Origin of the sequence: Phormidium tenue FACHB-1052, assembly GCF_014696675.1 — a bacterium.
In the GTDB taxonomy this organism is placed as follows: Bacteria; Cyanobacteriota; Cyanobacteriia; order Phormidesmidales; family Phormidesmidaceae; genus Nodosilinea; species Nodosilinea tenuis_A.
The window spans coordinates 111,986-169,656 of record NZ_JACJQN010000014.1 but is presented as its reverse complement, the minus strand read 5'-3'; the positions used below and the strand labels follow the sequence as shown (position 1 = coordinate 169,656).

Below are 57,671 nucleotides of genomic sequence, written 5' to 3'. Positions count from 1 at the left end.
CTGGTAGGCGGTGGTGGCTAAGGCCAGGTTCCCCTGGCGCTGGGCTAGCTCGCCCTGGAAGAAGTACACCGTCAGGTCGTCGGGGTTGGCGGCAATCAGCGAGTCCAGCTCGACCTGGGCCTGGGTAGGGTTGCTCTGGGCCAACAGCTCGATGGTGCGCCATCGCAGCCAGAGATCGTCTGGCCGCTGGGTGAGTAGGGTTTGGTAGAGGTCGGCGCGGCGGCGATCGGCGGGCAGTGCGCCTGCCAGCTCAAACAGCTCTGTCGGTGGAGTCTCCAGGTTTTGGGAGGCCAGCCAGCTATCGAGGGTTTCAGCGGCGACGGTAGAGGTGATCTGCCCAGTGCGGTAGGCCAACAGGGCGTAGCCCAGGGGATAGTTGGGGTTGTCGGGATGGTCGGCGATCGCCGCTAAATACACCGGCAGCGCTGCCTTAGGCTTCCCTTGCAGTGTCCTCACGAACGCCAGTCCCCTCAGGGCACTGGCAGTGGTCTGCGAATCGGGCTGAGCGGCAACCACAGCCTCGTAGCGGCGGGCGCTAGCCTCTAGATCGCCTAGCTGCCGCTCCAGATCGGCGACCAGCAGTTCTGTACCCCAATCGCCCTGCCCTGCCCTGGTGGCGCTGTAGGTGGTGAGGGCATCGCGGGCGGCTTGCAGGTTGCCTTGGCCTAGGTAAATCTGGGCGATGCGATAGGTCAGCAGCGGCGCATCCACCGTTGCCGTTACAGCTTCGTAAACAGGCAGCAGTGCCGGGTCAGGGTTATCCAAACGCACCAGGGCGGTGGTGATAGCCCGCTGCTCCGGCGCTGAGCTGGGCATAGGGGAGAGCAGCGGCAAAATTTGCTCGGCTACAGCGGCGGCACTTTCGTTCCCCAGGCTGTAGGCCAGCAGGCGCGCTTTCACCGTCAGGCTGGCGGTGTCAGGGTTCTCCACGGCCAGTTGCTCAAACATCGTCAGGGCAAGGGGTTCGGTGTCGGGCCATTCGCTCAGCACGTCGGCCACCTCAACCCGCAGACCGAAGCTGGGGGCGATAGCCGCATCCAATGCCTGCTGGTACAACACAGTGGATTGTTCAAACAGGGTGGGGTCGAGCTGGCGGCGACCGATCGCACTATAGGCACGGGCCAGCGCCAGCCGCGCGTCGACCTTACCCACTAGCGGGGTCAATAATTCCAGCGCTTTAGTAGTTTGACCACTGGCATCGTAGGCGTTGGCTAGACCTGTGCGAATGCCGAGGGAAAGGTTGTCGGTGCGGTCAGGATTCCTCAGCTCAGGTTCGAGCAGGGCGATCGCCCCTGCCGCATTACCCGTCTCTTGCAGGGTCAACGCGTAGGCCGTTAACGCCTCTACGGGCAATTCTCCTGTTTGCCGGTAGCGATCAAACAGAGCTAGAGCACCGCTATGGTCACCGCTAAAGGCATAGATCTGTGCTGCCCCCAGCAGCGTTTGGGGAGATGGATTTTGGCCTAGGAGCAGATCGTAATCGGCTAGGGATTCTGAAAAGCGCCCCTGGTAGCCGTAGAGCAGTGCCCGCTGACTGAGGGCCTCAAGATTGCCAGGATTTTGGGCTAAAAGTTGGGTTAAAGCATTAACTCCGCCAATTTGCCACTCGGGCCGGTAGCCGCCCAGCTCGCCCAGCGCTTCTAAGGCTGTGGAGTTATCAGGACTGATTTGTAGCACTGCTTGGTAGGCGGCCCAAGCCTCGGCATCGCGGCCTGCCCGCTGGTAGGCGATCGCCAACCCCAGCCGTGCCTCCGCAGAGTTTGGCTGCTGGCGTAGGGCCGCTTGAAAGGCGGCGATCGCATCATTCACCCAGCCGCGATCGAGCAGAGTATAGCCTTCGTTCACCTGGGGCGATCTCTGGGCTAGGGCAGCAGGGCTGGCGACAATCTCCAAACTAAGGACAAGGGCTCCTATTAATAGAGAATTTTGCGCTAGGAAACGTCCTCTAGGGATCTCTCCAGTTTCCTGAGGTAGCGAATTCTCCTTCAAGGCCCTCCGGGGGAAAGGGGACGTTTTGGCGTTGTCCAGTTGCTTATGGGGGATGATTTTCATTCTGCTGCCCTCCGCAGGGGGTTCCACATCAGGTCGTAGCGCACCCGAAATCCGAGGTAGGTTTCGCTAAAGGCGTTGCGCTGCTGCACACTCACCCCGGCTCGCAGGTTGTCGAAAACTTGGGCGTCGTAGAACAGCTCCCACACGTCGGGGGTGGGGCCGCCGCTGGCCTGGCGCAGGTCGCTGTTCGAGAGCTGACGACCGTAGCCCAGCCCGAGGCGATCGCCCGGCATAAACACATCTAGCCCGTTGACGCCCAGGCTGTAGGTCTGGCCACTGGCCCCCAGAGTTTGGTTGGTGTACCAGCCGTAGCGGCCAAAAAAGCCCAGCTTGAGACCGGGGATAAAGGCCTCGGCATTGAGGCCAAAGCCCGTCTCGCGATCGCCCGACCGTGCACCAAACTCACCGTTGCCGCGCTCCAACGAGCCGATTTCTCCAAAGCCGTCGCTCTGGCCGGCATCGGTCGAGGTCACGTAGGTGCCCCGCACAATGGCGTTGCCCATCCGCACCCCCACTTCCCCGGCAAACGAGTCGAGGGCAAAGCTGCCCAGGTCGCGGCTCGACGAAAAGGTCGTGGCGGTCAGCGATACCGCATCCACCGGAGTCCAGTTCACCAAGGCTCCAGGGCGCGAGGCTACGTTCACCGTGCTCAGAGCCGGGTTGGTTTGAAACACCGGGTTAAAGAAATGAGTCAGTGAGTCTTTGGCAAAGCTGTTGCGATCGAGGTACGAGGTCAAATCCATCAACCCCACCGTGAACCGCAGTTCGGGCAGGCTGGCGGGCGAGGCGGTCAAATACAGCTCACTCAGGCTAAGGCCGGTTTGGTCAGTGTTAGAAAAGGCTTGCCCAGTGCTGAGGTCTACCGTAGCCCCGGCAAATACCGAAGGGCTGAGCACATAAATTCCCCCCACCCGCAGACGGGCCGAACCTTCACTCCCCTGCTGTAAATAGGCCGCCTGGGCAGATATTTCAGAGCGTTCTGCTGGTTCGACAGTTTGGGCTACAGTTTGCTCTGGCTGAGGTGGGCTATCGGCAGAAAGGGTTGTCGTTGAGGGAGCTGGTTCTGGTGCGATCGTCGCAGCGATCGGCAGCTCACTTGAAACGGAGCGTTCTTCCAAAGGCGTTGCAGCTTGAGGAACCTCTTCTAGCACGCCAGCTTCACTAATTTGGGTTGGCGGCATTCCCTGGGCCAGCACTACCGCCGGGCTGCTCTTGACCATCGCTGGTTTGGGCGGCGGCAAAAACCTGTCGCTAGTTGGCAACCAAAGCTCGCTGTTAAAAGCAGAGGCTACCGTAGACCCGCTGCCTCCACTGTTTGTAGGCAACGTACCGGCAGATGCGCTGTCTACAAGTGCGCTGTCGTTAGGCAGATTGCCTGTAGGAAAACTGTCTGCTGCTGCATCGTTTTCGGGCAACTCGCTCCCCCAGGCAGCAGGAGGCAGCCCCAAAAGCGCAGTTGCTAGCACAATACCAGTGGCCGCGCCAAGGTTTAGCACATATCGCAGCGCTACCCAAGCACCTATAGAACGCTCCATAAGATACTCAAAATAATTGGATGAAAATAAGCGCGAAAGATATATCTGGCTTGCTAAGTAGCCAAATTAAAGAGATAAATTGAATCCGTCAATCACTCGTCAATAATCTCAGACAAGACAATGTCAGCTAATCTCCTCACGCTTTAGCTCTTGCAAACTAAAGTGATCTAGATTTCAGAAATTTTGACTCTCTGAGAACAGCAGTTAGGTCTTACTCTTCAACCATCAAATCTGTCGGTCAAATCAATGCCAGAGATAACGGTCTGAAAACGACGAAAAAATAATGTACTCATGACTGGGATCAAAAAGCTGAGAATCAAACTCAGGCATCTAGTGATGGGATAACGATGTCAGGACGATTTCAGCTCAGGTACGATCAAGCTCAGGTATTAGCGCTAACTCCTCCTACAGATAGATTTCTTGCCGTCAGGATGAAATACCAAAAAAGTTTTTAGCCTCTTGTCTTCTGTGTGGAGTTGCAAAAGACGTTCTCTAGGTATTGATGGTAGAGGTGTGCTGTGGTTGCATGGGTTCTAGATAGATTGTTCCTCACCGTTGGTCAATGATTATTTCACGGCTAAAAGGAATTGGGTTGCTGGTGCTTGCCCTGGTAGCCTGTGCGGCTTGTCAAACTACTCTGCCGTCCGGTTCATCTCCTTTGTCAGAGGCCACAACGCTCACCCTTGAGGCCACAGCCCAGGGCAATGGTGAGTTCGCCCTCGTCGGCACAACGAACCTGCCTAACGACACTCAGCTAACCGCGATCGCCCTGCGCCACTTGCTACCTGAAGGCACCACCGCTGGCGATCGCCCCCTCTACTCAGTGCTCGACTACCAGCCCGTCACCGTGGCCAATGGCCAGTGGTCAGCCCAGCTCAGCCTCTGGCAGGTGGCCGCCGATGGGCGCTATCAAGAACCCTGGCAAGCCGAGGCCGATGCCCTTGGTCTAGTGGCTCAACCCAGCAAAACCGTGCAGTTTGCCATTGCGCTAGCTCCCCACCATTTAGGTGCAGCCCTCGGCGACAAGCTAGCTCAAAATAGGCAGCGGCGACTGGCAACTGTGTTGCGAGTCACCCCCGATGGCGATCCATTTTTGTGGGCCGATCAGGCTCTGTCGGTGGCTCTGCCGAGTGGGCAAACTACGCCCTCAGCAGACTTGCTAGCCCGCACCAATGGGGGCTGGGGCGATCGCTACCTGCTGGTGCCAGAACCCCCGCTGCCCTACACCCTTACCCCCGCCGACGAACGCCAAACTACCGCCCCCCTCAGCCCAGACGAACTGCTGCGCTAGGGTTGGCTTCAGCGTTAAGGCGTTGCCTGCGGCACGACAGCACACTCTGAATCCCGGATGGTGCCATCGGGCATGATGGTCTGGCAGAATTTCGCGCCCGTCAGGTTGGCCTTAGTCAGGTTGGCCCCTGTCAAATTGGTGTAGCGCAGGTTGGCCCAGTAGAGGTTGGCGTGGCTCAGGTCGGCTTTAGTGAGGTTAGCCCCTTCTAAGTTGGCGTGGCTCAGGTCGGCGTGATCGAGGCAGCAGTCGCGCAGGTCAGCATTGATCAGCGTGGCGCGGTGGCAGTGAACCTTGCGCAGGTCGGCTTCGCGTAGTACAGCATTGGCCAAAGATGCGCCGCGCAGATCGGCCTGGGCCAACGTAATTTGGTAGCCATCAATGTGGGTCAGGTCGGCCTGGTAAAGGTTGGCCCGCGTGAGGTTAGTGCGGCGCAGGTCAGTATTGGCCAAGTGGGCGGCGGCCATGTTTAACCCCTGCAAATTTAGCCCGTGCAGGTCGCGGGCACCGGCCTGGTAGTAGCGATTGACCAGTTCTCTCAGGGTAGCTGGGGTCATTGCGGTAATGCCCTCAAAATAACGTTGAAGATTGCAAAAAACAAAGGGGGCGGTCGTTAGACCTACCCCCATTGTCGCGCTGCGATCGCACCAGCGCACTAAGCATTACAAGAATGCTACATTCTCAGGCAGCCTAGACGGCCCCAACACCTTTGCCGCGCTCATCGGACTCGGTGGTTACCTTGCCTTGTTCTTCGTTTTGATTAATTTCGCGCAGTTCAGCCACACGTTGGGCCTTTTCGGCCTCTGCTTCTTCGCGCAGGTCGCCGGGCTCATTAATATACATTTCAGGCTCGATGGGGTAGTTGTTAGCGAGACCCTCTTTATCCACCGTTTGACCACCGCTGGGGTCAATAGAACTGTGAGTCTCATCACGGGTCTGCTTAAAGTTGCCACCCTCACGTTCTTTACGGGCAGCAGTTTCCGCCGGAATAATATGCGGATCGTAATTGTCGCTTTCGGCTCTAGGGTTAGACATCAAAACCTCCGGTGAGAATATAGTTAAGCGATTGAAGTGGGCAAAATTCTCAATTGCTTACCCATCGCTGATGCAACTTTAGAGCGATACCTCCCCCGCTTGTATCTACCAGGAGGATGAGCCTATTACTATGACCTTAGAAGGAGAAGCCCTATCATATTTTTTGACGGCGAAAATAAAATAAAATTCTAGCTATCACACAGAAAAGCAGTAGAAGATTAACCGTATAAAGCGCCAACTGGATCTGCTGTGACTTTTGAAATGTATAAAAAACTCACCAAATAGCCAGAATTATCTAATGATCTATTGGCCGTTTTCTCATTATCACTAGATAAATGGATATAGCGACTGTAGATGTTCTTACACGTCATAACCTAGTCGAAAAGTGTAAAGACTATTTAGTATCGCTCCACCTCTGGGAATGTAGCTTTCGCTTGGTTTTGAGCAGCTTCACCGCAAGTTTTAGGAGTTGGCAGCAACTTGGTAGGGTTGGCCAACATCTCAGGGTCAATCGCTTTTCGCACCCAGCTCATTGTCTCCAAGTCCGTGGGCGAAAACATGTCGGGCATGTAGCAGCGTTTATCGGCCCCAATGCCGTGTTCGCCGGAGATGCTGCCACCCACCCGCACGCACAGCTTGAGAATGTCGCCGCCCAAGTCTTCGACCTGCTCTAGCTGGCCGGGAATGGCATTGTCGTAGAGAATCAGCGGGTGCAGGTTGCCGTCGCCCGCGTGAAAGACGTTGGCCACTCGGTAGCCATGCTTGTCACCCAAGGCCTCGATTTCCTTCAGCACGTAGGGCAACTGCGTGCGGGGAATGACGCCATCTTGCACGTAGTAGTCGGGGCTGAGCTTGCCCATGGCGGCGAAGGCGGCTTTGCGGCCCTTCCACAGTCGCAGGCGCTCGTCAGCATCGGTGGCGATGGTGATGGTGCGCGCGCCGTTCTGGCGGCAGAGGTTGGCAATGCGATCGCCCGTAGCTTCCACCTCCGCTGGCAATCCATCGATCTCAATCAGCAAAATTGCCGCCGCGTCGCGGGGGTAGCAGTTGGTGGCCACCACATCTTCCACCGCGTTGAGGCTAAAGTTATCCATCATCTCTAGGCCAGCGGGGATGATGCCCGCGCTGGTGATTGCCGACACCGCTGCCCCCGCCGCCTCCACCGAGGTAAAGTCGGCCAGCAATACCTGAATTGACTGAGGCGCTTTGAGAATGCGCAGAGTAATTTCGGTAGCGATGCCCAGGGTGCCTTCCGAACCCACAAATAGGCCACACAGATCGTAGCCAGGGGTTTCGGCCACCTCGCCGCCGAGGTTGACAATGTCGCCCGTGGGCAGCACCACCTTGAGCCCCAGTACGTGGTTGGTGGTTACGCCGTACTTGAGACAGTGCACCCCGCCCGAGTTTTCCGCCACGTTGCCCCCCACCGAGCACACCGACTGGCTAGAGGGGTCAGGGGCGTAGTAAAAGCCCGCCCCGCTCACGGCTTGAGTGACCCAGTTGTTAATCACCCCCGGCTGCACTACCACCCGCTGGTTGTCCAAATCCACCGAGAGAATCTGGTTCATGGTGGCGGTGACAATCAGCACCGAGTCTTCGATGGGCAGTGCTCCACCCGAGAGGCCAGTGCCCGCGCCCCGCGCCACAAAGGGCACCTGAAAGCGATCGCAGATTTTCACCGCCGCCGCCACCTGCTCGGTCGTTTTGGGCAGCACCACCACGGCGGGCCGCTGACGATAGCTGGTCAATCCGTCGCACTCGTAGACCAAGATTTCTTCTTTGCGGCGCACCACGCGATCGCTCCCAATCGCGGCGCTAAAGGCGTCGATGATCGGTGCCCAGTCAATGCGCGATCGCTCCGCTACGGTCATGGCCCACCCTGCTCAAGTTGTCTGTGATCCTAACCTGAACTGCCGTCGCTAAGCAGTGCGATCGTTCTCAGTCTGAAGGCTGTATCTCAGGTTTCAGTTTCAGTACCCTTCAAAGGGAAATAACACATTGTTGCCAGCATACGAAATCCAATAAGGCAAACATGGATAATAAAATATTAAGAAAGCCAAAGTAATATGCCTTTGACTCAAACCCTTTCTAATCTCTGCGTCGGTAAAAAATGGCTGCGGAGGGTTGCCCCAAATAATTTCTCCCTACTTTAGGGATCGTCCTGCCGATATAGATTTCCTAAATCCTGCTGGAATTCACAAATTTGACTATCTAAATTAATTACTTCATCCATTACAAAATTAACATCTGCTCTAAGCATAGCGATTTCATTCATTAAATCTTCGCTATTACTCACTGTTAGTTTTCTTTCAGAAAAAGCGGAGTTTTTAGATTTCAATTCTACTTGAATACTTGAAATCAATTCTTCTCGAATTTCTCTCGCAGTGCTGGCACCCAATGTTAGTTTAAATACGTGAAAAAATATTGATATATAAAACGCATTTAAAGCACAAATAAGCAGCTTTCCAATGAGTGTATTGCGGAAGAACAGATCTAATCCAAGGCCAATCATCGCACCCACAAATGCTACATCACGCGTTTGCAAGTCAATTGATATTACATCGGAGAGTAACCAATAGCCAATGGATAATGCCCCACTAGCTAATAAAGACCAAAATCCCAAACTTCTAAAGTTTGAGACTGATTGCACCCAGTCCCTCATCGCGTCCATTAAGATTTAGACAATCATTGTTAAGCTAACCATTAATACTCCTATCATGTCACAAAAATAGACAGCTACCAAAATGTCATTTCCAAGAATAGATAAAGGGATCTACTTGCGGTTAAAAAGGTACCTTATTTTTGGGAATAAGCCAGCATAAAGCAATTCGCAAATCACATAAAATAATATAAATCCTAGAAAAAAGAGCTTGGCTATTCCGGTAAAATCAGCCACAATTCCAGTTCGATAAAATACGTAAAACCAGATTGACAAAACTAGCGCTATTCTCAAAAAAGAATCCCATAGGATTCCATCTCTGGCCAGTTTCTGAGAAAAACTTGACGATTCTAAAGGTACAGTAACGGGGCTAATCTTTAAATCCAGGATGCTTTTATCTTTTCTTGTCTCAATAAAATTTCTAAGATAATCTTGCCGAACTAGGTTGGAGTAGTCATTCTGACAAAGTCTTTGTGATCTTTCTAACCTTAAAATGAACCGATCTTGTCTTGTCCTATATATGAACGAAGCTAAAGAATCGGCTACATGTTGAATAAAAATTACTGCGTCAGGATAGAACTCATAGTTGAAGCCTGTATAAAGAGACAGAGTACCTATGACTTCGCCCTTCACCGTCAATGGGAAACAACCATAAGAATCTAACTTATTTTCTAGTATCCAGTTTTGATTGACAAATTTTGTTATGTGTTCCGGACTCCTAATGTCTCTAACGACTAATCTTTTACCTGTTTTAACAACCTGTTCTGGCAACCTGCCATCTTTTATAAAAAGTGGACTGTCATCTCTATTTTGCGTTACATCGTCCCATAAAGAAACAGCTTTTATATGCAACGAATCGATAGATTGACTTTTGACTCGAATAATACAACTTTTATATGGCATTTCAGAGTTTCGGGCCAATAAATCTGCTATCTCTTGATATACGGACGGACTATCGCCATGGGATTGAATTAAGAGACGGCTAAGATAGCGAAGGATCTCAACTTGAATATCTCTTCTGAAATTTGACAATGCTGTTGCAACATAATCAGAAAGATTTGCCAAACGAGATATATCTTCAGCTGAAAACCCACTCTTTTTATTGATTACTCTTAGAACCCCGTAAGTTCTATTCCTTCCGTTCAGAGGAACTGCAATAGCCTCCTTTAATTGACCAATCTTAGTGACGTATTGTCTTTCGCTAAAAGGATTGAGTTCAAAGGCATGGAGGTCAGAAGAATATTTTATTTCTCCGTATCCAGATTCACGAGAGGAGTCTTGATTTATCACAGAGCCTGTGAAGCTCTTGCCAACCTCGTAAATTTCTTCTTTGTACCACTTATTATCGATTAGATTTCCACTTTTGTCGCGCCCAAAAATACCAGCTCTTTTGAGTAGCCCATCTTTTGAAATTAGAAAAATTGCAGCGACTTGGCAATTCACCTCGGAATGTATGATTTTCAGAGAGTTTAGAATAATTTCTAACTTCGCCTCTTCAATGTTTTCAATGCTTGATCGCTGCCCAGAATTAAAATCTATAATTGAAGAGCGCGCATTTAGATGGTCTTCGGCCCTCTTAATAGCTTTTTTAAAGCTATTAACTCTCTTGGGAATAGCTTCCCAAGGTTGAACAATTTCTTGCTCAACTTTCTCTTCTAGTTTTTCCTCTAACCTCGGCCTGTACCCAATTATTTGTGTTCTCAACCGCAAATGGTGATTAATTCTATGTAATCCACTATTCATTGATTCCATAGCAATTCATGCCTTTAATTTTTTCCAAAGATGTGGCTAGAATGGTTAGACCCTTGGAAAGCTTGGAAAGCCGAACTTTTATGACCTTACCATAGTACTTTGACAAAGTCAGCACAAGGAAAAATACACCAAAGGTGAAGATTTGTATACTCTCCATAACGGTAATATGTGTTTTGTGTCTGAGAAGTGTTGGAATATTTAGTGAGGCAACGATCTTCTTTCCAAAATATTCTCCAAAACAGACTTTGCTCAGATGTTTCTGCATTCAAAACTTAGAAGCATTAGTGTGCAACCATCATGACCTCTCAAGCTTGGTTGATGCTCTCTTGACGGTATACTCCAACCTTAGTAATTACAGCCTGGGGTAAGTGTAACCCCCAACTATTCTGCAGATTCCTCAGATGTCCTCCGACGAATCATGTTCTCGCCCTGGAGCATGCGTTTGGCCGCATCCAGCAGCATTTCCTCCAAGTAGGGCTTGGTAAAGTAGCCCTTAGCCCCCAGATCAACGGCCATCTGCCGGTGGCGATCGGCCCCTCGCGAGGTCAGCATAGCAGTGGGAATCTGGCTTAGCGCATCATCTTTCTGCATCCGCGAGAGCAGCTCTAGACCATCCATGCGGGGCATTTCGATGTCGCAGAAGACCAGGTCGCAGGGCAGGCCAGAGCGCAGTTTTTCCCAGGCTTCCTGGCCGTCACGGGCCTGTTCGACCCGGTAGCCGATCTTGTTGAAACTCATCGACAGCAGTTCGCGTACCGTAATCGAGTCGTCCACAATCAGCACCGTTGGGTCGGTTTGGGCGACCGTCTCGACGGGTTCTTCATCCACCGTCTGCGTCCACAGCGAGGTTGAAGCATCGCGGCGCAGACGACCGCTGGCTAGATCGATCAGCTCCAGCACGTCGGCGATCGGCATGACGCGCCCGTCACCTAGCACCGTGGCACCAGCAATGCCGATGGGCTTGGGTACTGGCCCTTCTAGCTGTTTGATCACAATCTCCTGCTCGCCAATTACCTGGTCAACCTGGAGAGCGATAAAGGTGCTGGCGCTGCGCAACACCACCATAGAGACCACATCTTCGTCTTGGGGGCCGCCGTAGACCCGGCCCCGGCCCAGACTGCGGTTAAAGCGCAGCAGGTCGCTGAGGGGTCGGAAGGGCAGCAGTGTATCGCGCCAGAGAATGCAGGCGTGGCCCTGGGCGTCGGTTTGAATGCGCTCCTTGGGCACGTCGAACATATCCTCTACCCCATCCATCGGGAAGGCGATCCGGGCCTGGTTGTTGACGCAGCTTAGAGCCTTGGTAATGCTCAGGGTAAGCGGCAGGCGGATGGTGAAGCTGGTGCCTTTGCCCACTTCAGACTCAACGGTGATCGAGCCGCGAATGTCGGATAGGGCGGTGCGCACCACGTCCATGCCCACGCCGCGTCCTGAGAAGTCATCAGCCTGATCGCGGGTGCTAAAGCCCGGCAAAAACAGCAGATCGTAGACCTCGATCTCGGTCATGGTTTGGGCTTCGGCGGGGGTGATCAGCCCCTGCTTGAGGGCCTTAGCCTTGACCACCGCTGGGTTGATGCCACCGCCGTTGTCGGCGATGTAGATGACCGTTTGGTTGCCCTGGTAAAAGGCCCGCACAGTAATGGTGCCTTCCCGGCCCTTGCCCGTGGCCAGACGCTCTTCGGGCGACTCAATGCCGTGGGTAATGGCGTTGTTGACCAGGTGGGTCATGGGGTCGTAGAGGCGCTCTAGAATCATTTTGTCGATCAGGGTGTCGCGCCCTTCGACCACTAGCTGGGCCTCTTTGCCGCACTTGAGCGAAATATCGCGCACGGCGCGGGGTAGGCGATCGGCGGTTTGGCCGAAGGGCACCATGCGCGCCTTATTGAGACCCTCTTGCAGCTGGGTCGTTACCTGGCGAAACTGGCGGGCAATCTGGTCGGTGGAGTCGATGGTGAACTCAATGTCCGACGAGGCCTCCCGCACCCGGACAATCAGCTCGATCATCTCCTGGGAGAGGGTGTGGAAGCCGGTGAAGCGATCCATCTCTAGGGCATCGAAGGTGGCCCCGGTGGCGTGACCGCCGCCCCGGTCAGAGGAGGAAACCCCTAGGGCAAAGGCCTGGCGGTTGGCAATCAGCGAGCTTTCTAGCAGCGATCGCTCGTAGAGGTCGCGCATGCGCTGCCCCACATCGTTGAGCTGCGAGACTTGGTGCAGCAGGTTGTCGAGAAACTGCCGCAGGCGTTCTTGGTCTTGCTCTAGGGAGTTGCGGTTGACTACCAGTTCTCCCACCAGGTTGCTGAGGTTGTCGAGGTGACCCACCGAAACGCGCATGGTCTGGTCGGTGGTGTTGGTCGCTCGGCGGGGCGATCGCCTCGCTGCCTGCATCGACGCGGTTCGCCTAGCCCCTAAACTTGGAGCTGACCCGCCGAGCTGATCGGCTTCTTCCAACAGCTTCTCAAGATCGTCAAATTCGTCATCGCCGCTGTCAAAGTTGCTGCTGGCGGTGGATAGCCCGTTATCTATCTGTCCTAGATCTGCTGTATTAGTAATGGGGGAATCTTCCCCCAGAAGGGCTTCTAAATCATCAAAGCTGTCGTTATCTTCACCATAGTTATCGAAGCTTTGGCTAGCGGGTGTAGGAGTCTCGGCGCGACCGTTGCCACTGTAAATATCTTCCCCAAACCCATCAAAGGCATCGTCGGGTAGCCTCAGGTCGTCGTTCAGAGAGCTATCTGAGTCAGTGAATAGGTCGGCCTGAAGAGCCGGTTCATCGAGTAGGCTTTCTAAATCGGCAAAGCTTGCTTCCTCTGCCGGTGCCTCGGGCCAGCCCCCCTCAACCTCAAAAGTAGCGGCGGTTAGCTCGTCCCCATCGCCATCATCGGTGGGGATGTCAAAACTGGCGTCGGCCTCGGTTGCAGCCAGCTCAGCCTCTTCCGTCGCTTCCTCAGGGACATCATCAAAGGCGAGGTCAAACGCACTGTCGGTGAGGTTCAGCTCGCCAAAGGGGTCATCTAAGAAGGCATCGGCTTCCCCGAAAAGACTTGCAGGCTCTTGCGCCGCTGCGTCTCCACTAGGGGCTTGGTTGTCTGTAGTGAGCAGATGCGACGATCCACCGTTAAATAGCCCATTATTATCAGCGCTAGAGCCGACGTTGCTTGAGCTATCTAAGTCAAGCTCTAAGTGCAGCTCAGGCATGGTGTGGGCATCGTCATCGTCGATGAAATCCTCATCGTGGAGCGAATCAAAGAAGCTATCGACCTCATTGCTGTTGGCACTGGCCGCACCTGCCTCAGCAGATTCGCCCATATCAAAGAAATCATCCAGAGGCACGTCAGCCACTTCCCCTGCCAAAAAGCTGGCTCCATCGTCGAGGAAATCTGCCAAGGGGTCTACGGCAGTTTCTGCTGTGGCCGTAGACTCCGGTGCCCTATCTTCGGTGAGCAATTCGGTCAAAGAATTGACAGAGTTTGGGCTTAAATTGGGCTCGCCCCCCCCAGCAGGCTCGACTTCTGCACCGGCATCGAGGTCGTATCCAAACAAACTGGCCATGTCGTCAATGTCGGGGCTTTCTAAGGTGTCAGGGTTGCTAGCGGCTGCTTCGGTCGCAAACAAGTCGGCAAACTCAGAGTTGTCGCTATCGGCGGTATCGTCATCGTCTAGGTCTAAATCCTCTAGGGAGACCTCTGACAAATCCTCTTCCCAAATGTCGGTCAGACTGTCGGGGGCACCCTCAAACAGGTCGGCTAGACTGTTGAGTTCTGCTTCTCCTACCTCTGGCCCCATGCTGCCTGCCGTTCCCTGGGGCATAACGGGTTCGGCGGGCAGTGGTGTGAACTGGCCAAAGACGGACTCTAAACCGGTGTCGGTCACATTGTCGGTGCTGTCTAGGGTCAGGTCTTCGAGCCAGTTTTCGGTGTTAGCTAGGGCCAGATCGTCGGTGTTAACGTCTTCCGCTGCTGCAAACAAATCGGCCAGGTCAGGGCCATCGGCATGGTCGTTAAGCGCTTCGGCCAGCAAGGCGTCGAGGGTGGAGTCGTCGCTACCCAACTCGGGCTCAGCCTGAATGGGGAGCAGGTCTTGCAGCGTTCTGGAGGCGGCCACTTGGTTAAGGCCTCCGGCTAGCACCTGGTCTTGGGCTTGCTTGAGGTCTTTGATCACCACTGGCGCTAGGGTGCGGTAGGTCTGATCAGGGTTGGCGATCGCCCGCTCAACCACCTGGGTCAGACTGCACCACTGAGCCAGCTCAAACTGTTCGCCCACGCTGTGCATGCGCTGGCAGAGCCGACTGAGTGCCTGGCGAGACGTGCTGTTGTCAGGCTGCTTGAAGGTGGCCAGCATATCTCGCAACAGCGCCGGGACATCGCTGCGAAACACAAGCTGGAGGGCGCTGGTCTCGGGATGAGGGGCGGCGGCTACCACGGTGGGGCGCGGCGGTGCGGCGGCTGGGGCAGCCGCTGGGGCGGCGGCGATCAACGAGTCGATGTGGGCTTCAGCCTTCACAAAAATGGGCTCCAAAGGAGCCATAATCTCTTGAGCTTGGTCGTTGGTGAGGCCAAAGGGGCTTTGCAGCTGCTCTAGCTGCTCTTGCAGCCCATCGAAAATTTGCAGCAGCATGGTTTCCAGGTCGCGATCGGGGCGCATCGGCGACTCTTTCATGACCTTGAAAAAGTCTTCCATGCGGTGGCTGGTGCGCTGAATGCTATTTAGCCCTAGCATGGCGGCCCCGCCTTTCACCGAGTGGGCCGCCCGAAACACCTCGTTCATCATCTCCGAGTCGTTGAGGGTGTCCGCCAGGTTCAACAAACCCTGCTCAATGGTGTTGAGATGATCCTTGGCTTCTTCGATGAAGTACCCCAAGATGCGTTTTTGATCTTCAGGCGACATGTCAATTCCCCTCTGAATGCTTTTCGACCGCGTCCGGCTTGCTCCCGTTGACTAACTGCACCTAGCTGTCTGTTTTATTCACTTTAAAGCGCTCCACCGAGGTCAGCAGATCGCGGGCAACTCCCACCAGGTTTTGCAGCGAACCTGATACCCGCTGAGCCTCCTGGGAGGTTTCCTGGGCGGTAAGTTCTACCGATTGCATCACCTGGGCCACGGCGCGGGAGGTTTCGGTCTGCTCGACGGTGTCGGCGGTAATCGATCGCACCAGCACATCAATCCGGTTTGACACTTGGATAATGTCTTCGAGCGATCGCTTCGCCTGCTCCGCCAAGCGGGTGCCCTCAATCACCTGCTGGGTACCCTCTTCCATCGCGGTCATCACCCCGCCCGTCTCACTTTGAATTTGCAGCACGATCTGCTCAATCTCTTTAGACGCCTTGGCGGCGCGATCGGCTAGCTGCCGCACCTCGTCAGCCACAATCGCGAAGCCCCGACCGGCTTCCCCAGCCCGCGCCGCCTCAATACTGGCGTTGAGGGCCAGCAGGTTGGTACGGGAGGCAATCTGCGAAATCAACGCCACAATCTTCGAAATTTCCTGGGAAGATTCCGCTAGACGCTTCACCTTGCGGGTCGTCTCGGCCACCGTTTCGCGAATCTCCAAAATACCTGCCACCGTGCGCTCCACCGACTCACCTCCCTTGAGGGCAGTAGATGACGCGGTGCGAGCCACTTCCTCGGCCTCACGGGCGCTTTCGGCCACCCGCTGAATCGAGTCGGTCATCACCTGTACTGAGTTCAGCGTCACTGCCAGCTCCTCCGCCTGGCGCAGGGCGTCTGCCGAGAGACTGCGGGCAAAAATCTCGTTCTCCGTAGATCCCTTGCTCACCTGGCGCGCGGCCACACTCACCTGTTCCACAATCTCCCGCAGGTTTTGAATAGTGAGGTTAAAGGAGTCGGCTACAGCGCCGAGCACGTCAGCCGTGACCTCCGCCTGCACGGTCAAGTCGCCCCGAGCCGCCCCCTCCACATCGTCTAGCAGACGAATCACCTGGCGCTGAAGGTCTTCCTTGGCCTGCTCCTGCTCCTGAGCTTTGCGCTGGGCTTCACTGGTGGTGGTTAAAATCACCCGCGACATTTTGTTAAAGCTGCTGGCCAGCCGACCAAACTCGTCTTCGGTAAACACCGTGGCTCGGGCCGACAGGTTGCCCCGGATCACGGTGTCAAACTGCTGCTGCAGGTCGTCAACACTGCGGCCTACCTGGCGGTGGGCCAAACGCCCTACCACCAGGGCTGAGCCAAACCCGGCCACTCCACCTGCCAGCGCCATGGCGGCATGCACGACCTTGGGCATCGATCGCTCTGGCTGTATAGTCGATGCGGCAAAGTTAACCACGCCTACCGCCAGGGCCGAGGCCACGCCAGCCGCAATGGCCACGATCAGCTCTTTGGTAGGCAGCGGGGCATTGTCTAAAAAGGCCAGCCAGTCTTGCTCAGTGGTGACCGCTTCCACGTCATGGCTATCGGTTTGGGTAAACACAGGCAGGCTATCGCTGGCACCCGCAATGCTAAAAATATCGTCGTCGCTGATCACTGCCTGATCGTTCATGTCGCTGAGGTCAAAGGCGGAAGTGCCCCCGGAAAAGCCACTGTCGTCCGTTGAAGTCAGCCCTGAGGTGCCGACCGAGGGCGTCGTAAATCCAGCAGAACTGTCTGATAGCTCAAAATCAGGTAGGTTGCCCAAGTCGTCAAAGTCGCTAAATTCGTCTAAAAAGTCAACGTTGCTGCTGGGCTGAGTGCTGTCGTCTAAATCAGGCATGTATCCATTGTCGGTGTAGCCGTTGTAGTCGAGATCTGAGCTATCGCCAGCGGTGTCGAAATCGTCGGTCAGGAGATCGGGTTCAGGGGCAAACACCGTCATGTCGTCACCGCCGTCATCGGCGGGGGGCCAGCCCTGGTCAAAACCATGGGAGGCCAACTCCATGTCGCTGTAGAGGTCACCCCTGTGGGCCTCGGCGGCACCGCCAAAGGGGTCGTCGCCATGGCCCACTTCAAGGGAATCAAAGGAGGCATCATCGTCGTCAAAGGTGATGTCGTCTAGGCTCTCTTGGCCCTCAGCCCAGCCGCTGCCGCTGGCAGAGTCAGCGCCAAAGCTAAGGCCGACTCTGTCATCAGGGTCGGTGGCAAAGGGATCAGCCGCAAAGGGATCGGCTAAGGAGGTGTCGCTAAACCCGCCGTTGGCGATCGCACCGGGCATGTCGTCTTCCAGGCCAAAGTCGCCGAGGTCGAGATGGCTATCTGACAGCCCAGGGGCATTGGTCGCCCCAACACCGCTCCCTAAACCCATCGACATTGAAGCACCAGCGTCGAAGAAGGTATCGCCAGCATCGGTTTCGTAGTCTATCGCCGTACCGGAGGATGCCTCTGCGGCAAACTGATTGGCATAGTCGAGACCGTTGCTGGCATAGTCGACGTATTCGGGCTCTGAGGTCAGATCGAGCACGGCGCTATATTGGGCGGCGGCGACATCGTATCGCTGTAGGCCGTAGCAGTAGATGTGGCCTCGCAGCAGCAGCACGCTGGGGTCTTCAGGGTAATCGTCGGCCAGCTGATCGATAACTGCCGCAGCCTCCGAGTAGTTGCCCTGTACGTAGGCCCGTTCTGCTTTTTGATAGGCTTGAGAGTAATCGATGCCTGAAGCCATGGTCTTCTCCTGCCGGTGCAAATGTCCTAAGGGGTAAGGATGGGGCTAAGCCTAGGTGGCCCAGCGGGCTGAACGAATAACAGCAACGTGGTCAAGCAGCCTGAGGGTTTTGTTTTCCTCAGCGTCCATGACCCATTCACCGCGCAAAAATGGAGCCATTGTGTCGGGGCTATTGTCTGACACCCGAGTTTTGTCAGGGTTGAGCCAGCGGGTGCCCACAATGCGGTTGACGGCCAAGCCTAGCATAGTTCCCTGATCTTCAATGGCGATGACTGAGATCTCGGGGCGATCGGTGTTGAGCACCGATGAGTACCCGAGAAATTGACCCAGATCGGCTACCCATACCACCCGGCCCTGCTCGTTGAGGGTGCCTAGCAGCAGGTGCGACACATTGGGGATGGGCGTGATGCGATCGGGGGGCTGCTCAATAATGCGACGAATGCCGGTGGCAGGCAGCGCAAATTCATCCTCGGGGGTGACAAAGAAGCGCAAAAATAGCTCGCCATCGGGCGTTTCCAGCTCTTGCAGCTCTGGATCTTGGTCTTGCCCGGTCTGGGTGAGAAAGTCTGGATTGCCTACCATAAGCTTGTTGTTACGTTATCCTCTGTTGCGTCGCGCTTGAGTCTTATCCCCTGAGCAGCTGCTTGACCGTACCCACCAATTCGGTGGGTTGAAACGGCTTGGCAATGTAAGCGTCTGCCCCTTGCTTCATACCCCAGTAGCGATCGAATTCTTCACCCTTAGAGGAGCACATTACCACCGGCAAATTTTGGGTCAGGGGATCGGCTTTGATGCGGCGGCAGAGCTCGTACCCGTTCATGCGAGGCATGACAATGTCGAGCACAACCATGTCTGGGCGGTGGCTCTGAATTTGCTCAAGGGCTTCCATGCCATCGCTGGCTACGGTAACGCTGAGGCCGATACCCCGTAGTAGCTCGGTAATCATTTCCCGCTGAGGAACACTGTCTTCTACCACCAGAACTGTACTCATAGGTTGATTCAAAAAGGTCAGCTCAATGGCCAGACGTAAACCGTCAGTGACGCTGTGTGACTATTGCTGATCAAAGCTTAAGACACGACTGACCGCCCTTAAAAGCAGCCCCTAAGGACTCCAAGCCTGTGACTCTAACGTACCCTCAAACGCAGGCCATGCTTTCGGTTTAGATAAATTAATCATCCGGGTTGTTTAGATTATGGCGAATCTTATCGGATTTGATCCAAAAACCCTGATTAGGCAAAGGAATGTTACTGGGGCATAGGGGCTTTGCTAAAGTCAAGGTCGAATTCGTCTTCGATGGCTTCGGCTAGCAGGGTGTCGGGGCGAGGGCGGTTGAGGTCGCCAGGGCCAGCGTACTTTTCGACCAGCGCTAGCAGCTCGCCAGGGCCAAAGGGCTTAGTCAGGTAGTCGGTTGCGCCGACCATTCTGGCTTTAACTCGGTCTAAAAAGCCGTCTTTGCCGGTGAGCATGACGATGGGGGTTTGGCGAAAGGCGCTGGAGTGTCTCAGCATGGCGCATAGCTCGTACCCATCAAGCTCGGGCATGGTGATGTCGCAAAGAATCAGGTTGGGCTGTAGCTGAAACAGCAAGCCCAAGGCTTTGAGGGGGTTGCCAATGGAGGTGGCTTCGTAGCCTTGCCCGGAGAGAATGCGCTCTACGGCTTGGCGAACGGTAGCGCTGTCGTCAACACAGACAATTCGAGGCAAGCGATCGGGGCCAGGCCGTTGGTTGACGGGGGCTAGGTCTACCTCAGTAGAACCGTAGACCAGGCTAATTTGTCCCTGTTGCAGGGCAGGGACTATGCTGCGGGCGACGCTGAGCAGATCGCGACTGAGGTAGCGGGCAATGCGGCGGATGGACGTTTTGCCATCCATCCAGGTAACCATGCGCTGGTAGGCCTGGTTGGACACACTGGCCTGAAAGGCTTCGGGGGCTAGTAGAACGGGGCACTGATCGGGCGATTGCAGGTGGGGGTGCAGCTGATGCCAGGTTTGAATTTGCTGGGTGATGCCTGCGACTAGGTCGCTGATGGTGTGGGTCATCAGCTGGGGACTCAGCGCTGAGCTGAGCTGGAACACAAAGGCTCCGTGGTGGAGGCTCAGTAGGTCAAAGAGGGTTTCGTGCACCATGTGGCTCAGCATGGTGCGGCCCTGATCGGGGGTGATTAAGTGCTGTTCGAGCAGGGCCCATAGGGTGCCGTACTCAAGGGAGTTGAAGGCGGCGATCGCGGCGGTAGTGCTGGGGTCTGGCAGCGACTGGTCGATGCCGTAGCGGTGTAAATGGTCGCGCAGGCGATCGAGCTTGTTGTCGGTGGTGCCGGCGTAAACGAGCTGCCCGTTAGATAAAAATACAATCCAGGAGCGGGAATCAGCTGGCGTGAGCCCTCCATCAAAGGATTGATTGGGGGACTGGTTATTAGTGCTGCCGTAGCTTTCTAGGTACAGTTCGCCGGTGCGCTGCCCCAGCTCAATGAGCTGTAGAATGCTGCGAATATCGATTTCTGACAGATAACCCTGCATGAGGCAACCCAAGATGGGAACGGCACCTGATTAGCCAGGCCAGGAAGGTCGGGGGCTGAGTTCAGCATGCCCTAACTAGAAACCCAATCGTACCCTTCAATTTTCTGGGCATAACGATTGCCTTGCTAGAGGGCTGTGCTGCTGTGCTGAAGGGTTTAGCTTAAGGGCAATCGTTACGCCTAGCAGGAATCAGTTGGGAAGCAGCCCTCTCTGGTTTGTTTTCAGTATACGGCGCTTCGTCAGAGATGCTGCGCGATCAGGTCATAGCTCTTTGCTCGGTGGGAAGATTTTTGGGAACCTTAAAGATGCGCTGTCCAACTGGCAATGCGAGCGGTTGCGATCGCTTGCCCACACGCCGAGTTTACCGGGCGAAAATTTAGCTAAGATTCCCATTAGCTTTGGCAGCAGCGGTAGTACCCTCTAGATGGGTAAGATGGCTTGAGTCGTCAGTCTAAGGCTGATGCGGTTCGTCGTAGTTAAGTTGTCGCTATGGTGCGATCGCGATTTTTCTGACGGCAGGGTCTTGAACTTTACCCTGACTCCAAGGGTTTGCGATAGGGTTTATGGGTAAGCCAAATTACAACTAGGATGGACGGTAGCGTGGGTGATAGATAGGATGCTTGGCACTTGAGGCTCTGAGCTAATCTAGAGCTAGCTAAATGGTGTATCAGGACACATTTACGCAGCCACTAAATCGTTTACCTAAACAAGCAGCCCCGTTCGACCTACGGTGCGAGGTCTTTAAAATTACTGCGTCAGATTTATTTTCCTAACGTCAACGTTCTAAGCCACGAGGACCACCAGCGTGCTGTACCTAGCAGAAGTCCAGAAAAAGACCGGGTTTATTGGCAGCGGCAAGCCTGAGTTTAAGCTACTTGCCTGTCAGCGCAGCGAGAATAGCTGGAGCGCCGTGACCGGGGACGAGACCCTAGTGGCCCCCGACGACGCCTCCTACAACGCTGGTGCCTTAGTGATGGTGGAGGTCAGCAATAGCCGCCAAATCCAGCGTCACTATGAGGCGGGGCGATCGCTGACCACCATTCTGCAAAATTTCTCTAACCTAAGCAAAAAGTCTAAGACCCAGGAAGAAGAAATTGAGCAGTGGAAGCAGTCGCTTACCTTCCAAAGCCAGGAACTCAACCGCCGTGAGCTAGAGCTAGAGACCCGCCAGGAGCAGGTCGAGCAGGCCGAAGCCGATCTTGAACAGCTAGATGCCCAGCGGCAAGAGCTAGATCAGCTGCGCCAAAGCCTTGAGCAACAGCAGGAAGAACTCACCCGAAAAAATCAAGACCTCGAAGGGGCTTGGGCCCACCTCAATGGCGAAATGCGCCGCCTGGAAGAGCAGCGGGCCGAAGGCAGTGCAGCCGCTGGCCTTGACCCAGACCAGGTAGCCAACCTGCAAGGTGCCCTCAACCGTCTCACCGAAGCCGTGATGCCCGTTGAAGCACTGCGGGATCCGCTTACCCACGCCACCGATGGGCTGAACTACCATCAGGGATTGCTAGGCGACTATCGACAAGCGCTCGAAGGCCAACGCCAGGGCTTAGAGCAGCGCCAGCAGGAGTTAGACCAGCAGGCTAGCCAGCTCAATCAGCGCTGGGCCGATTGGCGTCAGGCTGAATCCGCGCTGGTAGCCAAACGCGAAGAGCTAAAGCTGCGTCAGCAGATGGTTAAAACCCAGCAGGAGCAGATTCAGACTCTAACGGATACTCTGCAAGCCCAAGCGAACCTGCACCAGAAAATCTACGACTTGCTCAACACCACCGACAAGGTACGGCTGAGCAAAAAGGTCGATGTAGCGGCTTTGGAGGCGATGGATTTAGACCACCTCCAAACCATGGTGGGCGATTTAGAAAAAGATCTAGAGAAAATGTCTCGCTTTGTCGCCGACCAGGAAGAGGAGCTGAACCTAGAGCAGCAGGCGATTGATGAGATCAAGCTCAAGATCGAGCAGGCCAGTGAGTTTGAGCGCCTTCAGCTAGAAACTGAGGTTGAAGAGGAGCAAGACCGCTACCAAATGCTCAACGAGACCCTAGTGGGCCAGCGGCGCAATTTGCTAGAGCGTGAGGAGGTGTTAAGTCAGCATCAGGCGGTACTGCGGCGACGCCAGGGTCTAACGGTGGAGGAAACGCCGGTTAGCGCTGTCGATCTCGAGCCTTTGCTCAACACCATTGATACTCAGCGCCAGCACACGACGGATACGATTCAGGCCCTAGAGACTGAGGTGAAGAAGCTCCAGGATGGCATCAGTCAGCTCAAGAAGGAGATTGGAACGGCTGAGGCGGCCCTGGCCACTAACCGCACTGAGGTAGAAGCCTTTGAGGCAGATCTGCGGCGGCAGCAGCAAGATCTAGCGGGCTTGATGGGCAAGCTAGCGGTCTGCGAAGAACTGCTTAACCCGGCGCAGGAAAGCGTCAATGGGCTGAGGCAGTCTTTGGAGAACCTAACTGGGGCCGTTACCAAGCTTCAGGAAGTCAACGATTACCAGTTGCAGGCGATCGCAGAGCTGCGCCAAACCGTAGTCAGCGTCGGCACTCCTCAGGTGGCGGCTTCCTAAGGTCTGCCTCAAAAACAGAGGTTCCAAGTGCTAGAGTCGGCTAAGAGACGTCTAGAGGCACAACCGCGCATGATTTGGGTCAACGAACAGATTGATCCGTCGGGGATCATTTACTCGTGCATTGCCTGCAGCGACGAAGCCCAGGCCCAGGACTGCTACCAGTCATTCTTAGACAACCTATCCGACGAGCAACGAGCCGCGGGCTGGGTCGCCCAAATACGCACCGTCGAGTCGTGGGATGAGGTGCCTGTCAACGCACTAAAGCTGAGCTATTGAAACCCAAATCGCTGCGGAGGCGAGTAGCTTAGGCCGAGGCTAGTGACTAGACTGCCGCCAGCGCCAGCGCCGATCGAGCAGCGTGCGGCTCAGCACTCGTACGGGATCTTGAGATTCGCCGGAGAATAGGGCAAAGTCTATGGGGCCCCAGGTTTGCTCTGCCTCTTCTGCCAAGGCCAGTAAACAGGGGTCATTGAGGGCAATGCGATAGTCAAACCGCAGGGTAAGTAGGGGTAAGCCCCCGTGCCCTGCGCCAGTGATGACCCCCCAGTCGTACTGGTCTAGCAGCGCCTGGAGCGACGCGCTGCCAGCGCGGCGAAATTGCTCAAGCTGCTGTTGTTTCTGTCTAAGCTCTTGCAGGAGTTGATGATTGGTCAACGTTGTGCCCCTCCACTGGCAGCCGTGATATAAACACCCTTACTTGAGTGTAAGGGGCGGCTTAGCCTCTAGAGTTGAAGACTTTCTATTGCTCTTTCCCACCCTTCTTCTGATAGCGCTATGGCCAGTATGGATTACATCAAACTCGACCAGTTTTTGAAGCAAATGCAGGCGGTTTCGACGGGGGGACAGGCCAAGCTGATGATTCAAGATGGCGAGGTGAGCGTCAACGGGGAGGTCGAAACTCGGCGGGGGCGGAAGCTGGTGACGGGCGATCGCGTCTCTCTAGACGGGCAGACCTGGGTCGTCGATCTGGCGGCTCTTGGGTAGATGGCTTCTGCCCAGAACGACGCTACTGATCAATTGGGTTCGCGACAAGGGTTGCCCTACAAAGTTTATCGATCTGTTAAGCAATCTCGAACCTTACCTAGGGAATGCTGATCTAGCCTTAGGGCTATAGAAGATTGAGACCAGGACAAAACCTTATTACTGAGATTTTTAATGCTATGGGGTTAAGCGATATCTTAAATGACAAAGCTGTGAAAGCCCAGGTGGTGGCTGACTGTGCCTCCCTCATCGATAACCAGGTGGCCTCTAAGGGTGGCTTTGGGGGTATGGCCTTAAAAACTACCTACGGCGTCGTCAAGGGGATGAACTCAGGCTATATTCCTGGGGCCATTGGGCGAATGTTGCCCGAGGTGGTAGTCTCCCTAGAACCTATGTGGATCGAGGGTGAGCAGGCGGGCGATCCGGTGGCCTACCTGACTCAGAACCAGGTGCGAGCTGCCGATGTCATTTTGGGAGTGACCGATCGCCGCATTGCCAAGACCGACAACGGGGTGGTGCGATCGTCGTATACCAAGCTGCGCAAGTCGGTGAAAGGCGACGTGGAGAGCGCTGTACCAGAGCTAGCCAAGATTTTTGGCCGCTATAGCGTGGTTGCCTCCTAGGCACTGAAGGCTAACTATGGCGAGACAGATTGCCTAGCCAATGGTTTGGTAGAGCTGATCCCAGTAGGGTTCAGCGAACTTAACTAGCCAGTCTTTGATGTGGTAGGTGGCCCGGCAGTCGTCTTCGTTGTAGCGCAGGATGGCATTCAGGTAGGTGCGATCGCCGGTTTCGGCCCAGGCGTTGTACCAGCAGATTGACTGGGCGCCGTTGGCTCCCTCGTCACGCCAGTCAAAGCCCATCCAGCGGGCAATGTGCTTGAGGGCATAGCTCTCGATGGGCAGGGTGACGCCATCGGTGATGCACTTGTGGATATCAAAAAAGCGATCGAGTAGGGCCTCAATGCGGCGGTGGGGCGTGCCGTAGAGCTGCCCTAACTTGCGAACCGCCTGGGCCTCGTAGGGGCAAAAGTGGTAGATCGGCGCGTAGGGATAGGTATGCACCAAATCGAGAAAATCGTTCCAGGCGCGGCGCTCCTGATGTTGGTTTTCGGCCAGCAAGGCATGGAAGCTAGTCTCACCAGTGCGGTGGTTGACCACCAGCACGCCGTGGAGGTAGATCAGATTTTGATCGGGGGCGGCCTCAATATCAAAGTACAGCTCAACTTCGCCCTCGGGTAAATCTTCCGGCCACAGCGGAAACCCGTGGGGGGCATGGGGGGCGCTGCGCGGAATAGCGCGGTTGTCGATTAGCGCCTGGGCCTGATGAACCAGCTTTTCGGCTACCTGTTCTCCAAAGCCGGGCAGGGGAGCTAGGTGGGCCGGGCTGGCCTGAGCCAAGGCAGCCACGGTGGTGAGGTGGTGCTGCTTGAGAAACTCGTAGCGGGCCGGGGTGACTCCCGGCAGCAGTGATAGGTGGCGGGTTGCTCTGGCCTCGGTGTAGCAATGGTTGAACCAGTGGCAGAGATCGCAGCGGCTGTGGGAAATAAACAGCTCCGGCGTAACTGTACTGCGCAGTTCCCTAAGGCAGTCGTTGAGCACCATTTGCAGCTTGGGCACCAGTCGCGCCAGGTCGATGTGGTAGGTTTGCCCACCGCGCAGGGACAGGCAACTGGTGTCAGGCCACACCCCTTGTACTCGCGAGAGCACGTAGGCATGGTAGGCCGCGACCACCTGATAGTCGAGCTTCGGCTTTTTGCCCAGCTTGATATCTACGGGCACATAGACCCAATTGCCCCAGCATGACCAGCCGGGCCGCTTGATCAGCAGGTCGGGCTGGCTCACCAACTGCACCCCATCCACCGCTGAGGGAGCGGCCAATACCCCTTGGCGAATGGCCTCAACGCCTTCAGCCATCAGGGCTAACGTGGCTTTTGCCCCAGCGGCCCAGTCGCCCGATGGAAACTCGGGCCGGTGGAGGGGATAGTAATCTTCAAGCACGCGCTCACGGTGGGTGAGGCTATCTTGGCGCAGCTTGAGCAGGTAGTCAGAGGGAGACGCTTGCTGAATGCGATCGCCATACAGATCTAAAAAGGCCCGCCGACTACAGCGCTGGTAGTGAAACAGCACGTCGTCGGTAAGCCATTGAATGAGGGGTTTAGGCGCTGTCGTCGTCTCAGCTGGAAAGCTCAGGAGGCTTGGCGGGCCACCCACTGAACTTGAATGCGGTGGCAGGGGGTGGCTAGCAGACAAAGCGAGTTATAGGGCAGGTGTTAGAGAACAAAGAAAACGGCTGCTGTTGCGGATGCACCAAAGCTGTAAGAGAAGCACTTAGCTGGCCAACGGGCATGGCCACGTTACAGGGCTGCGATAGCCATCGCTGGGTATCATCGCTCCACTGCTGCTGCCAATCGCTTCCCATAGCTGACTACTGGGTTGGGATCAATCCCACGGTTTCTTATTCTAAGCATGTTATACCCTATAGCGGTTTCCGGGGAAGCGCGGCGCGGCTTGGGCGATCGGGAATGGGCTGAGGCGGCCCCAGGGTTGGGCTAGGTAGTATAGGGTTGAGAAGATCCCTCTCTTTAGACAAATCCTCTGCCCGTGATTGATTCCTCTTCTACTGCTGTGCTCGATCGCCTAGCTCTCCACCGCCAGCAGTTTCCGGCCCTGAGGGGTAAGCAGTACTTCAACTATGGCGGGCAGGGGCCGATGGCCCAGACTACCCTAGACGCCATTTTTCAGGCCCACCACCACATGCAGGAAATGGGGCCATTTTCGGGGGCAACCAACCAGTGGATTATGGCTGAGGCGGCTCAGACTCGGGCGGCGATCGCCGCCGAACTCGGCACCACCGCCGATACCATCACCCTCACCGAAGATGTCACCGTCGGCTGCAACATTCCCCTGTGGGGGATCGCCTGGAAGGCTGGGGATCACATGCTGCTGTCAGACTGCGAGCACCCCGGCGTGATCGCCGCCGTGCAGGAAATTTGCCGCCGCTTCGACGTCACCTACAGCTTCTGCCCCCTGCTCGAAACCGTGAATGGCGGTGACCCAGCCGCCGTCGTGGCTGAGCACCTGCAACCCAATACCCGGCTGCTGGTGGTCAGCCACATTTTGTGGAATACCGGCCAGGTCTTGCCCCTAGAGCGCATGGTTGACGTCTGCCGCGATCGCCCCAACCCAGTGCTAGTGCTAGTGGATGCGGCCCAGTCTGTCGGTGCTCTGCCGCTGGATCTGCCTGCGATCGGGGTCGATTTTTACGCCTTTACCGGCCACAAGTGGTGGTGCGGCCCCGCCGGGCTAGGCGGTCTCTACGTGCGCCCCGAGGCGATGGCGCAGATTGCTCCCACCTTCATTGGCTGGCGCGGCATTACCACCGACGCTGCCGCTAACCCCACCGGCTGGAAGCCCAACGGTGAGCGTTACGAGGTGGCGACTTCCAACTATCCGCTGCTGGCGGGATTAAGGGCGGCGATCGCCCATCAGGCCGAGTGGGGCACCGCGACCCAGCGCTACCAACGTCTAGTGGAACTCAGCCAGCGGCTGTGGTCACAGTTGCAAGAGCTGCCCTACCTGCGCCCGGTGCGGCAAACCCCGCCCGATTCTGGCCTAGTGTCTTTTTGGGTGCTAGAGAACGGCGAGCCTTCCCCAGCCTGGCACAAGCGACTGGTGGATGAGCTAGAGCGCCAGAATGTGTTTCTTCGCACCCTGCTAGCGCCCAACTGCGTCCGCGCCTGCACCCACTACCTCACACTGGAGTCAGAAGTCGATGACTTGGTCGCCGCTATTAAGCGCATCCTCTCAGACCTGACATAAATCTAGAGACCCACTGGCCAGAGACCCACCGGCAACCCGCTAAACTAGAAGTCCGTGAGTACTATTGTGTCCAGATTCCATGATTGCCCCAGGTGCCGCCGACTTTCTCGATGAATATGATGTGGTGGTCGTTGGTGGTGGCCACTCGGGCTGTGAGGCGGCCCTAGCCTCGGCGCGGCTGGGCTGTCGCACCCTGATGATTACCCTCAACCTCGACAAAATTGCTTGGCAGCCCTGCAACCCCGCCGTGGGTGGCCCAGCCAAATCGCAGCTTACCCACGAAGTCGATGCCTTGGGGGGCGAAATTGGCAAAATGGCCGATCGCACCTACCTGCAAAAGCGCGTGCTCAACAATTCTCGCGGCCCCGCCGTATGGGCCTTGCGGGCGCAAACCGACAAGCGCGAATACGCCGCCGTCATGAAAACCATCGTCGAAAACCAGGAGAACCTGGTGATCCGCGAGGGCATGGTGACGGATTTGGTGCTCGGCCCCAACGACGAGGTGGTAGGGGTCGAAACCTACTTTGGTGTTGCCTTCAAATGCAAAGCCGTGATTTTGACCACCGGAACATTTCTGGGGGGCACCATCTGGATTGGCGACAAATCAATGGCGGCAGGCCGAGCCGGAGAATTTGCTGCTACTGGCCTAACCGACACCCTCAACCGCCTGGGGTTTGAAACCGGGCGGCTCAAAACCGGCACCCCGGCGCGGGTCGATCGCCGCTCGATCAACTTTGATGTGCTCGAACCCCAGCCCGGCGATGATGACATCCGCTGGTTTAGCTTTGACCCCGAGGCCTGGGTTGAGCGCGAGCAGATGCCTTGCCACCTCACTCGCACCACTGCCGCTACCCACCGGCTCATTCAAGAAAACCTTCATTTGTCGCCGATTTACGGCGGCTGGGTCGATTCAAAAGGGCCTCGCTACTGCCCTAGCATCGAAGACAAAATCGTGCGATTTGCCGACAAAGAGAGCCACCAGATTTTTCTGGAGCCTGAGGGCCGCGACATTCCTGAGATCTATGTGCAGGGCTTTTCGACCGGCCTGCCTGAGAAACTTCAGCTAGCCATGCTGCGCACGCTACCGGGCCTAGAGCACTGCGCTATGCTGCGCCCCGCCTATGCTGTGGAGTATGACTACCTGCCCGCCACCCAGTGCTACCCCACTATGATGACCAAGCGGGTTGAGGGGCTATTCTGCGCAGGCCAGGTGAATGGCACCACCGGCTACGAGGAGGCTGCTGCCCAAGGCTTTGTGGCTGGGGTCAACGCCGCCCGGTTAGTGCGCGATCAGGAGATGCTGGTGTTTGCCCGCGAGCAGAGCTACATAGGCACACTGCTCGACGACCTCTGCACTAAGGATCTGCGGGAACCCTACCGCATGCTGACGTCGCGCTCAGAATATCGGCTGCTGCTGCGTTCTGACAATGCCGACCAGCGCCTGACCCCCCTGGGCCGCGAAATTGGCCTGATTGACGATCGCCGCTGGGAAGTCTTCACCCGCAAGTACACCAACATTGCCGCCGAAAAAGAGCGCCTGCAAGAAACCCGGGTCAAAGAGCATGACGAGCTGGGCCAAAGGATTGCGGCGGATACCGACCAGCGGATCAAAGGCTCGATTACCCTGTCCGATCTGCTGCGCCGTCCGGGTTTGCACTACGGCGACCTAGACCGTTACGGCCTCGGCAATCCAGCGCTGATTCGCGAAGAAAAAGAGGGAGCCGAGATCGACATCAAGTATTCGGGCTACATTCAGCGGCAGCAAAACCAGATCGACCAGGTGGCCAAGAGCACCAATCGTAAGCTGCCCGAAACCCTTGACTATGCGGCGATCGACACCCTTTCAAAAGAAGCGCGCGAGAAGCTGAACCAGGTCAAACCGCTGACCATTGGCCAGGCCTCGCGCATCGGTGGCGTTAACCCTGCCGACGTCAACGCTCTGCTGGTCTACCTGGAGATTCAGTCGCGGCGTGGTCAGGCGACCCCAGCGGCAATTCGTTAGAATCAAGCCGATTCTCTCTAGCTGACTCTCTGGGGGCAAACCATGGCCAAGCCAATTTTGATCACTGGAGCTTCTAGCGGCATTGGCTATGAGCTGGCGAAGGTATGTGCTGCCCACCGTCACGACCTGGTGCTGGTTGCCCGTCGGGAAGAACCCCTGTTAGAGCTTAAGGATGAGTTACAGAAGGCCTACGGCGTGCTGGTGCTCACCTATCGGGGCGATCTGACCGATGCCAATACCCGCTACCAGTTCTACGAATGGACTCAGTTCAAGGGCATTACGCCCTACGCTCTGGTGAACAACGCCGGTTTTGGGTCGCTAACCGCTTTTGCTGAGGCCGATTGGGACAAGCAAAACGCTATGCTTCAACTCAACATCGTGGCGCTGACCCACCTGACTCGACTATATCTGCCCGCCATGATTGCCCAGGGGCAGGGCCGGATTCTCAATGTGGCGTCTACGGCGGCGTTTTTGCCGGGGCCTTATATGGCGGTGTATTACGCCAGTAAGGCCTACGTGCTGTCGTTTACAGATGCGATCGCCACCGAGCTAGAGGGCACTGGCGTTACCGCCACTACCCTGTGTCCTGGCCCCACCCAGTCAGAGTTTCAGGCGCGGGCTGAAATCAAAGACGCCAAGCTGTTTGAGAGCAAAACACTGCCCACGTCAGCAGCCGTTGCCGCCTATGCCTACACCGCCATGGAAAAAGGTCAGCGCATCGCGGTTCACGGCACCACTAACAAAGTGCTGTCGCTGGTAACCCGGCTGCTGCCTCGCCAGAAGCTGGCCAATATCACTAAGGAACTGCAAAAGCCTGCCTAGGTGAAGCCCTTGCCCGATGATGTTCTCAAATCTCGGCTGGTGGCTCATCTGGAGCAGGTGGTGGGCGATCGCAACCCCTACTTTGCCTCTGCCAATCACTTTTTTGTGCAGCAATATATCCAGCAAGAGTTTTCCCGCTGGGGTCAGTTCACAGGCCATACCTTCGAGCATCGAGGTCAACAGCACACCAACTGGGTCTTAAACCTGCCAGGGCGCGATCCCCATCGTCCGCCTATTTTAGTTGGGGCTCACTACGACTCAGTGCCCGGTTCCCCTGGGGCCGATGACAATGCCACCGGCGTCGCAGTGCTGCTGGAGCTAGCCCGCGCTTGGGTCGAGTGGCCAGGCAAGTCTCCCCTGCGCCTAGTGGCCTTTGACTTAGAAGAACTGGGCTTTGTAGGTAGCCACCACTATGCTGCCGCTCTGCACCAGAGCGCTGAACCCTTAGGGCTCATGCTATCCCTTGAAATGCTGGGCTACTGCTGCCAACAGCTCCGCTCTCAAAAGTATCCGCCTGGGTTAGAGCGCGTCTACCCCAACCAGGGCAACTACATCGCCCAGATCGGCCCCTGGCAAAGCATTCCAACCATGATGGGGCTGTGGTGGGGGTTTCGTGCTGCCGGGTTGCGTAGCCAGTGGCTGCCCGTTGTGAACCAGGGAAAGGCTGTGCCCGACACTCGCCGCAGCGACCATGTCCCCTTTTGGGACTTAGGCTACCCGGCTATTTTGGTGACAGACACTGCATACCTGCGCAACCCCCACTATCACCAGCCTACCGACACTTTAGAGACGCTAGATCTAGATTTTCTCACCCAGGTTTGCCAGGGGTTAATCTACGGCCTGCGCCGTCTGTGAGGCTTGCTGATAGTCAAACGTTGCCTTGAGCACTAAGGCTGGATCGACCCAGGCTCCATCATACTTGAGACCCCAATGTAGGTGAGGGCCAGTGGTGCTGCCGGTCATGCCCACGCGACCAATGCGCTGGCCCGAGGTCACCATTTGTCCTTGGCGAATCTCGATGCCGCCGTCGCGATCGACCAATACCCGGCCACCTTCTTTCTCGACCACAATGCTGCCCTGCATATGACAGTAGACGTGAGTCCAGGAGCCGGACTGAATGATAGCGGTGGTGCCGCAGGCGGTGTGGTCGTGCACTTCAACTACTTTGCCCTCCCACCAGCTGCGAATATAGCTGCCCATAGGGGCGGCTAAGTCTAGCCCGTAGTGAAAGCGGTTGCCCCCCATGGGGTGTTGCCGGTAGCCAAAGGGTGACGTGTAGCGCGAAAAATGTTCTAGAGGAAACGATGACCCCAACCAGGGGTTGGCGGGGATCTGTTCTTCGGCAACCACTTGGGGAGTTGATTGAGTGAGTTCTGTCATCGTGCCAATGCCAACGCTAAGCGCAACGATCCAACCCAAGGCTTGCGCCCTGTCAAAGCGACCATCCATAGCTGCAAAACCGAGTGCTGGGGCTTGCAATAGTACAATTGCATTTATAAGAATAGTTCAAGCGTACTGACTTGCCAAGCTTTTTCTCTTGAATCATTGAAGGGTCTAGTAGAACGTGACTGTACAGGCCAAGCTGGGGCCGAGTCTTGTTGAACTGCTCCTAATTGGGCCAGGCAAACGCCGTTTGCACCTACAAAGTTGCCTTGGGTTGAGTCGGGTTATGGAGTGTGGAGTTGAGTTCAATCCATGGCTCTATTTGCTACCCGCTTCTAGGGCCAGACTGTTTGCGGGTGGTTCTAGCACCTCTACAACGCCGGTTTCGCCATTGACCCGTACCCACTGGCCGGTATGTAGCCGCTGAGTGGCGTTGGTCACATCCATAACGGCAGGGATGCCGTACTCGCGGGCGATGATTGCCCCGTGGGAGAGACGACCGCCCACTTCGGCAATCAGCCCGTGGGCGCGGGCCAGCAGCGGTGCCCAACCGGCATCGGTATAGGGCACCACTAGAATGAAGGGGCCATTGGCGGCAGCTACGGCTTCAAGCTGGGTCACTACCAATACTGGGCCCGCAACGGTGCCAGCACTAGCGCCGATGCCAGTGAGCTTTTGCTGCACGGTAGCGGTTGGCATGAGGGGTATCTGGCGGCTGGGGGGCTCGTTGCCAAACACTAGGTAGGGGACAGCAGGCATTTTCTTATCTCGCTCGTACTGGGCTTTGCGATCGCCAATCCGCTCCTGCACCGCGCGCCAGTCGGGCATCCTACCCCCCACCAATGCCTGGATTTCTTCTAGGGTGAGCAAGAAGATGTCATCCCGTTCCTGCAAATGCCCTTGCGTTTGCCACTGGGTTGCCAGGGCTAAAACGCTCCAGCGCAGCTCGGCTAGCAGCCGGTTGTAGATCGTATTCACCTGTCCCTTGAGATCGAGGCGACGCTGCACTGTAGTGGCTTTACCTTGTGAGGCGGTCGTTTTAGGGGGTGGTGGCTGCTGCACAAACTGGGCTAGCAGTTCGCGCACTGGGCCAGGGCTTTCTTGCCAGGTGGCCACGGCAATGTCGGTGCCCACGGGGCTGAGGTAGCCGTACTGCTCAATAAACTGCCCCATGGCCTTGAGCAACGATTCGCCGTCGGTGCTTTCGGCCAGGGCCGTCATCAGCGACGAGCTGTCGGTGATGCGGGCCAGTTCAGGCTTCGAGAGCGTCTGGCGAATATCTTGGGCGATCGCCCGCAACGCCTCCAAGGCCGCAATCTCGTCATTTTGCATCGGGTTGAGGCTTTCTTCCGGCACCTTGAGCAGGGCGCGGCGCAGGGCAAAGCTCAGCGGGCCGAGGATGTTGTAGTAGGTGACCCGCTTCAGCAACTCAAGAATCTGGTCTACTCGGTCGAGCAATTCTTGAGGCGTAAGGGTATCCCTGGGGGTATTGGCTAGGGCTTGCAGGGCGGGGGCAAAGCGATCGCGATTCTCCTGGGTAAACTGCTGCTCCAGCTTGAGTTCACGGCGCAGCAGGCGCACCAGACCGGGCATATTCCGCAGCGTGGAGCCCAGAGGGGGACGGCTAAACTTGGCCCCGCGAGTCAAAAACTCCAGGCTTTCGGCGGGCAGGCCCATGCGGCGAAAGATATCCCCCAGCAGGGTGGCGTTGAAGTAGGCGTGGGCGTGGTGCAGCGTAGCGGTGGCTTCAAAGTCGAGCCCACGGGCGCGATCGCCCAGCACCACCGTAAAAATCTCGCCCCACACGCCGCAGGTCAAAGGCCGATTGATCGACCAGGTCAGCGGGCGAATCGTGCCGGGGATCACCTCGGCGGCGATCTTGCGCGTCCACAGCGGTTGCAGTGTGGTGATCGGGCGGCTCTGCAACAGCCATAGGGTGTTGCCGTCAAAGCTCCACTCGAGGTCTTGGGGAACACCTTGGTAGCGGCTCTCCAGGTGGCGAGCCAGGTAGGCCACCTGCTGAAGCAGCCGCGAGGGAGTTTGGCCCTGGCCCTCTACCGTCAGCGTCAGCGCGTCGGAGAGCTGCCAATCGGCTTCGGCAATTTCTGCCAGGGGCGGCATATCGTCGGCTTGCACCAGCACTCTATACTGTTCGGGCGTCACCTGCCCCCCCACCACCTGGTCAGCTCCACCGGGCAGCGCTTCGATCACCACCGCATCGCCGCAGCGGGCAATCGGGTCACGGCTAAAGGCCACTCCCGAAAACTGCCCCTGCACCTGCTGCTGCACGATCACCGCCAGCCCCTGTTCGGGTAAACCCTTGCTCTGCCGATAGGCCTTTGCTTGAGGTGCGCTATAGGACGAGAACACCCGCACGATCGCCGCCGCCAGGGCCTCCTGGCTAGTGATGTTTAGAAATGACTGATACACTCCCGCCGCCGAGGCCGTGCCCGTATCTTCGTCCTGGGCCGAGGAGCGGACGGCGAGGGGCTGGGTAGGGGAGGGCTCGGCGATCGCCAGCAGCGCGGTTGGGTCATCGCCAGCGGGCAGCACGTAGCCGCGCGGCACCGGGTAGCCCCAGGCTGTTAGCTGGCCCAGGGTGGCCGCTTTGTGGCCAAACTTGGTGGGGTCAAGGGCGCGATCGAGGGCTACAAGGGCGCGATCGCCGCGAAAAAACCGAAACATGGTACGAGACTCCAATCGTCCTTGATCGTCAGGCAAATCGAGATCGTCAGGTAGCTTTTGATAAATCCAGGCGATCAGCCCGCTGAGGCAAGACATCGCCAACACCAGCTCTCCATCGGAGTGGCGCAGAGCGGTGATCAGCGGTAGCAACACCAGCGACAGCAGCCGACCCTGACGCCGCTCGCGAAAGATGGTAAACCCTAGCCCGCTGAGCATAAACGTCAGCAGCGCCGTCGGCCAGTCGTACGCCGCAACGCCCCACACCACGTTGGTAGTACCCGCTCCCTTAGCAAACCAGTAGCGGCCCATCACCAGGCCAATCAGAGCAATAATTTCCCACACCGGGTCTGCCGGAAAGTAGTGCCGCGCTAGTAGCACGACCCCAATGCCCTTGGCCGCCTCCAGCAAGACCGCCACAATGCCCGCTACTTTGCCGCCGTGGTAGAAAGCAGCCGACACCCCGACATTGCCTGTGCCTACTCGCCGCAGCCGTTTCCCCGAGAGCAGCCGCGTTGACCACCCTGTCAGGGGCAACCCACCCACTACCGGAGACAGCACAAAGATTAAAAAGGCACCCCAAACCTGGGTAAGGGTCATAGCCATTGTCGTTAGGGGTTAGATGACATCAGCAAAGGGTCAGGGCATTGTACTACCCCTTAAACCTTACAACGGGAATCTTAAACCCTCTGTATCCTCGAACCCTTGCTGGGGCATAACCCTATTCGTAGGGTCTAACGTCGTATTGGATGTAGGGCTGCGGCTGGGCAGGCGGCGGTAGGGGCTGCTTTTCGTAATAAAAGTAGGGGCTGGGCGGCATGCGCACCGGATACATCATTGGTTGGGGCGGCGGCTGATAGGTGCGCCGCTGCAGGTGCATGAGCCACAGGGCAATCACCGCAAAGGCCGTGCCGCCGCCCAGCACCAGCAGCATAAACAGACCCAAAATGCCCCACAGCAGCATGGTCTGAGTCTCGTTGTTGCGTGGTATCGACTCAATCAGCCGCACCTGCTGGGATGTCATCTCCTCCACCGCCGTCTGGTAGGTGTTGAGTTGCTCCCGCACGGCTTGCGTTTCGGCCTGCTGACGTTCGAGCTGGGCCTTGAGGTCATCGGCTAGATTCTCCTGGGCGCGCAGCTCGTCTTGTAGGCTGTTCACCAGATCTTGCTGTCGGTTCAGATCGCGCTCAAAGCGGTCTTGCTGTAAATCTTGGCCAGCAGTGGGCGGCGATGGTACCGGTACGGTCTGAACGTTCAGACTTTCTGCGCTGGGAGGGGGTGGCGGCAGCGACGGCGTTGTTCCTGTGCCGGTTTTGACCAGCAGCGTCAGAATAAACAGCGCACCACCGGCAGCACAACAGGTGATTAAGATAGGTTTTTCCCTCGTCAATCCCTGCAAGATCTCATTCCCTTGTGGTGGTGGTGTTAGTTAGATTTTCAGGAACGGTCTTAAAGACGATCAAACCCAGCCTAAGGGAAGGGTAGCGCAGCGGTAGGTTTCCCAAGAGCGGTCTAGTGACAGATCTGCTGTGGGAATCGTTAGATATCCTAAGACCTGCGGCCTGCTGCATCCCATTAACAATAAACAAGATGCAGAAAAAACCGTGATTTCTAGGACTTATACATCAGATCATTATACATCGGCCCAGAATTGGCACAACAAAAACCGGGTTTCTGCCAGGTTAGCCAACAAAAGCTAGCTATTTTGGCCGAAACCCGGCTGGGTGACGATGATTTCTAGTTCTGAAGGCGGTTTAGTTGAACGAGCACTCCACTGTGATTTTCAAGTTGCTCTCTGCGGTGCCTTTAGTAACATAGGGAACGCCTGCCTCTCCGCCGACCTTGAGGCCAAACTCTAGGGTGACTTTTTCGACATTGGCGGTGGCCATGTCTTTGAAGGCACTCATGGTGTGGCTGGTATAGGTGCGAATGGTGCCTTCAATGGCCTTAAAACTTTGAGCAGCGTGAATTTGTGCTGTTGGGGCAGTCATGCTAAACCCCTTGGCGGTGCGGGTGGTTTCAGCGTAGGGATCGGCGTAGGGGGCTGGGGCCGAGTCGGGAGCAACCACGTCGTCGGTGGCCTCCATGTAGATCTCGGTGCCATCCTCTAAGCGGATGGGAACCAGTTGAGTCATAGTGCACACTCCGATGGTTAAGATGCGTATCCAATCGCTAGCATTCCCAAAATTCAAGGCTGCTTGCCAAATCTAGGGTGACTTTTCTAAGCAGCGCAGAGCTTGGCCTAAGGCTGACCTTCTGCGCCGTCTAAAAAGTCGCGGAAGTTAGTCCATGTAGTTTCGTTTGGGCGGTTGTCGTCCAGGGGAGGCGGTGTTTGATACAGAGCAAAGTTATCCGCAATTTGGCTCCGCAGGGGTTCGGGTAATTGCTGCCACGACCCGATGCGGGTGCCGGCTGCATGCACCACGAGTTCGCCGGGGTGCCCTCCCATCTTCATCCAGGGTAGCCAGGGAGATATGCGGCTCCAGCTAACGGCTATATCGTCTATGTCCTGATCGGCAGAGGCTAGCAGGTGCGATCGCTGCGCCGAAAAGGTGAACATTTCCATCGCATGGTAATGGCCACCAACGTAGTCTTGATAATTTCCCCCTAACGGATCGGCGTAGAACAACGGCAGCGTCACCGTGAAAAAGAGAAGGTCTGTGTTGCCAAAGTGTTGAAACTGAAGGCGTTGCCCGGTGGTGTCGGCCCAAAACGGGGAGGAATTGACGGGATCGTTGGCGACTGGGTGTACGGTCGTAGTTTCCCCAGTCCAGGGGGTTTTCCAGGTGGTTAGCAGGGCGTTCGTTTCGGGGTCAAGGTAGATCATCACTTCTCGGGTGACTTGCCGAAATCCGGTACTGCCGGTTTCAGACTTTAGTGATGTGCAGGCGCGGGTGCTCACACCTTGCACGTTGAACAAATGGCGATCGGCTTCTCCGGGCCGGCGGCTAAAAACCTTGCCCTGCCAGACAAAATACACGGTTTTGCCGTCTTCCACCGAGCAAAGCAACTTGCGAAATACCTGAAGCGCGTCCTCAGGGCGATTGAGATCGAGGGGGGTGGCGATCGCTGCCCCAGACGCGGTGGTGGCAGCCCAAAGCCCGACCATGAGTCCTAACAATTTTGCTAGCACGAGCGTTCTCCTCAACGACTGGTAAATAATGGGCCGCTGATGCTGGTTGATAGGCCCGCATGCTTAGCCCCAAGGCAGAGATCTCCAACCCTATCAAATCAAGCTATCCGACCGTTACCCTAGTCCAAGATTGCTAGCTTGCACGAGCAGCCTGCGATCGCTCAAGTCTGTGACGATAGGTTTCCCGTACCCCAACCGCCTTCGCAAACGTTTAGATTTTGTTTATAAGAAAAGAGAGAATCTCGGCTCAGAGGGTGACGATGGCAGATTTGGCAACAGATGCTTACACCAACAATGGTGAGTTTTTATACCCGGCTGAGGATGCTCAGCAGATCTTGAGTATTGCGATCGCCCGCCAAACCGAGTCAGGTGAGCTTTCTCGCGCCCAGCTATTAGAAATTGCCGATGAACTGGGCATCTCCGCCGACACGATCGCCGCTGCTGAGCGCGAGTGGGATATAAAAAAGTACGAACTGGCCGACCAAAGGCTATTTGATAGCCAGCGCCAGCAGCGGTTTCAGCATGGTTTGACCCAGTTTTTGATTACCGCTGGTTTTGTGTTGGTATTTCAACTTGTAACTGGTGGTTGGCTCTGGAATTGGTTAATTTATTTAATCCTTGGCCCTTGGGCGTTGCAGATTAGCTGGAATGTTTGGCGTATCTATCGCCCCAATGAGTATGCCTACCGCCAGGAATTTCAGCGCTGGCGACGTAAACAGCAAATGAAGCGAGCCGTGGGTGGTGCCATGCGGCGACTGCTAGGGCCATCCTAGCGATCTGCTAGATATCTTTTTTAACTCTCCTGAATAATGGGATCCCAAACCGCAGGGTGAATCCGCGCAGCGATGCAGTCTAGGCGTGGGTATGGGTCTTGGTTAAAGGGGATGCTTGAACGCGCGATCGCACCCAACCAAACCATTTCTCTAGTCCTTCGCCAGTCTTAGCCGAAACCGAAATGATCGTGCAGTGGGGGTTCATCTGCCGCACGTTGGCCGCGATTTGCTCGATGTTCACATCTAGGTAGGGAGCCAAATCTACCTTGGTGATCAGCAGGCAGTCGGCCTCTTGAAACATGATCGGATACTTAAGCGGCTTGTCTTCTCCCTCGGTGATGCTCAGCAGGGCGACCTTAGCGTGTTCGCCCACCTCAAATTCGGCGGGGCAGACCAGGTTACCCACGTTTTCGACCAGCACCAAATCGAGGGCATGCGGATCGTACTGATGCTCTAGGGTGTGGATGCCACCAGCGACCATCTTGGCATCCAGGTGGCACGATCGCCCCGTATTGATTGCGATCACCGGCACCCCGTACTGGCGCAGGCGATTGGCATCAAGTTCGGTGGTCATGTCGCCTTCAATGACGGCGATCGCCAGCTCTTGGTGCAGCCCTGCTAAGGTGCGTTCCAGCAGTGCCGTCTTCCCCGCCCCTGGGCTGCTCATGATGTTCATGCAGGTGATCCCCCAGCGATCGAAGTGAGCGCGGTTGTGGTCGGCCCCGGCCTGGTTAACGTGGAGCAGATCGATACCCAGGGCGGCGTCAAAAGTTTGGTGCATGGGAGGAGTTTGGATAGGGATGTTAGATTTTTGCGGTGGCGGTTAGCACTAATCGCTAGGCAAGATCTCTGCCTCTAGGAAAGCCAGAAATTCTATGGTGCCTCTCGGCGTAGAGGCTTGGACGTTGTCTTCGGCGCTAATGTGGACCTGGTGAGGGAAGTTGGATAAATTTGGAAAGTGGGGAACGTTATCCCAACGCTTGCGGAGTATTTTCCGGGTGCTATCCATCCATTGGTAGCGGTAGCGCTCTGGTCGGGGTTGGTCGTCGATAACGACGAAGTATTCCGCAATTTCGAGGAAATCGCTGTTTGTTAGTGTGACCCGAGCCCGAAAGTAACCTCTGTCTTGTAGATCTTTTTCCTCAACAATTGAGAAGGACTCAACGATAGGGCTTGCAATTAATTTGAATTTGATCTCGGTAAGATACTGCCGGGCATCCATTAGCTACCAATGGATTGCAAGACGCCAAGTCGCGCTTGAACGGATTGCCACATCTCGTAAAAGGCACTCCACTCAAAAAAATCAATGCTGTCGCCCAGCTCTCCAGCGTTGAACTGTTGGTAGAAGGCGTCTGAGGGCATTTGATACTGAGTTTCATAAACTTGGAGCTTAGCCTGGATGTCTGAGGCCTGTTGCAAAGCTTGGCCATGCTCTAACTCGATAATTTTGGCGAGGGAACGCTCTATGAGATCGCTGTGATAGCCCCTTTGATAAAGGCTGTTGAGCACCTGCAACTGATCTAAAAAGCGACTTTGGGCGGGCATGACTGTGGCCTGTTGCTTTTATATAAGTCTCAGTTTATCTCAGGCTACAGGAGAGGCATTGGGCTAGTCGCCTCCGCATACTCTACCCGATCGATCTTTAGCTCACGCCCCGAGCGAATGTCGCCCATCGGCGACTTGCAGGTGGGGCAGGCGTATTGCAGGCCAATCTCAGGCCGATACTCGCTCTGGCAGTCATGACAAAAGGCTACCAGTGGCGTTTCGCGAATCACCAGCTCGGCCCCATCTAAAAAGGTGCCCTTGGTCTGCACCTCAAAGGCAAACTGTAGGCCCACCGGCTCCACGCAGGTAAACTTGCCCACGGTCAGGTGAACTTTCTCAATTGCGGGCTGCCCCGGCTGCGCTTCCCACCAGTCGCGCACGGTGAGAATCAGGGCCTTGGTCATATCGGTTTCGTGCATGGCAGGAAAGTTAAGAAGTGAGGAGATGAGGAAGACGGGGAGGTAAGAAGGTGGGGAGGGCTGCTTTCTTTCACCTCACCATCCTCACCACCTCATCCTCCTCGCCTAATGAACTATTGACGCTAGACTAGTTCGCTTACTGCCAGGGTTCATCCACACTCATATTCGCCTCTTCGTGGATGTAGCTGGGCTTCTCGCGGCGGGGCAGCTGGCCCGACTTCACTAGGTGGGCCATGGTGTCGCAGATCACGCGGGTGGCCATTAGCGACGTCATGTCGCTGACATCGTAGGGGGGCGAAACTTCGACCACTTCGATGCCGCAGACGGTGGTTTCTTGCACGATGCGCTTGAGCAGGTAGAGGGCTTCGCGGGGCAGCAGGCCGCCGGGTTCAGGCCAGCCGGTGCCGGGCACAAAGCCCGCATCGATGCAGTCGATGTCGAAGCTAATCCAGACGCAGTCGGTGCCGTCGGTGGCGCGGGCGATCGCAAAGTCAGCGGCGGCATCGAGGCCCATTTCGGTGATGTCGGTGACGGTGAGAATGTTGGTGGCTCGCTCGCGACAAACTTTCACCCCCTGGCGGGGCACCTGCCAGCCGCCGATGCCCATCTGCACCAGGTTTTTGGCTGGGGCATTGGCCATATTGGTGGCGTGGAACCAGGGGCAAGTGTGCATGCGCTCATCCAGGTCGGTCTCCTGGGTGTCAACGTGGCGATCGAAGTGGATGATGCCGACTTTCTTGTCGCCCAGGTGGCGGCAGATGCCCCGCACCGTAGGGAAGCCAATGGAGTGGTCGCCCCCCAGCAAAATTGGGAACGCGCCCGAGGCAAACACGTGGGCCACGCCTTTGGAGATCTGGTCGAAGGACTTTTCGTTGTTGGCTGGAATGGTAAATACATCGCCCACGTCGCAGAGGGTAATGCTCTCGCGCAGGTCAATCCCCATCTCAAAGTTGTAGGGGGTGTAGAGGGCTGAAATGCGGCGAATGCCCTGGGGGCCAAAGCGAGTGCCGGGGCGATAGGTGGTGCCCGAGTCGTGGGGAATGCCGACGATCGCTACATCGTACTCACCCACCTTGCGCACGTCTTCTACGTAGGGTGCCTTCAGAAAGGTATTGATGCCCGCGTAGTGGGGCAGCTCGCCGCGAGAGAAGGTGGGAATGGTGCGATCGCGAATGCTCGCCGCTGCCTCTAGGCCATACTCTAGGCCTTGAGAAACTTCCTGCTGCCAGCCGGTGAGAGGCAGACGGGCTTCCATCTCTAGGGCGCGCTGGGCCTCGCTCGAAGCGCCGTCGGGGCTTTGAAAGACGGGATCATTGGAGGGGTCGGTAGTCATGGTCGAAAAGCCTCACGGGGTTAAATTAAGCACTAGACTAAACGCGATTCCCAGGTCAGATACAGCAAAGCCCAGGAAAATCAAAGGAGCTGGATACCCAACTCCTAAAATCCTCCCGGGCTTTTATCCCGCCGTGTAGTTAGCGATGACCCTTAGGGGCCAGTCCTTGACCAACGCCATCACTAACCTGCCTCTCTTGGACCAGCCATTTGACCACAGCAGCCAAACCGGAACCCTAGAGACATAATTTATGCCAACACTCTAAGCCTAGAACCTCCTGCGGTCAAGGCTAGGTCGCAACCGCATCCTGACTGGAGTCGGAAGGGGTGACTGAGCCCTGGCGCGGTCGAAACAGGTGAGTATGGTCGGGGTTGTAGAGCTGCGACCTGACCTTCTGCCCTCGCAGCGCTGGGCTGATGATGTATAGCGTGGTGCGAATCAGGTCTCTTTCGCGGGTGGTTTTGGCCATCTCCGACAGGGGCACCACTAAGAGCTGCTCATCGGGCCAGCCGATGCGAAAGCAGATTGCCACAGGGGTATCCGGCTCGTAGTGCTGCAAAAGTTGGGCTTGGGATTCTTCCACGTGGCGGGCGCTGAGATAGAGGCACAAGCTGGTCTTGTGAGCCGCTAGGGAGGCTAAATCCTCTGCTTCCGGCACTTGAGTGCGCCCACTAATGCGGGTGAGAATGATCGACTGCACCAGACCCGGAATCGTTAGTTCAGCATTGAGCTTCGCCGCCGCCGCTTGGTAAGCGCTAATGCCCGGTACCACCTCAAAGGGCACCTCGGCCTCCGCCAGTGCCTGAATTTGCTCGTGAATGGCGCTGTAGAGGCTGGGATCGCCCGATTGCAGGCGAATTACCGATTTTCCGGCCCGCACGCGCTCCACCATCAGCGGCAAAATACCCTCCAAGGTCATGGTGGCAGTGCCGATGCGCTCGGCGTCGGGACGGGTCCAGGCCAAAATTTGCTGAGGCACCAGAGAGTTGGCGTAGAGAATCACATCGGCCTGACTCAGCAGGCGCTGGGCCTTGACGGTCAATAGCTCTGGGTCGCCTGGCCCCGCCCCAACGATATACACCCCTGGCGCTAGGGCCGCCCTTGCTGCGGGAGCATCGGCGGGAAAATCTTGAATTCTAGAGGAGGTCAGAGGGCTAGCCATAGGGCAAACGTCAACAATTCACACAGCCACTGGATCATAGCCACTTTGTTTCAAGTAACCGTGAACTCTAGGTATTTCACCGGAATTTAGCGATCGCTCTAGGAGATTGGAGCGGTAGATGCACCCTGATTCAGACCCCTGAGGATAGCTAACTCAGGGGTCTTTTTGTATTGAGGCCTGGGCTATTGCTTTGCCCAACTATACCGGGGGTGACCCGCTTGAGCCGTTCACAGAAACAGTACGGGTTTGCGCTAATCTGTGACAAATGCATCGAACGCAACATTAGATAGCTAGATTCAGCAGTACGCACCTATGGCTGAAGCAGGACAGGGAGAACGATTGCTCGGAGGCCACTACCGGGTGCTGCGGCAGCTCAGTCGGGGCAGCTTTGGCGATACCTACCTGGCCGAAGACACCCACCGATTTCAAGAACTCTGCGTGCTGAAGGAGTTTAACCCTCAGGTGCCAGGCAAGCTGGCCTTGGATAAAGCCCAAACTCTGTTTGAACGCGAGGCCAGCATTCTCTATCAGATCAACCATCCCCAGGTGCCTCGGTTTCGTGAGCTGCTGCGGGATCAGGGACGGCTGTTTTTGGTACAAGACTACGTCGAAGGCCCTACCTACCAGGAACTGCTCGATCGCCGTCGTGCCGTCGGCGAGAGCTTTAGCGAAGCGGAGGGGGTGCAGTTCCTAATGCAAACGCTGCCGCTGCTGCAATACCTGCACAGCATCGGCATCGTGCATCGCAATATTTCGCCCGACAACTTAATTCAGCGCAATGCCGACGGTCGCCCGGTGCTGATCGACTTTGGCGGCGTGAAGCAGCTGGTGGTGAATGTGCGCTATCAGCTTGGGGTAGCCCAGCCCTACCAGGCCGCCGATGGCACTATCACCCGCCTAGGCACCGTGGGCTATGCCCCCGAAGAACAGCTCGAATCGGGCCAGGTGAGCCCGGCCACCGACCTCTACGCTTTGGGCATGACGACTCTGGTGCTGCTGACGGGCAAAGACCCCGACGCCCTCTATGACGACCGCCGCGATCGCTGGGTTTGGCCAGAGCAGGTCGAGCTATCGGCTACCCTGCGCCAAGTGCTGACTCAGCTGGTGGCCCACGATCCAGGCGATCGCTACCAGTCTGCCGGGCAGGCGATGGCTGCCCTTAACCTGGCCCACCCCGACTCGCTCTCAGCGTCCTGGTCGCAGCCCATGCCCATTCGCATGCAGCCCACGGTGCCACCGCCCCAGCCTGAACCGCCGAGGCCAGCGCCTACGGTGGCGATCGCTCCGGCGGCTCCCTACGCACCACCCATGGCCTACGATCCCACGGCTACCGTGGCCCCGCCGCCTCGGGCAGTGCCGGTGCAAAAAACATCGTCGGGGTGTTGGCCTGCCCTGGCTGGGTTGCTGGTTATGGTGGGAGTCGCCGGAGGGCTATGGTGGTGGCTAGACCCCCTGAGCCAGTTGGGGGGGGATGGCTCTGACGTTGTTTCGCCCGGCGGCAGTGATGTCAGCAATCCCAACCTCAGTGAGGCTGAGCGCGAGCGCAAACAGGCCCTGCGCGATCGCTCCGTCACGCTCAGCGTTGATTGGTCCTACATCACCAGCCTGACCGACCAGCTGTTTTACGAGCAAAACCCCGATCGCCAGGGTACTCAGCTCACCGATCAGCCCCAGGATGAGCCTTTGCGGGCGGCGTGGGATGCGATCGCCGCTGACAATCTAGACCTGATCGAAGCCAACCTCAGCACTGACGCCCGCAGCAAGCTAGGCCGCTACAACCCTACCGACAGCGATCGCTGGAAAAGCCAGGTCAACGCCCTCTACGTCAGCAGCAATGCCCTCTACGATCTGGCTGACGCTCGCTTTAGCCAGCTGTTTCCGAAGCGGGCAAGAGAGGGTTTTGTCGAAACTGCTGTTGACCAAATCTGGTTTGCTCTGGCCCAGGACCAAGTCAACGCCATGGAAAATGGCGAAAACCTAACCGAAGTTACCTTTGAGCCAGGCACCTTCAACCAGCAGCAGGAAGGCAACCTCAGCCCTGGCCACGGCCAGATCTATGTTGTCAATCTCACCGCTCAGCAGCTGCTGCGTCTAAATCTGCAAGCCCCCCCGGAGAGCACCCGCCTCTCGCTCTACGTGCCGGTGCCCACCGACGAGCTGCCCCACATTCTGGCCGATGCCGAGCAAAACACCTGGGCTGGAGAGCTGCCCCAGTCAGGTTATTACGAGATTGTGGTGGTATCTCAATCAGAAAATGTCATTCCCTACCGCCTCACCGTGGCAGTTGATAACGTCATCAACGACATTATTAACCAGCCAGATCCGCCTGAAAAAAATAATTGACGTGAGCGCAGCCTGCTGTCTCTAAGCGTTTCCAATTGTTACCTTTTGCAACTCCAGGTGCAACTTAGAGCGATATTTGTTTGGGTCAACGCACTTCCCCCGGCTATGAACCACACTCTGCTCAACTCCATTCGGGAGTCTGACGGTCGCTACCTCAGCGATTTAGAACTACGGCCCCTAGCCCAGTTTGTGGCATCCTTCGATACGCGTTTTAAGACCTATGCCCGTCTGAGAGCAGACGGTGAAACTCTGGTGCTCAACGCCCTGCGCCAGCTCATGGTGGGTTCATACCGCGAGGTGGTGCAAGCCCACGGAGCCAAGTGCCGGCGCGACATGCTCTATACCCTAGAGTGCATTGCTAAAGCCGTTCTGATCGATGACCCAGACGGCTTTATGGAAGAGTATGTGATGTGGATGCAGAACATTACCCGCGCCCTGCATAAACAGGACTCTGCGATCGCCGCCTACCGCAGCCTGCAAGCTCAAGTGTTGGCTGCCTTACCCGAGGCGTCAGCCCAGCTCATCAACAGCTATTTAGACAAGCTCATCCAAGCTTTAAGCGATGGCCTGTAGAACAGCCGCAACAACACCGTAACTTCATCCCCAACGTTGATACTGGCCCGAGTCGGTTGGGAAGACTTAGGGTACTGGTGCTTTCATGGTTTGGCGCTCATGAGTCTACGCAATAACGCCTACGCCATAGTTGCTTCGAGGGCAAATATCTTGACTCATTCCGCTGCGCCTAAGCCCTACCTGATTAGGCTTTCGACCTTTCAGCAGCAGCCGCTACTAGGCGACTACAGGCAGGGCCAGCTGTGTCTCAACGACTGCGGCTTGATCGTGGCTGACGAGTGGGTCCGATCTGCTGCCAATCGCAAAGGCATCGACCTCGATGTTTGGACAATTACCCCCACTAGTCTGCAAAGCATTGTCTTTTTACAGGTGCCAGCTACAGTTGGTGCCGGGCTAACCGGCATTGATGAAGGCCAAAAGCCCTGGCTGCTGTCGTCATTTATTGCCAGCTTTAAAGCGGTAGCGGCCAAGCGCATCAATCTGCGGCTTAACCAATTGGGGCAGTCGGTGTGGCAGCGCAACTATAACGAGCACCTGATTGGTGACGACGACTATCTCACCGAGCTGCGCTACAAGCTGCAAAGCCAGAACCAACAGCCCACTGTATAGACATCACCCCAAAAGGTTGAGCAAAGTGTTTTACCAGGTCTGGCGATGGCTAGATCTTGCGGGAGCGATCGTCATCTGCCCCAACAGACTGAGGATGAAAAGGCTTAAATTCGGTTCTAGCCCGCTAGTTTGGCCTTGACCAAAGCCTGCACCTTTCCACCATCGGCGCGGCCTTTGAGCTGCTGCATGGCTGGTCCCATCACTTTACCCATATCTTTGGGCAACGAGGCCCCGGTTTGGGCGATCAGATCGTCAATGATGGCTTCGACTTCGGCATCGCTGAGCTGCTGGGGCAGATATTCTTCAATAATGGCTAGTTCTTCAGCTTCCTGGGCAGCAAGCTCGTCGCGCCCGGCTTTTTGGTACTGCTCGATTGAGTCTTTGCGCTGTTTGGCCAGCTGGGTCAGCACCTCTAGTTCTTGGTCGGCGGTGAGCTGATCTTGTCCGCTGGGGCGCACCAAAGACTCTTTTTCGAGAATCACTTTTTTAATGCTGCGAACCGTCTCTAGGCGCACCTTTTCTTTAGCCTTCATAGCGGTTTTGATGTCGTCGCTGATGCGGTCTTTCAAACTCATGGGGAATCCTTACGCCTATCTCGACGGCGCGTTGTAGGCTACCCTTTCACTTTAATTCAAACCGCTGCTGGGGCGAGTAGGAGATGGGGAAGGTGGGGAAGATAGGGAAAGACTAAGGTAAAAAGCAGCATCCCAAGCACTCCCTCATCTCCCTCATCCCCCTATCTCCCTGATCTCCTCATCTTTGCGACTCTCCAACTGCTGCTCTAAAAAGTTCACCAAATCAGCGCAGGTGAACAGCTGAGTTTCGTCGAAGTGCTCGCTGATATCAAGGCCAAAGGTTTCGTAGAAATCTTCACAGAGGGTGAGGCTCCAGTCAAACCAACACACCGCTGGAAACGACAAATCGTCAACCAGGTGATCGCTGGGCTTGACGCGACCGATCTCGAGGCCGGAGTAGTCGGTGAGCTGCTGGTAAGTAAAGTCAATCAGCGGTTTGGGCAGCGGCCGGCGCACTGCTGGCGGGGTCCAATGGTAGCGGTACCACTCGTCACAGGTGAGGCACGGGCGCGATCGCAGCCACTGGTTCACCCGTTGTCGGGCGACCATGTCGGGGCTGAGGGCCATGTAGGTGGTCAGGCTATTGACAAAGTTTTTCAACGGTTGCCACATCGGGTGCTGAAACGTCGAGCCCTAAAATTGCCTCTTGGGCTTGCTTAGAGTGTGCCCAGGGTGACGATCTAAGTCATGGTTTGGGCACGAACTTAACTCAACCTACGCTCAATCCGCAAAGCTCAGCTAGGGTAGCGGTAAAGCTCGGGTAGGAAACCGCTGCTGCTTCGGCTCGCTGAATTTGCATTGAGCCTTTGGCTCGTAGGGCGGCGATCGCCAGGCTCATGGCCACTCGATGATCAGTGTAACTATCGACGATGGCCCCTGTGAGGCCTGTGCCGCCGTGGATGGTGAGGCCATCGGGGTGTTCTTCAACTCGGGCACCCAGTTGGTTGAGCTGGCTGGCCATAACGGCGATGCGATCGCACTCCTTCACCCGCAATTCTTCAGCGTCGGTGATTACCGTAGTGCCCTCGGCAAACAGCGCTGCCACGGCCAAAATTGGCACCTCATCAATCATGCGGGGGATGAGGTCACCGCTCAAGCGGACAGCTTTGAGGCGGCTGTGGCGCACCCGCAGATCGGCCACAGGTTCTCCGGTAACTTCACGGGAATTCTCTAGAGTAATGTCGGCTTCCATGGCTGCTAGGGCGTCGAGAATGCCGGTGCGAGTAGGGTTGATGCCCACGTTTTCAATGACTAGATCGGAGCCGGGGGTGATGGCACCAGCCACCAGCCAAAAGGCGGCGGAGCTAATGTCGCCCGGCACCACCACGGTCTGTCCGGTGAGGGTGGCGGGGCCGCGCACGGTGACGCTACAGGTGTCGGGGTCTACGACAATGTCGGCTCCAAAGGCTCGCAGCATGCGCTCGCTGTGGTCGCGCGATAGGCTGGGCTCAGTGACGGTGGTTTCGCCTTCGGTCAGCAGCCCGGCCAGCAAAATGCAGGACTTGATCTGGGCGGAGGCCACAGGAGAGTGATAGTGAATCGGTTTGAGAGACTGCCCTTGAACCGCCAGGGGAGCGAGGCGGTTGTTCTGCCGACCCCAAATCTCTGCGCCCATTAGGCTCAGGGGTTTGATCACCCGATCCATGGGGCGCGATCGCAGCGAACCGTCGCCCGTCACCGCAAAATAGCGAGCGGGGTGTGACGCCAGCAGCCCCAGCATCAGTCGCAGAGTGGTGCCTGAATTTCCGGCGTTGAGCACGTCTGCCGGTTCTCGTAAATTGCCCAGGCCCACTCCCTGCACCGTTACCCATTCGTCTTCAAGCGATGACATGGTAACGCCCATGGCTTGAAAGCAGGCGGCAGTGCTGCGCGGGTCTTCCCCTAGCAGCAGGCCCTGAATGCGAGTTTCGCCCTTGGCGATCGCCCCCAGCATCAGCGATCGGTGGGAAATCGATTTATCCCCCGGCACCCGCACTCGGCCTCGCAGCGCCACCCCGTCGGCAGGGAACTCAAGAGTCAGGGTTTGGTGCGGGGCAGCGTCGGTTAGCTCAATGCGGGCGGTCATGGCAACGGTAATGAAAAGCCGATGCTGATCGTACCCTATTGCAGTCCGGCCTAGGAGGCCACTATAGAGGTCTTGGGGCGGGCAAAGATCATGCGTCCAGCGGAGGTTTGCAGTGACCCGGTCACCACCACCTCTAGCTCTTCGCCAATGTAGTCGCGGCCCTCTTCAACCACCACCATAGTGCCGTCGTTGAGATAGCCCACGCCCTGGGAGGGCTCTTTGCCCTCTTTGAGAATCTTCAGATCAATGTCGTCGCCGGGCAGGTAGGCGGGGCGAATAGCCTGGGCTAGATCGTTAATATTGAGGACTTCGACATCCTGAAAGCTGGCGACTTTGTTGAGGTTGTAGTCGTTGGTAAGCAGCATGGCGTTGAGTTCTTGGGCCAGCTTTACCAGCTTGGCATCCACGGTGGGGATGTCATCGTAGTCGACAGAATTGATCAACAGGCGGTTGGGGTAAGACTCGCGGATGCGATTGAGTACATCTAGCCCACGCCGACCGCGATCGCGCTTTTGGTCATTGCTGGCATCGGCTACGTTCTGAAGCTCTTGCAGCACAAACTGGGGCACCAGCAGCTGGCCCTCCAAAAAGCCGGTATCCATTAGCCCCTCAATGCGGCCATCTATAATGCAGCTGGTGTCGAGCACCTTGGTCTTGCTGGGCTTGAGGGTGCCCTCGGCCACCAGGGTCGATTCCAGCGTGCTGGGGCTGACCAGGCGCAGCAGCGATCGCCCGTGGGTGTCGGCCAGGTTCATCCCCGACACCGCAAACAGCACGCTGCCTAACACCGCCGTCATCGGCTTAATAAAGCCAAACTCCGAGGGAATGGGCAGCAAAAACAGCGGTGCCAGCATCAGGTTGGCGATCAGCAGACCTAGCACCAGACCCACGGCGCGGGTGAGAATGCGATCGGGCGGCAGTTCTTTAACCTGGCTTTCTAGGCGGCGGTAGCTGGTCTGCATGACCAGGCCCAAGCCCGTGCCAATCAACCCGCCGAACACGGCGGTCACTGCACCCAGCGCCTCAATGTTGGTAACCTGCTGCAAAATCGGCTGGGGCAGCAGATCAATGCTGTAGAACCCGATGCCCGCCCCGGCCAGGATAAATGAAAAGATGATCAGTGCGTCTAGCATGGTGGTCTGCGGTTCTGGCCTTGATTTTGCAGCGGTTATAGGCTAAGTGCCTATCCCTCTCAGTGTACTCCCCTGGATCAAAAGCAGCCGACGAAACGCCACTGGGGGAGCCAGGTTGGCAAAAGTATACCGCTAATGCCCATCTTCCTAGCCGTCCTACCGGCTCTGCAATAATGGGGGGGTTACTGCACTTGCGTTCTCCATGGCTTTGCCCTTTTTGCGATCGGCGGTGGTTCAACTGACGGCCTACACCCCTCACGTTGAGTCAGCAGACGACCCATCCCCCGCTAATTTCGACATCCTTGACACCAACGAGTGCCCCTACGATCTGCCCGAGGCGCTTAAAGAAAAGCTGGCCTGGCACCTGCACCACGACGTCGCCGCCAACCGCTATCCCGACGGTGGGCATGGGGCCCTGAAGAGCGCGATCGCCCAGTACGTCACCGAATCCGCCAGCGGAACCGCCGTTAGCGCCGACCATATCTCCGTCGGCAACGGCTCCGACGAACTGATTCGCTCGCTGCTGATCGCCACCTCCGTCGGCGGTGAAGGCTCGGTCCTGGTGGCCAACCCCACCTTTTCGATGTACGGCATTCTCGCCCGCACCCTGGGCATTCCGGTGGTGACAGTAGGCCGCAGTGAAGCCACCTTTGAGCTCGATCTGGCCGCAGCGCAGCAGGCGATTGACCAACCCCAGGAAGCCCCGGTGCGAGTAGTGTTTGTGGTGCACCCCAACTCCCCCACGGGCAATGCTCTCACCGCCGCCGAGGTAGAGTGGCTCAAGTCTTTGCCCCCCGAAATCCTCGTGGTGGTGGACGAGGCCTATTTCGAATTCAGCCAGCAGACCACCGTGGCGGAGGTGCTGACTCGACCCAACTGGGTGGTGATGCGGACGTTTTCGAAAGCCTTTCGCCTGGCGGCTTACCGAGTGGGCTATACCGTGGCGAATGCAGAGTTGACTCAGGCGCTCGAAAAGGTGCGCCTGCCCTACAACTTGCCCAGCCTCACCCAGGCGGTGGCTCAGCTGGCCCTCGCCCACAGGCAGGAGTTGTTGGCAGTGGTGCCCGAGATTCAGCAGCAGCGGCGGGAACTGGCCGATGCGATCGCCCAGCACACCCCCCTGCGGCTCTGGCCCAGCGACGCTAACTTTCTCTATGGGCGACTGCCAGTGTCCTCTGGTCAATCTTCAAGCGCAGAGCTAGAGCGCTGGTTTAACTGTCTGCGCAGGCAAGGAACGCTGGTGCGCCACACAGGTGGCGGCCTGAGAATCACCATCGGCACCCCAGCGGAGAATCAGCGAACCTTAGCCCACATGCAGCAGCTGTAGGGTGCTTCGCCGAAAGCCTGTCTGTCACTCTCAGTGCGGTCGGGCGAATGCCCTTTGCCCCTACACCAGGGCTCTAGCGCGGCGGACGGTGTAGGGGAGCACGCCTACGAGCAGGGCAAAGGCCTCGTCGGGCACGTTGTCGACAATGCTCTGGTCAAAGTAGCTCTTGAACTGTTCGAGGATAAGCTGGGCGCGATCGATGGGCACCGGCTTATCGGTAAAGTTTTGGGTGAGCCGCACCCACTGCAGGCGAATTTTAAGGGCTTTTTGCTGGGCCTCGGCCGATTCAGGAGAAATGAGCGACAGGCTGCCCAGGGGAATCACAGCTCGGCAGTCGGCATCCAGGCCACCGCCTACAGCGGCACCAGGGCCGGCAAACTCGGTATAAAACTCTTTGTGGATAATCAAACCGTTGCGACGGCGGCTGTTGACAACCCACAGTTCACCACCGCGAATTCTAGCCAGAATGTCATCGTCTTCTGGCAGCAGCAGGCCAGACTCAAAAAATGGGTTTGACAGGCTACTCACTGGGCTAACGGCGTGGGAAAGCATAGGCCGAGCCGCAGAAAATCCAGGGGAGTGCAGAGAACTCCCGTATCCTGGCCCTGGAATATTCTGCTCAAAGTTGGAGATCATCCCCGTCACATAGTAGCGACAACAGCTCAATTAGCTACAGTCTGGGTTATTTTTGAGTGCTCTGGTTACTAAGTGTTCCCAGGCCTTCATTCTAGGGTAAACGCCTATCGAGCCCTCGGTGAAGTGTTTAGCTACGCTGAAGTAGGGATAAATTTCTCTGTTTGTAGCTTGATGTTTCTGTGAAGTTGTCTGGTCGGACTAGGGCTTGGTTGGGTGAGACGGCGGCTGTAGGGTTTTGTGCATCATCAGCCGCCGGGCCTGTAGCCCTAGCCATGAGGCTGGTGAGTCCTCGGTCTGCACGACTGAAAATCCTGCCTTGCGATAAAGTGCCCGGGCCGCTAGGTTGTCTTCCATGACGTGGAGTTGCAGCTCACGGATGCCCCACCGTTGCGCCACCTGTTCGCACGATCGCAGCAGGGTGATGGCAATGCCCTGCCGCCTAAAGGTTTGATCGACCGCCAAATTTGAAATGTAGACGTGGCGATCGCCCTGCCAGGGCCAGGGCTGGCGGAGCGAGGCTTCCACAGTACCGGCAATGGCCTCTCCGCTAGTTGCAGTAGAACCTGAGGTGGGGGTGGCGACGGCAGCCAGACAGGCGTAGCGAGGCGACTGGGCCTTGAGCCGCTGCTTCAAATCTTCGTAAATGCCGAGCCGAATGAAGGGATAGACCCACAGCCGCCAGCCGTCGCGATCGTAAAAGCTGCCGGTGAGCACGTCGGTAAGCCGGTCGAGATCGCGCAGACTGGCTGGGCGAACGTGCGGCTGGGGTGCTGCCGGGGCCGGAAGGGAAGAAGAAATATTTGGGTCGGCCTGTACCATGAGCCTCTGCGGCAAACACAACTATTGCCAGCGCTGCCGTTCGCGGAGCGAGTGCCCGGCCCTCAGCCGGACGGTTGGCCATCGCCTTAGCAGTCAATATACCCTTCTCTCCCTGCCCAGGGAGTACGATCGAGAGAATCATTTTATTTACAGCTCGACAACGCCGATACTGTCTTTGGTCTGCCCTAGCGAGGGCATTGCTAGCTATGGCCAACTCCTCATTTCTGACGACCTTTGCCCGCCACCGCGACCCCAAGCTGCTGTGGCCAGTGGCTGCTGTGGCCTCAGTGCTAACCCACGGCCTGGCCTTGGGAATGGTACGAACCCTAGCTATTCAAACCCCGACTCTGCCCGAGGGTGAGATGGCTCCGCTGCCGATTCAGCTAGTGGAGTTGTCTGCCGCTCAGGCTGCCCCTGGGCAGTTCGCCGAAGACACGGATGTCGCATCCTTGGCTGACGCCTCGATTGCAACAACGGATCCATTGGCGGCGGCTGCGACGTCCCCATCGCTGCAGACCGCCCCAGCAGAAGCTTCGCCAGTTGCTCTGGCCCTCCCGTCGATAGAACCGTCGGTTTCCTCACCGCCACCAGTGGATAGTCCGCCAGTGGCTCCGGCTCCTCGCCCTACTCCGGCTTCAGTTACGCCACCGCCTCCGGTGGCTCCAGTCTCTCCCCGTCCGGAACCACCGGTTTCGCCAGCGCCAGAGGTCAGCCGACCGCCGGGGACAGAGGCGCAACCTGGGGTGGATAGTCCGTCCCAGGTTGCGCCGCCACCGTCGGCACCCCCAGGGAATGGTGCGTCGGGTGAGACTGAGGGGCAGGGCGGGCAAGTGATGCCCGTGGGTATTCGCCCTGACCCCAATGGCCGTGACATTCCTGAAACAGCTCCGCAGCTGTTGAGCACCAGCGCTATTGCAGTGCGGCCTTTAGCCTCGATCTGTGGGTTTGCCAACCTAGACGCGCTGCTGGCAGGAAGCTCGACTGCCTCGGTGCAAATGCAGATTCGGGTGGAGCCCAGCGGCGAGATTTCTAACGTGCGGCTGGTGCAGGGCACGGGTAACAGCGCGGTGGATGATTTGGTGGGTTGTGTAGTGCGGCAGCGTTTGCGTCTGCAACCGGCCAGCTCGGCGGGGGTGCCTCAGCTGACGGATGCGTTTATTTTGGATGCACGGATTCAGTTTTGAGGGCATTGCTGATCAGCAGTATGATTTGCCCCCCTAGCCCCCCAATGCTGAGGGGAACCAGACGACTTCAAAATCCCCCAAAATTGGGGGTTGGGGGGCCGATGCAGCAACTATTGCTTTTGCAAATTCATTCCTCAATTCAGTAACGCCGTTTTGAGGGTTTGGTTTTGAATTTTCGCGTTTGAGCACAGCTCAAAATTCAAAATTGAGAATTCAAAACTAGCGTTAGCTCTGCAAGTGAGTGGTGTCGTTGAAGCGTTTAATGCGCCACAGTTCGCTATTGAGGCGGTTGGGGCCGGGTTGGGGCCAGCGATCGCGATCGAGCCAAAATTCAAACAGGGCGGTGTTGGCCATGGGCAGACCCCAGGCGCGATCGCAGCCCATCAGGCAGGCGATCGCGTGCTGCAAAATCCAGTGGTGGCCAATGACGAGAATGCGATCGCCGTTGCGGTGACGCTCGATCAGCCCATCCACTACCCGCTGGGCTCGGTTGTGGCCTTGCTCTAGGGTTTCGGCTTGGGGAATGGGCTGCCAGTCGAGGCTGGTTTCGAGCTGGTGGCAGAGGTCGGGATGGCGATCGCGGGCTTCAGCCCAGGTCAAGCCCGTAAAAATTCCGGCGTCGTATTCTTTAAGGTCATCCAGCAGGGTCATGGGCACCGCTTGATCAGAGGCCAGAGTCACAGGCTTCGGAGGTTCCGTGGTATCAGCATCTGGGGCCGGGGTCAGCCCATCGATCGCTTGAAAAGTCTTTTCTCCTAAGCCGTTGACTATGTCTGTCAGGGTGGCGGTGGAGCGGGCCAAGGGACTGCAATAGAGGTGGGTAGGGTGCCAGCCGGTGATGGCCAAATGTTGGCCCAACCGTCGCGACTGTTCAACGCCCAGGGGGGTTAGCTCGGTAGAGCTGCATCCTTCCATGCGGCCCTCGGTGTTGCCCACCGACTGGCCGTGACGCACAAGCAGCAGTTTGAGAACGGGCATTGGCCAGATTTAACGATAAGCTTCCCAAGCCTAAGTCTAGGCCGCTTAGCGGACGATTTTGCCCTCATCTGCTGTTTTCTACGGGCGGCTCGCAACGGGATAGGGACAACCAGGCGATCGGCGGAAGATTCTCTCAGCTAAAGGTGAAGCTGTCGATGGGGTGAGGGGAGTAGAGGGTGAGTGGGCAGGGGGGAGGGGTAGGCTAGGGGAGTGGGGAAAGTGTCTATTGATGCGCCCACAATGCTGGAACCATGCCAAGATGCTAGAAAAATTGCTCAGTTTTGCGGTTTACCTATGGTTTGTTCGGTTCACCCAACGTCAACCTTTGCCTGTCGCTGTGGTCTTGATGCCGTCGATCGCCAGCGGTTGGGACTATTCCTGAGCGTAGTGCTGGGGTTTGCGGTGGTGGAATGGCTGGTGGGTAGCCAGAGCCACAGTCTGGCGCTTCAGTCGGATGCGGGGCACATGCTGACCGATGTGGGGGCGATCGCCCTGGCGCTGTCGGCGAGCTGGCTGACGCGGCTGACGCTGGCCCGCCCTCGACCGGGGCAGCCGCGACTGGAAGCGATCGCGGCTCTGGTAAATGGCCTGGGACTGCTGGCCATGGCGGGGTTGATCTCCCTAGAGGCTTGGCAGCACCTAAGTGCGCCACCTGTGGCCTTGGTTAGCGGGCCGATGTTGGGGACGGCCCTAGTGGGCCTAGCCATCAACGGATTTGGAGTGTGGCTGCTGCACGGCCAGGGCGATGAGTCGCTGAATCGGCGCGGGGCGTTTTTGCACGTGGTGGCCGACCTGGTGAGTTCGGTGGGGGTGATTGTGGGGGCGCTGTGTATGGCGCTGTTTCACTGGTTTTGGGTCGATGGAGCCTTGAGTTTGGCGATCGCCCTGCTGATCGGCAGCAGCGCCCTGCCGCTGATTTACCAAAGCTGGGGCCACCTGAAGGGCAACCGGGACAATGCTGGCCCAGACCTGTCTTCCCTTGGGTTTTTAGAAGCTGGGCGCACTGACCTGAGCGCCCACATTTTGGGGTCAGCTTCTACCCATGAGCCGCTGGCAACGGCTTTGGGTAACAAACCTCGTGTATTGGCGACAAAACTGCGCCACAACGGCTTTTAAACTCTAATATTCATAGCTAGGTGGCCATCTCTGCATGGGCCAGCACTGCACTGTGTCTACGGGAGTTCAACCATGGGTACCTGGGTTAAGGAAACCGATGAAGCTTTTTACCTGATGCAGGGAAACCAGTGGATCTCCCGCATTCAGAAGCGTCCCTCTGCCGGAAACCCCAACGAGCGGGTGCTGAATGTCGAGGGCATGCGGGACTGGTTTTTGCGATCGGACTCGCCCCTAGCCATGACGGTGTCGGTAGGTACTGGTGGGCCAGAGCCAGAGCAGGCGGGTTCATCAGGGGGGCAAACCCCACCGCCCGAAGGCGAAACTCCACCCCCGACGGGCGGCACTTCGCCCGCAGAACCGGGCGCGGACGGCGAACCCGCTCCCGAACCTGTCAAGAGCCTGGCGCTGCGGGTCAAGAGCACGACTTACTTTAAGCTCCAACCCAAACTGGCCAGCGATCTCACCGATGCTGAAAAGGTGTTGGTCACCAACGGCACGACCTTTAATATTCAGTACTATATCGACGTAGGCAAAAACCACTGGCAGGTGCAGCTGCTCGAACCCACCCTGGGCGATAAAACCAATCGCACCTGGTATGTCTACACCCCAGACATTGACGTGTTGACCGGCGTGCGGCTGCGGGTGATCAGCGATACCCTCTTCAAGACCGAGCCTAAAATTTCGTCGCAGCTAAGCGAGTCGCAGAAGGTGTTTGTGAAAAACGGCACCCAGCTAAACTTGCTGGCCTTTAAGCCAGCGGCAGGTGACCACTATGAGGTCGAACTGGCTGATGCGATCGTAGGGGCCGAAGTCAACACCAAATGGTATGTCTACAGCCTCGACACCAAGGTAGACGGCAACCGGCAGACCCTAGAAATTACGGGTGACACCATCTTTAAGGCTCGGCCCGTGCAAGCTAGCCAGCTCTCTGATGCCGATAAAGTGCTGGTGAAGAAGGGCACGGTGTTTTTGTTAAACTCCTACGCTCAGCCCGAGAGCAACCATGTGCGGGTGGCCCTGCAAGGTGCCTTTCTCGGCCCCCAAAATCGCACCTCTTGGTATGCCTATGTGCCTGATATTCAGATTTCGGGCACCGAAATTGATAACCGTCCCGGTGACCAAGGGCCAGGACAGCCCAGCAATCCTGTTGATCGGGGCGTGGCGATGAGCTTCCCTGGATTTACGGGCACCTACTACTCCAACGATCCGATTCAGCCCAAAAACCGCTATGGTGTGCGGGGCAACTTTACCTGGGGTGAGGCTCTGCACGTCAACCGCTC

49 protein-coding genes and 1 riboswitch (2 of these 50 running past the window's edge) are annotated in these 57,671 nt (G+C 56.9%); of the genes, 17 read left to right on the top strand and 32 right to left on the bottom strand.

Annotated features, from left to right (window positions below; genetic code table 11):
• Both H6G07_RS18855 and H6G07_RS18850 read right to left on the bottom strand, forming a co-directional pair.
• Window positions 1–1,893, bottom strand: partial view of a tetratricopeptide repeat protein gene (locus H6G07_RS18855; protein ID WP_190740751.1) — the 5' portion only. 312 nt of this gene lie to the left of the window's left edge; 1,893 of the gene's 2,205 nt are visible here — the first part of the coding sequence; it begins with the start codon at window positions 1,891–1,893; its stop codon lies off the left edge, out of view.
• 155 nt (window positions 1,894–2,048) lie between these two features.
• Entirely contained in the window at window positions 2,049–3,587 is a 1,539-nt protein-coding gene (locus H6G07_RS18850) for a porin (protein WP_139297003.1), read from the bottom strand.
• Window positions 3,588–4,245: 658 nt separating this feature from the next.
• Between H6G07_RS18850 and H6G07_RS18845 the strand changes: the two genes are divergently transcribed.
• A complete protein-coding gene (locus H6G07_RS18845; RefSeq protein WP_190740749.1) occupies window positions 4,246–4,878 on the top strand; it encodes a hypothetical protein in 633 nt (210 codons plus the stop codon).
• A 14-nt stretch (window positions 4,879–4,892) separates the two neighbouring features.
• Here H6G07_RS18845 and H6G07_RS18840 read toward each other — a convergent pair whose 3' ends face one another.
• From H6G07_RS18840 to H6G07_RS18795, 10 genes are all read right to left on the bottom strand, one after another.
• Window positions 4,893–5,432, bottom strand: coding sequence for a pentapeptide repeat-containing protein (locus H6G07_RS18840; protein ID WP_171972989.1), 540 nt, complete (start codon window positions 5,430–5,432; stop codon window positions 4,893–4,895).
• Window positions 5,433–5,565: 133 nt separating this feature from the next.
• Window positions 5,566–5,910, bottom strand: a complete 345-nt coding sequence (locus H6G07_RS18835; RefSeq protein ID WP_073608137.1) for a hypothetical protein — start codon at window positions 5,908–5,910, stop codon at window positions 5,566–5,568.
• Between the two features lie 398 nt (window positions 5,911–6,308).
• The gene (gene glcD / locus H6G07_RS18830; RefSeq protein ID WP_073608136.1) at window positions 6,309–7,781 is read right to left on the bottom strand and encodes a glycolate oxidase subunit GlcD; all 1,473 of its coding nucleotides are present in this window, start codon (window positions 7,779–7,781) and stop codon (window positions 6,309–6,311) included.
• Window positions 7,782–8,059: 278 nt separating this feature from the next.
• Window positions 8,060–8,572, bottom strand: a complete 513-nt coding sequence (locus tag H6G07_RS18825) for a hypothetical protein (RefSeq protein WP_139297002.1) — start codon at window positions 8,570–8,572, stop codon at window positions 8,060–8,062.
• Between the two features lie 111 nt (window positions 8,573–8,683).
• Window positions 8,684–10,321, bottom strand: coding sequence for a GAF domain-containing protein (locus H6G07_RS18820; protein ID WP_084173055.1), 1,638 nt, complete (start codon window positions 10,319–10,321; stop codon window positions 8,684–8,686).
• A 381-nt stretch (window positions 10,322–10,702) separates the two neighbouring features.
• Window positions 10,703–15,202 (bottom strand): hybrid sensor histidine kinase/response regulator, encoded by a 4,500-nt coding sequence (locus tag H6G07_RS18815; protein WP_073608132.1) that lies wholly within the window; start codon window positions 15,200–15,202, stop codon window positions 10,703–10,705.
• Between the two features lie 61 nt (window positions 15,203–15,263).
• The gene (locus H6G07_RS18810; RefSeq protein ID WP_073608131.1) at window positions 15,264–17,903 is read right to left on the bottom strand and encodes a methyl-accepting chemotaxis protein; all 2,640 of its coding nucleotides are present in this window, start codon (window positions 17,901–17,903) and stop codon (window positions 15,264–15,266) included.
• Window positions 17,904–17,954: 51 nt separating this feature from the next.
• Window positions 17,955–18,485: a chemotaxis protein CheW gene (locus tag H6G07_RS18805; protein WP_073608130.1), complete on the bottom strand. Its 531-nt coding sequence runs from the start codon at window positions 18,483–18,485 to the stop codon at window positions 17,955–17,957.
• 43 nt (window positions 18,486–18,528) lie between these two features.
• The gene (locus tag H6G07_RS18800; protein ID WP_073608129.1) at window positions 18,529–18,894 is read right to left on the bottom strand and encodes a response regulator transcription factor; all 366 of its coding nucleotides are present in this window, start codon (window positions 18,892–18,894) and stop codon (window positions 18,529–18,531) included.
• Between the two features lie 254 nt (window positions 18,895–19,148).
• Window positions 19,149–20,420 carry a response regulator gene (locus H6G07_RS18795; protein ID WP_073608128.1) on the bottom strand — a complete coding sequence of 424 codons (1,272 nt, stop codon included), beginning with the start codon at window positions 20,418–20,420 and terminating at the stop codon, window positions 19,149–19,151.
• A gap of 805 nt (window positions 20,421–21,225) precedes the next feature.
• Between H6G07_RS18795 and hmpF the strand changes: the two genes are divergently transcribed.
• The gene (gene hmpF / locus H6G07_RS18790; RefSeq protein WP_073608127.1) at window positions 21,226–22,977 is read left to right on the top strand and encodes a pilus motility taxis protein HmpF; all 1,752 of its coding nucleotides are present in this window, start codon (window positions 21,226–21,228) and stop codon (window positions 22,975–22,977) included.
• 69 nt (window positions 22,978–23,046) lie between these two features.
• Entirely contained in the window at window positions 23,047–23,253 is a 207-nt protein-coding gene (locus H6G07_RS18785) for a glycogen debranching protein (RefSeq protein ID WP_073608126.1), read from the top strand.
• A 39-nt stretch (window positions 23,254–23,292) separates the two neighbouring features.
• On the opposite strand, the gene H6G07_RS18780 is transcribed toward H6G07_RS18785, so the two are convergent.
• Entirely contained in the window at window positions 23,293–23,631 is a 339-nt protein-coding gene (locus H6G07_RS18780; protein ID WP_073608125.1) for a hypothetical protein, read from the bottom strand.
• Window positions 23,632–23,751: 120 nt separating this feature from the next.
• Between H6G07_RS18780 and H6G07_RS18775 the strand changes: the two genes are divergently transcribed.
• Window positions 23,752–23,961: an RNA-binding S4 domain-containing protein gene (locus H6G07_RS18775; RefSeq protein WP_073608124.1), complete on the top strand. Its 210-nt coding sequence runs from the start codon at window positions 23,752–23,754 to the stop codon at window positions 23,959–23,961.
• Between the two features lie 176 nt (window positions 23,962–24,137).
• Window positions 24,138–24,581, top strand: a complete 444-nt coding sequence (locus H6G07_RS18770) for a DUF6918 family protein (RefSeq protein WP_073608123.1) — start codon at window positions 24,138–24,140, stop codon at window positions 24,579–24,581.
• Window positions 24,582–24,614: 33 nt separating this feature from the next.
• Here the strand turns inward: H6G07_RS18770 and H6G07_RS18765 are convergent, their stop codons facing one another.
• Entirely contained in the window at window positions 24,615–26,171 is a 1,557-nt protein-coding gene (locus H6G07_RS18765) for a TM0106 family RecB-like putative nuclease (RefSeq protein ID WP_244901918.1), read from the bottom strand.
• Between the two features lie 393 nt (window positions 26,172–26,564).
• Between H6G07_RS18765 and H6G07_RS18760 the strand changes: the two genes are divergently transcribed.
• The 4 genes from H6G07_RS18760 (at window position 26,565) to H6G07_RS18745 (ending at window position 31,458) form a co-directional block, all read left to right on the top strand.
• Window positions 26,565–27,779, top strand: coding sequence for an aminotransferase class V-fold PLP-dependent enzyme (locus tag H6G07_RS18760; protein ID WP_244901920.1), 1,215 nt, complete (start codon window positions 26,565–26,567; stop codon window positions 27,777–27,779).
• A gap of 79 nt (window positions 27,780–27,858) precedes the next feature.
• Window positions 27,859–29,781, top strand: coding sequence for a tRNA uridine-5-carboxymethylaminomethyl(34) synthesis enzyme MnmG (mnmG, locus tag H6G07_RS18755; RefSeq protein WP_073608122.1), 1,923 nt, complete (start codon window positions 27,859–27,861; stop codon window positions 29,779–29,781).
• 42 nt (window positions 29,782–29,823) lie between these two features.
• Window positions 29,824–30,603 (top strand): SDR family NAD(P)-dependent oxidoreductase, encoded by a 780-nt coding sequence (locus H6G07_RS18750; RefSeq protein ID WP_073608121.1) that lies wholly within the window; start codon window positions 29,824–29,826, stop codon window positions 30,601–30,603.
• A 9-nt stretch (window positions 30,604–30,612) separates the two neighbouring features.
• Window positions 30,613–31,458: a M28 family peptidase gene (locus H6G07_RS18745; protein ID WP_073608221.1), complete on the top strand. Its 846-nt coding sequence runs from the start codon at window positions 30,613–30,615 to the stop codon at window positions 31,456–31,458.
• Here the strand turns inward: H6G07_RS18745 and H6G07_RS18740 are convergent.
• From H6G07_RS18740 to H6G07_RS18720, 5 genes are all read right to left on the bottom strand, one after another.
• Complete coding sequence (locus H6G07_RS18740) at window positions 31,432–32,052, bottom strand: M23 family metallopeptidase (RefSeq protein ID WP_073608120.1); 621 nt, start codon at window positions 32,050–32,052, stop codon at window positions 31,432–31,434. The two genes, H6G07_RS18745 and H6G07_RS18740, sit on opposite strands and share 27 nt — an antisense overlap.
• Before the next feature lie 252 nt (window positions 32,053–32,304).
• Window positions 32,305–35,268 carry a glycerol-3-phosphate acyltransferase gene (locus H6G07_RS18735; RefSeq protein WP_073608119.1) on the bottom strand — a complete coding sequence of 988 codons (2,964 nt, stop codon included), beginning with the start codon at window positions 35,266–35,268 and terminating at the stop codon, window positions 32,305–32,307.
• A 121-nt stretch (window positions 35,269–35,389) separates the two neighbouring features.
• Complete coding sequence (locus H6G07_RS18730) at window positions 35,390–36,058, bottom strand: hypothetical protein (protein WP_073608118.1); 669 nt, start codon at window positions 36,056–36,058, stop codon at window positions 35,390–35,392.
• 364 nt (window positions 36,059–36,422) lie between these two features.
• A complete protein-coding gene (locus tag H6G07_RS18725; protein WP_073608117.1) occupies window positions 36,423–36,803 on the bottom strand; it encodes a CU044_2847 family protein in 381 nt (126 codons plus the stop codon).
• Between the two features lie 107 nt (window positions 36,804–36,910).
• Window positions 36,911–37,801 (bottom strand): DUF1838 family protein, encoded by an 891-nt coding sequence (locus H6G07_RS18720; protein WP_139297001.1) that lies wholly within the window; start codon window positions 37,799–37,801, stop codon window positions 36,911–36,913.
• Between the two features lie 260 nt (window positions 37,802–38,061).
• Between H6G07_RS18720 and H6G07_RS18715 the strand changes: the two genes are divergently transcribed.
• Entirely contained in the window at window positions 38,062–38,574 is a 513-nt protein-coding gene (locus H6G07_RS18715) for a 2TM domain-containing protein (RefSeq protein WP_073608115.1), read from the top strand.
• A 79-nt stretch (window positions 38,575–38,653) separates the two neighbouring features.
• Here H6G07_RS18715 and hypB read toward each other — a convergent pair whose 3' ends face one another.
• From hypB to cobM, 6 genes are all read right to left on the bottom strand, one after another.
• Window positions 38,654–39,355, bottom strand: coding sequence for a hydrogenase nickel incorporation protein HypB (hypB, locus tag H6G07_RS18710; RefSeq protein ID WP_073608114.1), 702 nt, complete (start codon window positions 39,353–39,355; stop codon window positions 38,654–38,656).
• 48 nt (window positions 39,356–39,403) lie between these two features.
• Window positions 39,404–39,796, bottom strand: coding sequence for a toxin-antitoxin system TumE family protein (locus H6G07_RS18705; protein WP_073608113.1), 393 nt, complete (start codon window positions 39,794–39,796; stop codon window positions 39,404–39,406).
• Window positions 39,796–40,119: a hypothetical protein gene (locus tag H6G07_RS18700; protein WP_073608112.1), complete on the bottom strand. Its 324-nt coding sequence runs from the start codon at window positions 40,117–40,119 to the stop codon at window positions 39,796–39,798. Before H6G07_RS18700 ends, H6G07_RS18705 begins: the two co-directional genes overlap by 1 nt.
• A gap of 44 nt (window positions 40,120–40,163) precedes the next feature.
• Entirely contained in the window at window positions 40,164–40,538 is a 375-nt protein-coding gene (gene hypA / locus H6G07_RS18695; RefSeq protein ID WP_073608111.1) for a hydrogenase maturation nickel metallochaperone HypA, read from the bottom strand.
• 136 nt (window positions 40,539–40,674) lie between these two features.
• Window positions 40,675–41,871: an agmatinase family protein gene (locus H6G07_RS18690; RefSeq protein ID WP_073608110.1), complete on the bottom strand. Its 1,197-nt coding sequence runs from the start codon at window positions 41,869–41,871 to the stop codon at window positions 40,675–40,677.
• A 110-nt stretch (window positions 41,872–41,981) separates the two neighbouring features.
• Window positions 41,982–42,121, bottom strand: a riboswitch (guanidine-I (ykkC/yxkD leader).
• A gap of 39 nt (window positions 42,122–42,160) precedes the next feature.
• A complete protein-coding gene (cobM, locus tag H6G07_RS18685; RefSeq protein ID WP_084173051.1) occupies window positions 42,161–43,033 on the bottom strand; it encodes a precorrin-4 C(11)-methyltransferase in 873 nt (290 codons plus the stop codon).
• 312 nt (window positions 43,034–43,345) lie between these two features.
• Here cobM and H6G07_RS18680 point away from each other — a divergent pair, with 312 nt between their 5' ends.
• The 3 genes from H6G07_RS18680 to H6G07_RS18670 all read left to right on the top strand — a co-directional run bounded on the left by H6G07_RS18680 (window position 43,346) and on the right by H6G07_RS18670 (window position 46,558).
• Window positions 43,346–45,376 carry a serine/threonine-protein kinase gene (locus tag H6G07_RS18680; RefSeq protein ID WP_073608109.1) on the top strand — a complete coding sequence of 677 codons (2,031 nt, stop codon included), beginning with the start codon at window positions 43,346–43,348 and terminating at the stop codon, window positions 45,374–45,376.
• A gap of 105 nt (window positions 45,377–45,481) precedes the next feature.
• Window positions 45,482–45,949 carry a bilin-binding protein gene (locus tag H6G07_RS18675; protein WP_073608108.1) on the top strand — a complete coding sequence of 156 codons (468 nt, stop codon included), beginning with the start codon at window positions 45,482–45,484 and terminating at the stop codon, window positions 45,947–45,949.
• Between the two features lie 99 nt (window positions 45,950–46,048).
• Window positions 46,049–46,558, top strand: coding sequence for a transposase (locus H6G07_RS18670; RefSeq protein ID WP_139297000.1), 510 nt, complete (start codon window positions 46,049–46,051; stop codon window positions 46,556–46,558).
• 116 nt (window positions 46,559–46,674) lie between these two features.
• Here H6G07_RS18670 and H6G07_RS18665 read toward each other — a convergent pair whose 3' ends face one another.
• The 4 genes from H6G07_RS18665 to H6G07_RS18650 all read right to left on the bottom strand — a co-directional run bounded on the left by H6G07_RS18665 (window position 46,675) and on the right by H6G07_RS18650 (window position 50,331).
• Window positions 46,675–47,133, bottom strand: a complete 459-nt coding sequence (locus tag H6G07_RS18665; protein WP_073608106.1) for a GatB/YqeY domain-containing protein — start codon at window positions 47,131–47,133, stop codon at window positions 46,675–46,677.
• Between the two features lie 153 nt (window positions 47,134–47,286).
• Window positions 47,287–47,745: a hypothetical protein gene (locus H6G07_RS18660; protein ID WP_073608105.1), complete on the bottom strand. Its 459-nt coding sequence runs from the start codon at window positions 47,743–47,745 to the stop codon at window positions 47,287–47,289.
• Window positions 47,746–47,842: 97 nt separating this feature from the next.
• Complete coding sequence (gene aroA, locus H6G07_RS18655) at window positions 47,843–49,198, bottom strand: 3-phosphoshikimate 1-carboxyvinyltransferase (protein ID WP_073608104.1); 1,356 nt, start codon at window positions 49,196–49,198, stop codon at window positions 47,843–47,845.
• 50 nt (window positions 49,199–49,248) lie between these two features.
• Window positions 49,249–50,331, bottom strand: coding sequence for a PIN/TRAM domain-containing protein (locus H6G07_RS18650; RefSeq protein WP_073608103.1), 1,083 nt, complete (start codon window positions 50,329–50,331; stop codon window positions 49,249–49,251).
• 202 nt (window positions 50,332–50,533) lie between these two features.
• Between H6G07_RS18650 and H6G07_RS18645 the strand changes: the two genes are divergently transcribed.
• Entirely contained in the window at window positions 50,534–51,658 is a 1,125-nt protein-coding gene (locus H6G07_RS18645; RefSeq protein ID WP_073608102.1) for a histidinol-phosphate transaminase, read from the top strand.
• Between the two features lie 60 nt (window positions 51,659–51,718).
• Here the strand turns inward: H6G07_RS18645 and H6G07_RS18640 are convergent, their stop codons facing one another.
• Both H6G07_RS18640 and H6G07_RS18635 read right to left on the bottom strand, forming a co-directional pair.
• Window positions 51,719–52,210, bottom strand: a complete 492-nt coding sequence (locus tag H6G07_RS18640) for a hypothetical protein (RefSeq protein WP_073608101.1) — start codon at window positions 52,208–52,210, stop codon at window positions 51,719–51,721.
• Between the two features lie 282 nt (window positions 52,211–52,492).
• Window positions 52,493–53,113, bottom strand: a complete 621-nt coding sequence (locus tag H6G07_RS18635; RefSeq protein ID WP_073608100.1) for a GNAT family N-acetyltransferase — start codon at window positions 53,111–53,113, stop codon at window positions 52,493–52,495.
• Window positions 53,114–53,319: 206 nt separating this feature from the next.
• Here H6G07_RS18635 and H6G07_RS18630 point away from each other — a divergent pair, with 206 nt between their 5' ends.
• Window positions 53,320–54,297, top strand: a complete 978-nt coding sequence (locus H6G07_RS18630; RefSeq protein ID WP_139296999.1) for a TonB C-terminal domain-containing protein — start codon at window positions 53,320–53,322, stop codon at window positions 54,295–54,297.
• Between the two features lie 225 nt (window positions 54,298–54,522).
• On the opposite strand, the gene H6G07_RS18625 is transcribed toward H6G07_RS18630, so the two are convergent.
• Window positions 54,523–55,275 carry a histidine phosphatase family protein gene (locus H6G07_RS18625; protein WP_073608098.1) on the bottom strand — a complete coding sequence of 251 codons (753 nt, stop codon included), beginning with the start codon at window positions 55,273–55,275 and terminating at the stop codon, window positions 54,523–54,525.
• A 294-nt stretch (window positions 55,276–55,569) separates the two neighbouring features.
• Between H6G07_RS18625 and H6G07_RS18620 the strand changes: the two genes are divergently transcribed.
• Both H6G07_RS18620 and H6G07_RS18615 read left to right on the top strand, forming a co-directional pair.
• Window positions 55,570–56,391 carry a cation diffusion facilitator family transporter gene (locus H6G07_RS18620; RefSeq protein WP_073608097.1) on the top strand — a complete coding sequence of 274 codons (822 nt, stop codon included), beginning with the start codon at window positions 55,570–55,572 and terminating at the stop codon, window positions 56,389–56,391.
• Between the two features lie 72 nt (window positions 56,392–56,463).
• Window positions 56,464–57,671, top strand: the 5' portion of a protein-coding gene (locus tag H6G07_RS18615; protein WP_073608096.1) for a D-Ala-D-Ala carboxypeptidase family metallohydrolase. It continues 340 nt past the right edge of the window; only the first 1,208 of its 1,548 coding nucleotides appear in the window; the start codon lies at window positions 56,464–56,466; its stop codon lies beyond the right edge, outside the window.

Coding starts and splice junctions, on each gene's coding strand:
- H6G07_RS18795 (WP_073608128.1), bottom strand. CDS start 20,420: ATGCAGGGTTATCTGTCAGAAATCGATATTCGCAGCATTCTACAGCTC.
- H6G07_RS18775 (WP_073608124.1), top strand. CDS start 23,752: ATGGCCAGTATGGATTACATCAAACTCGACCAGTTTTTGAAGCAAATG.
- H6G07_RS18665 (WP_073608106.1), bottom strand. CDS start 47,133: ATGAGTTTGAAAGACCGCATCAGCGACGACATCAAAACCGCTATGAAG.
- H6G07_RS18850 (WP_139297003.1), bottom strand. CDS start 3,587: ATGGAGCGTTCTATAGGTGCTTGGGTAGCGCTGCGATATGTGCTAAAC.
- H6G07_RS18630 (WP_139296999.1), top strand. CDS start 53,320: ATGGCCAACTCCTCATTTCTGACGACCTTTGCCCGCCACCGCGACCCC.
- H6G07_RS18680 (WP_073608109.1), top strand. CDS start 43,346: ATGGCTGAAGCAGGACAGGGAGAACGATTGCTCGGAGGCCACTACCGG.
- H6G07_RS18820 (WP_084173055.1), bottom strand. CDS start 10,321: ATGGAATCAATGAATAGTGGATTACATAGAATTAATCACCATTTGCGG.
- H6G07_RS18840 (WP_171972989.1), bottom strand. CDS start 5,432: ATGACCCCAGCTACCCTGAGAGAACTGGTCAATCGCTACTACCAGGCC.
- H6G07_RS18705 (WP_073608113.1), bottom strand. CDS start 39,796: ATGGATGCCCGGCAGTATCTTACCGAGATCAAATTCAAATTAATTGCA.
- H6G07_RS18750 (WP_073608121.1), top strand. CDS start 29,824: ATGGCCAAGCCAATTTTGATCACTGGAGCTTCTAGCGGCATTGGCTAT.
- mnmG (WP_073608122.1), top strand. CDS start 27,859: ATGATTGCCCCAGGTGCCGCCGACTTTCTCGATGAATATGATGTGGTG.
- hypA (WP_073608111.1), bottom strand. CDS start 40,538: ATGCACGAAACCGATATGACCAAGGCCCTGATTCTCACCGTGCGCGAC.
- hypB (WP_073608114.1), bottom strand. CDS start 39,355: ATGCACCAAACTTTTGACGCCGCCCTGGGTATCGATCTGCTCCACGTT.
- H6G07_RS18635 (WP_073608100.1), bottom strand. CDS start 53,113: ATGGTACAGGCCGACCCAAATATTTCTTCTTCCCTTCCGGCCCCGGCA.
- glcD (WP_073608136.1), bottom strand. CDS start 7,781: ATGACCGTAGCGGAGCGATCGCGCATTGACTGGGCACCGATCATCGAC.
- H6G07_RS18815 (WP_073608132.1), bottom strand. CDS start 15,202: ATGTCGCCTGAAGATCAAAAACGCATCTTGGGGTACTTCATCGAAGAA.
- H6G07_RS18835 (WP_073608137.1), bottom strand. CDS start 5,910: ATGTCTAACCCTAGAGCCGAAAGCGACAATTACGATCCGCATATTATT.
- H6G07_RS18785 (WP_073608126.1), top strand. CDS start 23,047: ATGATTTGGGTCAACGAACAGATTGATCCGTCGGGGATCATTTACTCG.
- H6G07_RS18805 (WP_073608130.1), bottom strand. CDS start 18,485: ATGGTAGGCAATCCAGACTTTCTCACCCAGACCGGGCAAGACCAAGAT.
- H6G07_RS18690 (WP_073608110.1), bottom strand. CDS start 41,871: ATGACTACCGACCCCTCCAATGATCCCGTCTTTCAAAGCCCCGACGGC.
- H6G07_RS18660 (WP_073608105.1), bottom strand. CDS start 47,745: ATGTGGCAACCGTTGAAAAACTTTGTCAATAGCCTGACCACCTACATG.
- H6G07_RS18810 (WP_073608131.1), bottom strand. CDS start 17,903: ATGGCTTCAGGCATCGATTACTCTCAAGCCTATCAAAAAGCAGAACGG.
- H6G07_RS18740 (WP_073608120.1), bottom strand. CDS start 32,052: ATGGATGGTCGCTTTGACAGGGCGCAAGCCTTGGGTTGGATCGTTGCG.
- H6G07_RS18625 (WP_073608098.1), bottom strand. CDS start 55,275: ATGCCCGTTCTCAAACTGCTGCTTGTGCGTCACGGCCAGTCGGTGGGC.
- H6G07_RS18650 (WP_073608103.1), bottom strand. CDS start 50,331: ATGCTAGACGCACTGATCATCTTTTCATTTATCCTGGCCGGGGCGGGC.
- H6G07_RS18715 (WP_073608115.1), top strand. CDS start 38,062: ATGGCAGATTTGGCAACAGATGCTTACACCAACAATGGTGAGTTTTTA.
- H6G07_RS18640 (WP_073608101.1), bottom strand. CDS start 52,210: ATGCTTTCCCACGCCGTTAGCCCAGTGAGTAGCCTGTCAAACCCATTT.
- H6G07_RS18770 (WP_073608123.1), top strand. CDS start 24,138: ATGGGGTTAAGCGATATCTTAAATGACAAAGCTGTGAAAGCCCAGGTG.
- H6G07_RS18800 (WP_073608129.1), bottom strand. CDS start 18,894: ATGAGTACAGTTCTGGTGGTAGAAGACAGTGTTCCTCAGCGGGAAATG.
- cobM (WP_084173051.1), bottom strand. CDS start 43,033: ATGGCTAGCCCTCTGACCTCCTCTAGAATTCAAGATTTTCCCGCCGAT.
- H6G07_RS18700 (WP_073608112.1), bottom strand. CDS start 40,119: ATGCCCGCCCAAAGTCGCTTTTTAGATCAGTTGCAGGTGCTCAACAGC.
- H6G07_RS18825 (WP_139297002.1), bottom strand. CDS start 8,572: ATGAGGGACTGGGTGCAATCAGTCTCAAACTTTAGAAGTTTGGGATTT.
- H6G07_RS18735 (WP_073608119.1), bottom strand. CDS start 35,268: ATGACCCTTACCCAGGTTTGGGGTGCCTTTTTAATCTTTGTGCTGTCT.
- H6G07_RS18620 (WP_073608097.1), top strand. CDS start 55,570: ATGGTTTGTTCGGTTCACCCAACGTCAACCTTTGCCTGTCGCTGTGGT.
- H6G07_RS18645 (WP_073608102.1), top strand. CDS start 50,534: ATGGCTTTGCCCTTTTTGCGATCGGCGGTGGTTCAACTGACGGCCTAC.
- H6G07_RS18725 (WP_073608117.1), bottom strand. CDS start 36,803: ATGACTCAACTGGTTCCCATCCGCTTAGAGGATGGCACCGAGATCTAC.
- H6G07_RS18675 (WP_073608108.1), top strand. CDS start 45,482: ATGAACCACACTCTGCTCAACTCCATTCGGGAGTCTGACGGTCGCTAC.
- aroA (WP_073608104.1), bottom strand. CDS start 49,198: ATGACCGCCCGCATTGAGCTAACCGACGCTGCCCCGCACCAAACCCTG.
- H6G07_RS18670 (WP_139297000.1), top strand. CDS start 46,049: ATGAGTCTACGCAATAACGCCTACGCCATAGTTGCTTCGAGGGCAAAT.